Origin of the sequence: Azospirillum himalayense, from assembly GCF_042657465.1 — a bacterium.
GTDB classification, from domain to species: domain Bacteria; phylum Pseudomonadota; class Alphaproteobacteria; order Azospirillales; family Azospirillaceae; genus Azospirillum; species Azospirillum himalayense.
The window spans coordinates 1-56,899 of the sequence record NZ_JBHSLC010000001.1; the positions used below are offsets into that span (position 1 = coordinate 1).

A 56,899-nucleotide genomic window follows, 5' to 3' on the forward strand; every position below is an offset into this window, starting at 1 on the left:
TCGCCACGAACAGCGCCACAAGCCCCGTCACGCCAAGGCCGAGCATCATGAAGTTGTAGACCCGCAGCATGTGCTTGCGCAGGCCCTCGTCGAACGCCGCGCCGTAGGCCGGCGCCGCGGTGCCGAATTGGTTGCCGTAGAAGGGTCCGCTCATCGTCTCACCATGTCCTTCGGATGCTTATCGTTCAGAGGCTTGTCGTTCAATGCGTCGGCTTTTCAGAACCACGCCATGCGGGCATCGCGGGCGTGGGCCAGGATTTCGTTTTCCGGCTGTTCACCGCACAGCGCGTAGACCGTCGTCCCGACCTGCCAGTAGGCGACCGAAACGTTGCCGATCCGCTCCGCCTGGGGTTCGGTGACGGCGAAGCGGTCGACCTCGCTGGCGAACAGCGTGATCAATTCCGACCCGCCGTGGCGGTAGGCCGCCTGCACCGCGACCCCGCCGTCCCAGGCCACCGTGCGCAGCCCGTCCGGCGCCTGCCCGATGTCGAGCTGCGGGATCGGCACCGCGACCTCCGGGTTGGCGGGGGCGAGCCGGTTGACCAGGGATTGGGCGGCGTCGGCAAAGGGCTTGAAGTCGATCCCGCTGTGCAGCGCCTGCTGGTGGGTCTGCGCCGCGATGGTGATGTAGTGGGTGGCCGCGTGCGCCGTGGCGACGGGGTTGACCGACAGGGACGACACCGCGCTGTGCGCCGTCCAGCCGAGCCCGACGAGGCAGAGCGCCGCGACGGCCCGCCGTCCGCGGCCCGAGCCGTTGGCGGCGCGCGCCCGCGCCCGGTTCATCAGCTCCGCCGCCGGGCGGCGCCACAGGGCGCCCCACTGCTTGCGCCTCGGCAGTGGCGCGCCGGCGCCGACCGCCGGCTGGGCCGGCGTGGCGACGGATTCCGGCACGGCCAGCTCCGGTTGCGCCTTCTCCACGGCCGGGCCGGCCATGAACAGGCGGATCTCGTCGCGCACCCGCATGTCGTGCATGACGCGGGCGGCCTCCTCCGGATTCGCTTCAAGGTAGGCTTCGACCTCGATACGGCGCTGCGCGTCGAGTTCGCCGTCCACATAGGCGTTCAGGTCGATGTCGCTGATCGGTTCGTTCATCGTCATTTCACCACGCGCAACGGGGGGCGCTGGACCCGGTCTGATGGGGTTCGGTCGGACTGGTCCGACGTCGGCTGGCGCTCGCCGCCCGTCTTGGCCCGCAGCGCGTCGCGCGCGCGGCCCAGGCGGGACATCAGGGTACCCACGGGGATGCCCAGGCATTCGGCGGCGTCCCGGTAGGACATGCCGTCGAACGCCACGAGGACCAGAGCCTCCCGCTGTTCGACCGGCAGGGTCATCAGGGCCGCGATGGTCTGGCCGAGATGGACGTGGCTCAACTGCGCGGGCGGGGAGCCTTCCTCCGCCATCGAGCTGAGCTCGCCGGTCGCCTGGCGTTCGGCCTGCTGGCGCCGCCAGCGGTCCACGAAGGTGTTGTGGACGATGGCGAGCAGCCACTTGCGCAGGTCGCGCCCGTCCGTGAAGGACGACGCCCCCTCGATGGCCTTGACGAGCGCCTCCTGGACGAGGTCCTCGGCCTGATCGGGGTCGCGCATCAGGACCAGGGCGTAGCGCCGCAGAACGTCCAGATGCTGTCCCAGCTCGTCTTTCATCACCGTCCCGGATTGGTTCTTCACACTCGGCATACGGATCATGCCGTGGCTTAATCCGCTCCGGGGGAAAAAATCGCCACGGGATTGGCTTGCGCGCGGACGCGGGGCGGAGTAGGTCAGAAGCGCCTGGAGCCCTGGAGAATGCTGGGGTTCCTCCATGAACAAGGGGAGTAGGGAATGACGAAGGCCGATCTCATCGACGCGATCGCCGGCAAGCTGGGCGGCACGAAGGCCGACGCCGGCAAGGCGCTGGATGCGGTTCTGGAGAGCCTGCAGGACGCGCTGGTCAAGGGGGAGACGGTCAAGCTGCCGGGCTTCGGCCAGTTCGAGATCGCCGAGCGCGGCGAGCGCACGGGCCGCAACCCGCAGACCGGTGCGGAGATCAAGATCGCCGCCTCCAAGGCGCCGAAGTTCTCCGCCGGCAAGGCCCTCAAGGACGCCGTCAACGGCAAGGCCGAGTAAGCCTTCCGCAAGGACGATCCTTGTATTGGATGAAGGGGCGGCGGCAACGCCGCCCCTTTCGTCTTTCAAAATTTCATGGTGACGTCATGAGCAGCAACAGCATCTACCGCTGGATCAAGGTTGAAGGACGGTGGGAGCCGGCGCAGCAACTGGCCGATGGCTCCTACATGCCGATCGGCGACATCGTGCCGCTGCCCGCCCGCAGCGTGAAGGTCGGCCCGGTGATCGAGCCGCCGCCCCGCAACGCCGCCCCCAAGGACGACGAGTAGACCCCGGCTTTAACCGAAGGGCCGGGTGGGGTCGAGCATGGCGCGGACGGCGCCGATCGCCGCCTGGAAGCTGAAGGGCTTGTGCAGGACGCGCAGCCGGTCGGACTCCGGGTGCCAGAGGGCGCCGCTGTCGGCGGTCATGACGATCACCGGCAGGGCGGGCCGCCGCGCCCGCGTCCGGCGAATCAGTTCGTTGCCATCCATCACCGGCATGCGCAGGTCGGTCATCAGCAGCGACGCCGGGCCGCTCTCCAGGGCGGTGATGGCTTCCAACCCGTTATGGGTCAGGGTGACGCGCAGCCCCTGGCCTTCCAGCGTGTCGGCAAGGGCCAGGGCTTCGAGGCGTTCATCCTCGGCGACGAGAATGTGGGGAACGGACTCCATGGTTCGGCCTGACGGTGCAACGCAAAGGGAGTAAGGGGTACGTTGCGGCCGGCCGAATGGATTTCCCTTGATCGCGGAGGATGGTCACGGTGCTTGGTTTCAGGCGCACTCGGCCAGATCGGCCAGGGCCTCGGCGTCCAGCAGCTCGACCCGGCCGCCGTCCAGGATGCGGATCAGGCGCGAGGTCTTGAGCTTGGTGAAGCCGCGCGACACGGTCTCCGTGGTCAGCCCCAGATGGTCGGCGATGTCGCAGCGGCTCATCGGCAGGGCGATGGCCCGGCCCGCACCGGCCCGGCGGCTCAGCGCCAGCAGGAAACTGGCCAGCTTCTCCAGCGCCGACTTGCGGCCCAGCAGCAGCATCTGGTCCTGCGCCGCCACCAGCTCGGAGGTGGTGACCGACAGCAGCCGGCGGGCCAGCGCGGGCTGGGAGTCCAGCAGGGCGTCGAGCTGGCAGCGCGGGATGCGTTGGACGGTGGAGGCGGTGATCGCCTCGGCGGAGTAGAGGTAGCGGTCGGCGAAGGCCAGCCCGACCATGTCGCCGGCCTGGAGGAAACCGATGATCTGGCGCCGCCCGTCCGGCAGCAGCTTGTAGAGGCGGATCATGCCGTCCACCACGCGGAAGACGGCGTCGGCGGCCTCGCCCTCGGCGAAGATGGACTGCTCGCGGTCGAACACCCGGAACTGGGCGATGGCGGCCAGGGGGTCGACGTCGTTGGCGGCGAAGCCGGCGGCAGGACGGGAGGGGGCGACACGCGGCATCGCCATCACGGCGGCCTGATGGCCGTGCGGAACACGCGTCGGCTGGGCGGCGATGGCGGTGTGAGCGTGCATGTCGGGCCCCTCGGCTTTCGTGGAAGCGGCCCACCCCCGTGGGGCAACCGCTTGATGAGCCGAAATTACGCGCTGCGAGGTACCCTGTGCAGTTCGGTCTTGTACCTAAGGGGCTTTGCGTACGTAAGACTACCTAGGGGCCATTGGTGACGCGTGGGGGCGGAGGGGGGCAGGGATGCTCACCCCCCATGCACCAGCCGTTCGAACAGGTCCTCCGACCCCATCTGCCCGCCCTTGAGCATCAGCTCGACGCCGTCGGTGGGCGGGTGCGCGCTGTGGGTCAGGCTGACCGTCACACCGGGGCTGAGCGCCGTCCGGTAGGACAGGCCCCACAGGCCCAGCGCCTTCACCGCCTTGCTGGAGGTGTCGCCCCCGGCGATGCCTATGCGGCGCAGCGGCACCGCGCGGGCGACCGTGGCGACGAAGTCCGCGGTGGCGTCGGCGATGGCGGCGGACTGGGCGGTGTCGGGCGTCTCGCCCTCCGCCGGGGCGGTCCACGCCAGCACGTTCCGTCCCTGGCCCAGCAGGCCGGCGATCTCGCTCCGCAGCCGCTCGCGGTAGGCGTCGTCGCGGCACAGGGCGCCGGCGTCCGCCGGCATCCGGTGGAAGGAGGAGGCCGCAGCGATCTGCCGGCGCGTGACCGGCGACAGGCTGCCGGCCAGGACGAAGACCGGCCCCTCCGCCGGGGCCAGCGGCGCATCGCCGACCGTCCCGTCGCGCTGCCATTGGGTGGCCAGCGCCTGGACCACGCCGCTCGGCCCGACCGCCAGCAGGGGCGAGCGTTGCGCCCGCTCCCAGATCAGCCGCCCGACGGGCGCCAGATCCGCCGGCCGGGCGATGTCCAGCAGGATGGCCGACGCGCCGCCCGCCACCATCTGGTCCAGCCTCTCGTCCAGCGCTCCGGCGTCCAGCCCGTAATCCGGGTAGTGCAGAGCGCCCATTCCCTCCAGCCCCTGCGCGGAGAGGTGGAGGCGCAGGTCGGCCTCCGTCATCGGGGTCACCGGATGGGCTTTCATGGTCGGGTGGCGGTCGATGCGGTGGACCGTCCCGCCGGTGCCCGCGGCGGCGAACAGCGTGCTGAACAGGCAGTAGCGCCCGATGTTCGGCTGGCCGCCCACCACCGGCAGGAAGCGGTTGGGGAAGAAGGGCCGCAGGGCGGCTACCGCCGCCCCGATGCTGCCGACCTGCGGCGCGCTATCGAAGGTCGAGCAGCACTTGTAGTGCATCACCGGCACGCCGAGCCCGGCGAAGAAGCGCCCCACCGGCCCCAGCTCCGCCCGCAGGGACTCCGGGTCCATGGTGCGCGACGCCCCGGCGATCCCCAGCGCGTCCAGCGGGCCGAGCCCGGCCAGCCGCTCCGCGTCGGGAATCTCCAAAAGCAGCAGCGCCCGCTGCCCGGCCTTCGCCAGCGTGGCCAGCGTGTCGGTGGCCCCGGTGAAGTCGTCCCCGTACCAGCCCAGCCGGGGGCCCAGCCGGGGCGGCGGGTGTGCCGCCGTCACTTGCCCGCCCCGAAGAACTCCAGGGCGTGCTTCAACTCCGGCCGCGTCGCGGCGGCGTCGGGCAGGGTGACGCCCTCGCGCACCGCCTCCCAGGCTTGGCGGATGCTCGTCACGCCGGCGGCGGGGCCGTCCGGGTGGGCCATGATGCCGCCGCCGGACATGAACAGCAGGTCGTCCGTCCCCACCGCGTCCCAGGTGACGGGCACGGTCCCCGCCCACTGGCCGGAGGAGAAGGCCGGCATCACCACGTCGTCGCAGCCCTCGGCCAGCGGAGCGAGGCAGGACTTGGCGCCGTCGATGACCTCCGCGTCGGGTTGGGCGAACTTGCCCTGGAGGCCGTGGACGTGCATGTGGTCCACCCCGGCGAGCCGCCACAGCGTCTGGTAGGCGTCGAAGCCGATGCCCAGGCTGGGGTGGCGCGACAGGGCGCCGAAGCCGTTGCGGTGCCCGTGCAGCACCAGCCCGCTGTGCCGGCGCAGAGTCTGCACGGCGGAGAAGCCGCACCAGTTCAGGCTGACCATCACGCAGCTTCCGCCCTCGCGCTCCACCAGATCGGCGTGGCGGCGCATGGCGTCCGTCTCGTCGCTGATGTTGAAGGCGACCATGACGTGCTTGCCGGTGCGGTCCTGGTGGCGGCGCACCCGGTCCATCACCGCCGGCACGCGCTGGGCCAGCGGGGCGTGGACCGGATCGGCGCAGATCTCGTCGTCCTTGATGAAGTCCAGCCCGGCGGCGCAGAGCGTGCCGACCAGCTCGCCGGTCTCCTCCGCCGACAGGCCGAGGTTCGGCTTGATGATGGAGCCGACCAGCGCCCCGTGCTCAACCCCGGTCAGCCGCCGGGTGCCGGCCACGCCGTGGCGCGGCGCGTCGAACTGCTTGCGATAATCGGCGGGCAGGCGCACGGAGTCGAGCCGCAGACCGGTCACCTCGCCCAGGTCGAACAGGTTGCCGGCCACCGTGGCGGCCAGCGTCGGCAGGTTGGCGCCGACGTTGCCGGTGGGGAAGCTGATGGTGACGCGGGCGCGCCGCCACGGTCCGGGCCGCTTCTGCCGCTCCAGCCACGTGTTCGGCAGGCTGGGGGAGGCGGCGGGTTCAAGCTCCTCCACCCGCTCCACCACGGCGCGGGCGCGGGCGCGCAGGTCGTCCGTCTCGCCGTGCACGCGGGTGAAGGTGCCGCAGGACTGCTCCCCCGCCATGACCTCCGCCACTTTGGCGGGGTCCAGCGGGGTTTCGATCAGATAGGTCGCCTCGAAGCGGTCGGAGCGCATGGCGAGGCTCACAGGCGGCTGAGGTCGGGGAAGGGCCGGACCGGATCGCGGCCGTCCCAGTCGAGGGAGGCGTTGCGGATCAGGTCGAACATCTTGCCCTTCGGCCCGGCGACCTCCGACAGCTCGATCACCGTGCCGGGGTGGTACTCGGTGTCGAAATAGACGAAGCGGCCCTTCTCGCCGACCTCGCCGCTCATCACCGGCTTGAAGCCCTGGCCGGTCAGCCGCTCCAGGTCGGCGTCGTAATTCTCGGTCCAGTAGGCGACGTGCTGGAGGCCGGTGCGGCCCGCCTTCAGGAAGTCGCGGTACATCGACGGCGCGTCGTTGCGGGTCTGGATCAGCTCCATCTGGAGCGGGCCGGAGTTGGCGAGCGCCACCGAGTTGTGAACCTCGTACCGCTCCCCGCGGTAGCTGTAGTTCTTGATCGGAACCCGCTCGTTGTAGAACCACGGGCCGATGCCCAGGGTGCGGCTCCAGTAATCCATGGCGGCTTCGATGTCGTCGACGACATAGCCAGCCTGCCGGATCTGGCCGAAGAATCGGCTCATGAAGGAACTCCTGATTTTATCGTTATGGGGGACCGGCGGGGCCTCAGTAGGGAAGGAAGCCGGTGGAAATCCACGGAATGGCGGCGACCACGATCAGGCCCACGAGAAGGGCGGCGACGTAGCCCCAGATGTGTTTCAGGCCTTCGTCCGGGCTGACCTTGCTGATGGCGCAGGCGCCGTAGTAGCCGACGCCGAAGGGCGGGGCGAACAGGCCGATGCCCATGGCGAAGATCACGACCATCGCGTAATGCACCTCGTGCACCCCGGCGTCGCGGGCGATGGGGAACAGCAGCGGGCCGAACAGGACGATGGCGGGGATGCCCTCCAGCACGCTGCCCAGGATGATGAAGGCGACGATGGAGATGGCGAGGAAGCCGTAGCCGCCGCCGGGGATGTCGGCCATCCACAGGGCCAGCGCGCGGGAGAAGCCGGACTGAGTCAGGCCCCAGGCCATGGCGGTGGCGCAGCCGACGATGAAGATGATCGCCCCGGTCAGCGACGCCGTCTCGATCAGCATCGGCTTCAGCCGCGCCCAGTCGAACTGGCGGTAGACCAGCAGGCCCATGAGGGTGGAGTAGGCGATGCCGATGGTCGACACCTCGGTCGCCGTCGCCACACCTTCCACCACCGCGGCGCGGATGACGAAGGGCAGCAGGATGGCCGGCAGGGCGGCCACGGCCAGCCGGGCGATCTCGGACGCCGGCGGGCGGCGGATGTGGCTCAGATCCTCATGGCGGTAGCGCCACCAGACGACGGCGCAGAGCGCCGCACCCAGCACCACCGCCGGCAGCAGGCCGCCCGCGAACAGCGCCGCGATGGACACGCCGGTGACCGAACCGATGGTGATGAGGACGATGGAGGGCGGGATGGTCTCGGTCTGCGCGCCGGTCGCCGACAGCAGGGCCACGAGGTCGCCCGGAGGGGCGCCGCGCTTCTTCATCTCCGGGAAGAGCACCGGCGCGATGGCCGCCATGTCGGCGATCTTCGAGCCGGAAATGCCCGACACCAGATACATCGCCCCGATCAGCACGTAGGACAGGCCGCCACGCACATGGCCGAGCAGGCTGGCGAGGAACTGGATCATGGCGCGGGCCATGCCGGTCATCTCGATCAGCAGGCCGAGGAAGACGAACAGCGGCACCGCCAGCAGGATCAGGTGCGACATGCCCTCGTCCAGCCGCCCGACCATGACGAGCAGCGGTGTCGAGGTGGTCAGCGCCAGATAGCCGAAGGTGGCCAGCGCGAAGGAAAAGGCGATGGGAACGCCGCCGAACACGCAGGCGGCGACCACGCCGACGAAGAAGATGACGAGGTTGGCCTGCCCCAGCGGCTTCAGCGCCGGGCCGGCCAGCCAGAAGGCCACGGTCACCGCCGCGGTCAGCGCCACCGCCGCGAGCGTGATCCGGAGGTTGCGCAGCCGCATCAGCCGGATCAGCGCCACCACCGCCATCAGCCCCAGCCCGGTCGGCAGGGCCGCCGCGCGCCAGGCGTTGCTGATTTCCAGCGCCGGGGTGACGATGAACTGCTCCTCCATGGCGTAGTCCAGGGCGGGGTGCAGGATCATCGCCAGGAAGGCGATGGGGGCGGTGATCGCCAGCGTCTCCAGCAGGGCGCGCGGCGTCGGGCCGACGCGGCTGACCAGACCGGTCATCCGCATGTGCTCGCCGCGGCGCAGCGCCACCACGGCGCCCAGCATGGACAGCCACAGGAAGAGGATGGAGGCCAACTCGTCCGACCACACCAGCGGCGCGTGGAAGACGTAGCGCGCCGTCACCCCGGCCAGCAGGATGGCGATCTCGGCCAGAACGATCAGGGCGGCCACACCCTCCACCGTCGCGGCGAGGCCGCGGTCCAGCCGATCGGTCCAGAAACCGCCGGACGCGGCCCCTGGCATGGCGCCGCCCTCGTCGAGCGCCGTCGCGTGGTGAGACAAAGCCGCACCCTCCCTTCCCGTGTTGTCCACAGCCGTTCTTCAGGCGAGCTTGCCGACGGCGCCTTCCAGCAGCGCCCAGGCCTCGTCGCCGAAGCGGCCCTTCCATTCGCCGTAGAAGCCGCTGTCGCGGAGCTTGGCGCGGAAGCTGTCGGGGGAGGGCTGGTTGAAGGTCAGGCCCTTGGACTGGAGGTCGGCCTGCACCGACTGGTTCAGCGCCTTGATGTCCTCGCGCTGCTGCACGCCGGCGTCGTTGATCGCGGTGGAGACGATCTTCTGCAGGTCGGGCGGCAGGCCGCGCCACGCGCGCCCATTGGCGATGAACCAGAAGCCGTCCCAGATGTGGTTGGACAGGGCGCAGTACTTCTGCACCTCGTACAGCTTGGCGACCTGGATGATCGGCAGCGGGTTCTCCTGCGCGTCGACGATGCGCGTCTGCAGCGAGGAATAGACCTCCGAGAACTGCAGACTGGCCGGGGCGGCGGACAGCGACTTGAACATGGCGATGCTGAGCGGGCTGACCGGCACGCGGATCTTCAGCCCGTCCATATCGGCGGCGGACTGGATCGGCTTGGCCCCGCTGGTCATCTGGCGGAAGCCGTTGTCCCACATCTTCTCGAAGGCGTGCAGGCCGACCTTGGAAATGGCGCCGCGCACATGCTCGCCCAGCTTGCCGTCCATGGCGGACCAGACCTGCCCGTAATCGGCGAAGGCGAAGCCGACGGCGTTGATGGCGGCCACCGGGACCAGCGTGGCGATGACCAGCGCCGAGGGCGTGAAGAAGGTGATGCCGCCGCTGCGCACCTGCGACAGCATGTCGGTGTCGCCGCCGAGCTGGTTGTTCGGGAAGATCTGGATGTCGACGCGGCCGTTCGTCTCGCGGCGGATGCGCTCCGCCGCCTCGTGCGAGCGGACGTTCAGCGGATGGGTCAGCGGCAGGTTGTTGCCGTATTTGAAATCGAACTCGGCGGCGCGGGCGATGCGCGGCGCGCCGATCAGGGTGGCGGTGCCGGCCCCCGCGGCCAACCCGGCGGCCATTCCGATCGCCGGAGTGGCGGCCAGCCCCTTGAGCATCGTGCGGCGCGAGAGCGGGTTCATGCTTTCCTCCCAGGAAACGTTGATGTAGTTTGATGTTCGACGGTGATTGTTGGTTGGACGGTATGTGCGCGAATGGCCGGTGTCAAACGCGAATGATGATGTGATTTGATGGGATCGGAGGGTTTTGAGCCGTGATGCAGGATGATGCGGACGCCGTCGCCGCGCCCCCCGAACACACCCGCGGACTGCCGCGGATCGCCGACATCGCGCGGCTGTCCGGGGTTTCCACGGCCACCGTGGACCGCGTGCTGAACCATCGCCCCGGCGTGCGCCCGGCGACCGTGCAGCGCGTGATGAAGGCGGCGGCGGAGCTGGACTACATTCCGGAATCGGACCTCGGCGCGGCGCTCGGGCCGAAGCCGGTGCGGCTGGCCTTCCTGCTGCCGGACGGGACGAACCGCTACCTGACGCGGCTCGGCCAGTTGATCCGCCAGTCGGAGGCGGCGCTGGCCCCGCTGGGCATCCGCGCGCAGGTGGAGTTCATCAAGAGCTTCAACCCCGACCTGCTGGCGCGCAGCCTGCTCCAGCACTGGCGCAAGGTCGACGGGGTGGCTTTCATGGCGTTGGAGCATCCGGCGGTGCGCGAGGCGGTGAACGAGCTGGCGGCACGCAACGTGCCGACGGTGACGCTGATCTCCGACGTGCAGAACTGCCGGCGGGCCGCCTATGTCGGGCTGGACAACCGGGCGGCGGGGCGGACGGCGGGCTATCTGTTCGCGCGCTTCCTCGGCGGGCGCGCGGGCAAGGTCGCGATGATCGCCGGCAGCCTCAGCTACCGCGCGCACGAGGACCGCGAGCTGGGCTTCCTGAACGTCCTGAAGGAGATGGCCCCGGCCATCGAGGTGGTGGGGCTGCGCGAGGCCCACGACGACGAGGCCAAGAGCTACCGGCAGACGCGGACGCTGCTCAGCCACCACCCCGACCTCGCCGGGATCTACACCATCGGCGGCGGGGCGGAGGGCGTGGCCCGCGCGCTGAAGGAGGCGCGGCGGGAGCGCGACGTCGTCTTCATCGGCCACGGCTTCACGCCGGAGACGCGGTCGCTGCTGATCGACGGCACGATGGAGGCGGTGATCACCCAGGACCCGCGCAGCGCCCTGATGAGCTGCGCCGCCGTCTTCGCCAATCTGCGCGCCGGCCGGGAGGCGATGCACGACGTGGAGCCGCCGCGCATCGAGGTCATCTTCAGGGAGAACCTGCCCCCCGCGGCGCCGCCGTGACCGGCGCCGGTGTGGGAACGGGCCGCTTGTCGCGCACCATGACGACCAGCAGGACGGCGCAGAGGATCAGCGCCAGCGCGGCGTAGGTGCGCAGCGGCGGTGTCTCGCCCAGCACGACGATGGCGCCGGTCACGCCGATCACCGGCACGATCAGCGAACTGACGGAGGCCTGCGCGACGCTCAGCCGCCGCACGATGGCGAACCACAGCAGATAGCCGCCGACCATCGCCACCAGGATGTGGAAGACCAGCGCCACCGCCACCTGCGGTTCCAGGGCCAGTGTCGGGGCGGGGTCCATCGCCAGCGCGAAGGGCAGCACCACCGGCAGGGAGATGGCGAACTGCCAGCCGGTGATGGCATTCGGCCCCATGGTCCAGGCCGTCCGCTTGATCAGGACATTGCCCAGCGCCCAGCTCAGCGCGCCGGTCAGCATGAAGGCGGGGCCGAGCGGCAGGGCGCCCAGCCGCAGCAGATCGGGGCCGAGCAGAACGGCCAAGCCCGTCAGCCCGCAGGCCAGCCCCATCCATTGGCGCGGCCCCGGACGCTCGCCCAGGATGGGGATGGCCAGCAACGTCGCCCAGGCCGGCATGGTGTAGGCGATGATCGCCGCTCCGGAGGTCGCCATGTTCATCTGCCCGAAGGCGGAGCAGATGTTGAAGCCCGCCATGTTCAGCAGGGCGACGGCGGCCAGCGGCCAGCGCTGCCCGCGCGGCACGGCCAGCGATTCCCCGCGCGACCGCGCGTAGGCGAACAGCACCGCCGCTCCCACGGCGAAGCCCAGGCTGCGCAGCGTCCAGGGCTGGATCTGGGTGAGGATGATCTTGACGGCGGGCCAGTTCAGGCCCCAGCAGACGCTGATGAGACCCACCAGCGACAGATCCAGCGCCCGAGCGCGGCTTATCATGGCATGGGATTCCGGGTGTGGGGTGGTCGGTAGCGATCGCACGTTCAGTTCCCTCTCCCCTCTGGGGAGAGGGTTAGGGTGAGGGGGTTGCGCTTTTGCCGGACGCACCGAAACGCATATCCCCCTCACCGGCCCTGCGGGCCACCCTCTCCCCGGAGGGGAGAGGATTATTCCCGGTCAGAACCTCACCGCGTCGCCACCCTTCAGCGACAGCATGGCGCGGGCCTCGTCCGGCGTGGCGACCTCAAGAGCCAGCCCCTCGATCAGCTTGCGCACCATGGCGACCTGCTCGGCGTTGGAGGTGGCGAGGCGGCCCGGACCGGCCCACAGATTGTCCTCCAGCCCGACGCGCACGTTGCCGCCCAGCGCCAGCGACTGCGTGGCGATGGGCATCTGGTTGCGCCCGGCGCCCAGCACCGACCACACATACTGGTCGCCGAACAGCCGGTCGGCGGTGCGCTTCATGTGCATCACGTCCTCCGGATGCGCGCCGATGCCGCCCAGGATGCCGAACACCGACTGCACGAACAGCGGCGGCGTCACCAGCTTGCGGTCGAGGAAATGGGCCAGCGTGTAGAGGTGCGAGATGTCGTAGCACTCGAACTCGAAGCGCGTCCCGTTGCCGGAACAGGTCTTCAGGATGTGCTCGATGTCCTTGAAGGTGTTCTTGAAGACGAGGTCCCGGCTGTTCTCCAGATAGGTGCGCTCCCAATCGTGCTGGAACTCGGTGAAGCGGTTCAGCATGGGGAACAGGCCGAAATTCATCGAGCCCATGTTGAGCGACGCGACCTCCGGCTGGAACTGCGCGGCGGGGCGCAGCCGGTCCTCCACCGTCATGGCGGCGCTGCCGCCGGTGGTGATGTTCACCACGGCCTTCGTCGCCTGCTTGATGCGCGGCAGGAAGCGCTGGAACAGATCCGGGTCCTGGGTAGGACGGCCGGTTTCCGGGTCGCGGGCGTGGAGATGGACGATGGCCGCCCCGGCCTTCACCGCGGCGATGGCCTCCGCCGCGATCTGGTCCGGCGTCACCGGCAGGTGCGGCGACATGCTGGGCGTGTGGATGGAGCCGGTGACCGCGCAGGTGATGATGACTTTCCGCGCGCTCTTCTTGGGCGTCGTCATGTTGTCCTCCCGTTGTTTCTTTCTCTGCCCGATCCCCTCTCCCGTCCCGGGAGAGGGTGCCCGCGTCAGCGGGCGGGTGAGGGTCAATCCAAGTATCAGTGCCGTCTTCGTGCCGGACCCTCACCCTCCCCATGGCTGCGCCATGGGTCCCCTCCCTTTCCCGGGGCGGGAGAGGGTCTGTTCAGATCACCGCTTCGATCAGGAAGGGACCCTTGCGGGCGAAGGCGGCCGTCAGCAGGCGGTTGAAGCCCTCCGCGTCGGTGGCCTGTCCGCCCTCCACTCCCATGCCGCGGGCGAGCGCGACCCAGTCGAGGTCCGGGCGGCCCAGCTCCGTGCAGTTGCGGGCGTTCGGACCCATGTCGCGGAAGCCGAGGTTGCCCAGCTCCCATTGCAGGATGCCGTAGCGGCGGTTGGCGAAGATGATGGTCACCACGTCGGCCTGTTCGCGCGCCTGGCTCCACAGGGCCTGGAGCGTGTACATGCCGCTGCCGTCCGCCTGGACCGTCACCACCTTGCGGTCGGGGCAGGCGATGGCGGCACCGAGCGCCAGCGGCATGCCGATGCCGATGGCCCCGCCGGTGATGGTCAGCCAGTCGTGCGGGCGCGCTCCGGCGCAGGCCGTGTAGACCATCGGGCTGGAGGAAATGCCCTCGTCCACCACGATGGCGCCTTCCGGCAGCAGGGCCGCCAGGGATTGCCCGACACTGTCGGCGGTCAGTGCGCCGGTCGTCGGTTCGGGCAGGGCGAGCGGCTGCGCCGGAACCGGCGTCGCGGCGGCGCCCACCGCCTCGACCAGCCAGCGCAGGGCGGCCAGGGCGTCGGCGCCCGGCGGGGCGACGGTGTGAATGCGGCAACCCTCCGGCGCCAGACGGCTGGGCTTGTCCGGGTAGCCGAAAAAGCCGACCGGCTCGCCTGAGCCGATCAGGACGACGTGCTTCGCCCCGGCCAGCGCGGCGATGCCGAGGTCGATGGGGTAGGGGAAACGCTCCACCGTCACGCGGCCCGCCCCGCGCTCGATGCGGGTGGCGCCGGTGTGAGCGTAGAGTTTGGCGCCGGTCGCGGCGGCGATCCGGCCGGCCAGGGCGAGCCCCTCCGCCCGCGTGGCGCGGCCGTTCAGCAGGACCACCACCCGCTCCCCGCCGCGCAGGGCGTCGGCGGCGGCGCGCAGGGCGTCGGTGTCCGGGGCGGCGGGGGCGGGCGGCGCCACGATGACCGGCTCCGCCGCCGCCGTGTCGTCCCAGGAGGAGTCCGACGGCAGGATCAGCGTCGACACGCCGCCCGGCGGGGTCAGCGCGGCGCGGATGGCCTCCGCGGTGTCCGCGGCGACGGAAGCCGCGTCCGGCACCGTGCGCACCCACGCCGACATGGGCTTCGCCAAGCCCTCGACGTCGGAGGTCAGCGGCGCGTCGACGCCGCGGTGCCATGTCGCGTGGTCGCCGACGATGTTGACCATCGGCACGCAGGCGCGCCGGGCGTTGTGCAGGTTCGCCAGCCCGTTCGCCAGCCCCGGCCCGAGATGCAGCAGGGTGGCTGCCGGGCGGTCGGTCATGCGGGCGTAGCCGTCCGCCGCGCCCGTCGCCACCCCTTCGAACAGCGTCGGCACGCAGCGCGCGCCGGGCATGCTGTCGAAGGCGGCGAGCGCGTGCAATTCCGACGTGCCGGGATTGGCGAAGCAGGTGTCGACGCCGTTCGCCACCAGCGTCCGGACCAGAATTTCCGCGCCCGGGATTTTCGCACCTGGGATTTTTACGCCGGTCATCGTGCCGCCTCCGTGAGTCCGCCCTCGAAACCGTCTAGGAAGCTGGCGAGATTCACCGCCAGCGCGTCGCAATCGTAACCGCCCTCCTGCACGACCACGGTCGGCAGGCCGGTGCCGGCGATCTTGCGGCCGAGCGTGGCGAAGCCCGGCGTCGTCACCTTGAAGAAGGCCAACGGGTCGCCGACGTAGGTGTCGAAGCCCAGCGACAGGACCAGGGCCTCCGGCCCGAAGGCGGCGATGTGGGTCAGCGCCCCGTCCACCGCGTCGAGGAAGGTGGACTCCTCGGTGCCCATGGGCAGGGGGATGTTCAGGTTGCTGCCCAGCCCGCGGCCCTTGCCGCGCTCGTGCGCGTAGCCGGCGAACCAGGGGTAGAAGTTGTTGGGGTCGCCGTGGATCGACACCACCAGCACGTCGTCGCGCTCGTAGAAGATGGCTTGCGTGCCGTTGCCGTGATGGACGTCCACGTCGAAGACGGCGACGCGCGGCGCGCGGCCCTGCTGGGCCAGCACCGGCAGCATCGCCTGGGCGGCGACGGCGGCGTTGTTGATGTAGCAGAAGCCCCCGGCCATATCGCGGGACGCGTGGTGCCCGGGCGGGCGGCACAGGGCGTAGGCCGCGCGCTCCCGACCGCTCGCCACCATCAGCGCCGCGTGGACCGCCGTGTCGGCGCCGCCGCAGACGGCCTCCCAGGTGCCGGCGCCGATCGGGCAGGCGGTGTCCGCCATGTGCCAGCCGGCCTGACCGACGATGCCGGTGGGGTATTCGGCCATGTCGGTGTTGCGGTGGACGTTGGGGACGATGACCTCCGACGCGTCGGGCAGGGCCGACCAGCGGGCGTGGGCGGTTTCCAGGAAGCGCAGGTAATCGGCGGAATGGACCGCCGCGCGCGGGCCGGCGCCGTAGGACGGCGGCTCCTCCACCGTCACGCCGCGCGCCCGCAGGGAGCCGACGAGCGCCTCCGCCCGTTCCGCCTTCTCCGGCGAGGGCTTCGGCTGGCCGCGCACCAGGAAGGTCGGCGGACGATGGCGCAACTGGGCCTCGGCAAAGACGTAGCGCATGGACAGGCTCCCGGAGTGAATGGATCCCCTCTCCCCTCTGGGGAGAGGGTGGCGCCGCGAGGCGCCGGGTGAGGGTCGTTCGAGGATCAAGGCGCTGATTCTCGGCGGTACCCTCACCCGCCCGCTGGCGCGGGCACCCTCTCCCGGGACGGGAGAGGGGGAAAAGATGGATGTTACCCAGCCGTCGCCAGAACGGCGTCGGCCAGCACCGCGCAGCCGGACGCGGCGTGTTCGGGCTTGATGTTCTCCGCCTCGTTGTGGCTGAGGCCGTTCTCGCAGGGGATGAAGATCATCGCCGTCGGCACCTTGCGCGCGACGTAGACCGCGTCATGGCCCGCCCCGGACACGATGTCGCGATGGCTGAGGCCGCGCCGCTCGACCGAGCGGCGGACGTGGCCGACCAGTTCCGGCGCGAAGGGCGTGGTCGGGAAGGCCCAGAAGTCGGTCAGCTCCAGCGTCAGGCCGCGCTTGTCCGCGATGGCGGCCAGCCGCTCGCGCAGCAGCGCGTCCATGCGGGCCAGCGCGTCGGGGTCGGGGTTGCGCAGGTCGATGGTGAACCAGACGCGGCCGGGAATGACGTTGCGGGAGTCCGGGTGGACCTGGACGCGCCCGATGGTCGAGCAGGCGTCGCCGCCGACCTCCAGCGCGATGGCCTCCACCGCCTCCATCATCACGGCCGCACCCGCCAGCGCGTCGCGGCGCAGGCGCATGGGCGTCGGCCCGGCGTGGGATTCGCGGCCCGTCACCGTCGCCTCGTACCAGCGCTGGCCCTGTGCGCCGGTCACCACGCCGATCTCGACGTCTTCGGCCTCCAGCACCGGACCCTGCTCGATGTGCGCCTCGAAATAGGCGCCCATGGCGTGGCCGGTGACCGGGACCTCGCCCTTGTAGCCGATGCGCGCCAGCTCGTCGCCCAGGCGGACGCCGTCGGTGTCGCGGATGTCCAGCACATGGTCGAGCGTGAAGACGCCCATCGCCACGCCGGAGCCCAGCATCGGCGGGGAGAAGCGCGCGCCCTCCTCGTTGGTCCAGACGATCAGGTCGATGGGGGCGTCCGTCTCGATGCCCTGGTCGTTGAAGCTGCGGATGACCTCCAGCCCGGCCAGCACGCCGTAGATGCCGTCGAAGCGGCCGCCGGTCGGCTGGGTGTCCAGATGGCTGCCCATGCAGACGGCGGGACGGTCGGGGCTGCGGCCCGGACGGCGGGCGAAGATGTTGCCCACCTCATCCACGGTCACGGTGCAGCCGGCCTCCTCGCACCAGCGCACGAAGAGGTCGCGCCCCTCCCGGTCGAGGTCGGTCAGCGCCAGCCGGCACAGGCCGCCCTTCGGCGTCGCGCCGATCGTCGCGAGGTCCATCAGGGTCCGCCACAGGCGGTCGCCGTCGATGCGCAGGTCAGACATGGTCCCTATCCCGATCCCAATTCCGAATTAGTGTTGAGTGTCGGCGCGAACCGCGGACAGCAGCCCGGTCACCGTGGGCAGGCTCAGCCCCGCCCGTTTTGCCAGTTCCAGCGGCGCGTCCAGCACCGCCTCGATCTCCGCCCGCCGGCCCGCCGCCACGTCGGCGCGCAGCGCCGGACGGATGCGGCCCGGATGCTGGGCCATCGTCCACACATCCTCGACCTTGGCCGTCGCCGGGTGGCCGAGCGCCGCCGACAGGGCCAGCACTTCCTCCACCACCGCGGCGAAGGTCGGCTGCAGCGCGCCGTCGTGGGCGATCTCCTGCGCCGTCTTGCCGGTGGTGAGGCCCAGAAGGCCGAAGGCGAAGGGCGGCAGCAGCGCCGTCCACACCTCCGCCCGGATGTCCGGCACGGCCAGCGCGTTGAAGCCGCCCGCCCCGAACAGGGCCGCCAAGTCCTTGACGTTTTCCTGCCCCGCCACCGGGCCAAGGGCGAGCCGCAGCCCGCCCAGATGCCGCAAATAGCCGGGGGTTCGCCGTTCCACCGCCACGCGGGCGACGGCGCCGACGATGCGTTCGGCCGGGATGGCGTCCGACAGCAGCCCCCTGGGATCGACCGCCTTCAGGGGACCCCCAAGGGACCCGTCTGCCGGGTACCACCAGGGAATGCCGCCGACCACCGGCACCAGCCGCGTCTTCGGGCCCAGCAGGGGAAGAAGCAGGTCCAGCACGTCGGTCAGCAGCGGCGAGGGCACCGCCAGCACGACCACGTCCTGCGGGCCGAGGGCCAGCGTGTCGTCGGTCACCTCGGGCCGCACCGTCACCGGACGGCCCGAGGGGCCTTCGACCGTCAGCCCGTCGCGCCGCAGCGTGTCGAGCGTCCGCCGCCGGGCAACCAGCGCGGCCGGCAGCCCGGCGGCGGTCAGCCGCGCGGCGATCAGACCGCCGACCGCTCCGGCCCCGATGACGGCGACCTTCATGCCCGCCCCGTCAGGCGCTGGTGCGCAGGGCGGCCGACCGCCGCGTCACCGGAACCACGTCCTCCGGGATGGTCCAGCCCTTGCCGGGGATGGCGTCCAGTAGGGTGCGGGTGTAGGCGTGCTGCGGGTTGCCGAACACCTCCTTCGCCGGGCCGATCTCGACGATGCGGCCCTTCTGCATGACCGCGATGGTGTCGCAGATCTGGGCGGCGATGCGCAGGTCGTGGGTGATGAACAGCATCGACAGGTTCAGCCGGTGCCGCAGATCCTCCAGCAGGTCGAGCACCTGGGCCTGCACCGACACGTCGAGCGCCGACACCGGTTCGTCGGCGATCAGCAGCTTCGGCTCCAGCGCCAGGGCGCGGGCGATGGAGATGCGCTGCCGCTGCCCGCCGGAGAACTCGTGCGGGAAGCGTTCCGCCGCCGAGGCGTCGAGTCCGACGAGCGTCAGCAGCGCCTTCGCCTTGTCGAGCGCCTTGCGGCGGTCCTCGCCGAAGGCCACCGGCCCCTGGGTGATGATGTCGCCCACGGTGTGGCGCGGGTTCAGCGAGGCGTAGGGGTCCTGGAAGACCATCTGCACGTGCCGCCGATAGGGCCGGAAGGCCGGGCGCGACAGTGACAGCAGATCGACGCCCTCGAACAGGATCCGGCCCGAATCCGGCTTGATCAGCCCGACGATGGAACGGCCGAGCGTGGACTTGCCGGAGCCGGATTCGCCGACCAGCCCGACCGTCTCGCCCTGGTGGATGGTCAGCGAGAGGTCGTCGCCCGCCACCACCTTGCGCCCCGGCGTGAAGAAGCCGCCGCCGAGGTGGAAGGTCTTGCACACCTTCTCCGCCGTCAGCACCGGCTGGCGCGCGTGGGTGAAGTCCTCGCGGTGCTCGATCAGGTGCGGGACGGCGGCGATGAGCTGGCGGGTGTAGGGGTGCCGCGGGTGGTTCAGCACCTCCTCGGCGGTGCCGATCTCGACGATCTGGCCGCGCTGCATCACCGCCACGCGGTGGGCGATCTCCGCCACCACGCCGAAGTCGTGGGTGATGAACATCACGCCCATGCGGCGCTTGGCCTGGATGTCTTGGATCAGCTCCAGGATCTGCTTCTGGGTGGTGACGTCGAGCGCGGTCGTCGGCTCGTCGGCGATCAGGATGTCCGGCTCGACCGCCAGCGCCATGGCGATCATCACGCGCTGGCGCTGGCCGCCCGACAGGCGGAACGGGTAGCTGCGGCGCAGATGGTCCGGCTCCGGCAGGCCGACCGAGGCGAGAAGCTCCACCACGCGGGCCCGGCGGGCGGCGCGGTCCAGCGTGGTGTGGTAGCGCAGAACCTCGTCGATCTGGTCGCCGACCCGCATCAGCGGGTTCAGCGCCGTCATCGGCTCCTGGAAGATCATGGCGATGCGGCCGCCGCGAAGCGCGCGCTGGTCGCGCTCCGGCAGGCTGAACACGTCGGTGCCCTGGTGGCGGATTTCGCCGGAGGAGACTTTCACCGCCTTGGGCAGCAGGCCCAGCACGGCGTGCGCGGTCATCGACTTGCCCGACCCGGACTCGCCGACCACGCAGAGGATTTCCCCGGGCTCCAGCGTGAAGGTCAGGTCCTGGACCGCGTGCGGGCGGTCGGCGCCGCGCGGCAGGTCGATGGTCAGGTTGCGGACGTCGAGGAGAGGCGTCTCGGTCATCAGGAACGGCCCTTTCGCGCCAGCTTGGGATTCAGCGCGTCGTTCAGCCCCTCACCCACGAGGTTGAGGGCAAGCACGGTCAGAAGGATCGCGATGCCGGGGAAGAAGCTCATCCACCAGGCCTGACGGATCACGGTGCGGGCCGCACCCACCATGTAGCCCCAGCTCATCAGGTTCGGATCGCCGAGCCCGAGGAAGGAGAGGGAGCTTTCCAGCAGGATGGCCGTCGCCACCATCAGCGAGGCCGACACGATGATCGGGGACAGGCTGTTGGGCAGGATCTGGCGCCAGATGATCGTCATGTTCGACTGGCCGGTGGTCACCGCGGCGTGCACGAACTCGCGGCTCCGCAGGCTCATGAACTCGCCTCGCGCCAGCCGCGCCAGCGGCGGCCAGGAGACGATGGCGATGGCCAGCACGATGGAGGTCAGCGAGGGCGTGAAGATCGCCACCAGCACCACGGCCAGCACGAAGTTCGGGATGGTCTGGAACAGCTCGGTGAAGCGCATTACCAGATCATCGACGCGCCCGCCGTAGAAGCCGGAGACGGCCCCCAGGAACACGCCGATCAGCACGGCGACGGCGGTCGAGGTCAGCCCGATCAGCAGCGACACCCGCGCCCCGTGGGCGATGCCCGCCGCGATGTCGCGGCCCAGCGTGTCGGAGCCGAGCAGCGCGTCCTCCGACAGCGGCGGCTGGAAGGGCATCGCGGTCATGTCCCACGGGCTGGCCGGGTACAGCACGTCGGCGAAGGCGGCCATCAGGATGACCAGGGTGAGGAAGGCCAGCCCGATCACCGCGCCCTTGTTGCGGGCGAAGGCGCTCCAGAAGCCGGACCCCTTGCGGGCGGGGGTGATGGCCGCGGCGGTCATGGCGCCACCTCGATGCGCGGATCGACGAGGGAATAGATCAGGTCGGTCAGCAGGTTGAACACCACCACCACCACCGAGGTCAGAAGGAAGATGCCGAGCAGGACCTGATAGTCGCGCTGCAACACGGCCTCGAAGGCGAGGCGCCCGATGCCGGGGAGCGCGAAGACGGTCTCGATCAGGATGGAGCCGCCGATCAGGTGGCCCGCCTGGAACCCCGCCACGGTGATGACGGGCAGGATGGCGTTGCGCAGGATGTGCACCGACACGATGCGCCATTCCGGCAGGCCCTTGGCCCGCGCCGTCTTGACGAAGTCCATGTCGCGCACCTCCAGGATCGAGGCGCGGGTCAGCCGGGTGTAGACGGCCATGTAGAAGAGGCCGAGCGTGGTCACCGGCAGCACGAGGTGCTTCGCCCGGTCGAGGAAGGCGTCCCAGCCGGTGTAGCCGGCGCCGATGCTCTCCGTGCCGAAGGCGGGCAGCCAGCCGAGATTGACCGAGAAGAGAAGGATCAGCATCAGGCCGATCCAGAAGATCGGCGTCGCGTAGGCGGTCAGGCCGACCACGGTGATGGCGGTGTCCGACCAGGTTCCGGCGCGCATCGCCGCCAGCGTGCCGAGCGCCACGCCGCCCAGCAGGGCCAGCACGAAGGCGGTCAGCGTCAGCGACAGGGTGACGGGCAGGCGGTCCATCAGCAGGTCGAAGACGGGACGCTGCTGGCGGTAGGAATAGCCGAGGTCGGCCTGCACCACCTTGGACATGTAGGTGCCGAGCTGCTCGTACAGGGGGCGGTCGAGGCCGAACTGCTGGCGGAGCTGTTCGACGAACTTGGCATCGGCGGCCCCGGCCTCGCCCGCCATCACCGCGGCGGGGTCGCCGGGCGCTGCGTGGACCAGGAAGAAGTTGAACACGGCGATCGCCAGAATGACGAAGACCGCCTTCACCAGCCTCTGTGAGATGAATAGGGCGATGCGGGGCATGTTGTCACTCCCGGGTGCGTGTTGCCCCCTCCCTAACCCTCCCCCGCGTCGCAGGGGAGGGGACCATCCTCCCTCCCCTGCGGAGCGGGGGAGGGCCGGGGTGGGGGCAACCGCTCCCTTTTCTTACTTCTTGACCATGTAGACGCTGTCGTAGCTCTCGTTCACGCCGATGGCGGTCGTGACGGCGTTCTTGAAACGCTTGTCCACGAAGGTCGGGAACTCCATCTCCAGCAGCCAGGCGACGGGCACGTCCTCGACCAGGATCTTCTGGGCGGTGGAGTAGAGCTGCTGGCGCTCATCGTCCTTGTTGGTCTGGGCGGCCTGGGCGAACAGCTTGTCCACCTCGGGGTTGGCATAGCCCATGGTGTTGGAGAACATCACGCCCTTGCGGATGTTTTCCGACACGTAGGTGCGCGACACGCCGAGCGCCGGGTCGCCGTACTGGTAGACGAAGTTGAAGGTCAGGTCGTAGTCCCAGTTGGACACCCGGTTGACCCAGCCGGCGGCGTCGGTGGTCTCCAGCGTCACGTCGACGCCGACGCGCTTCATCGCCTGCTTCACATACTCGCCAAGGCGGGTCCAGGTCTCGCCGTAGGGCATGACGAGCAGGCGGACCTTGGCGCGCGTGCCGTCGGAGCCCTTCTTGAAGCCGGCCTCCTCAAGCAGCGCCTCGGCCTTCTTCGGGTCGAAGTCGTACTTCCGGACGTTGGCCTCGTGGAAGCGGGTGACCGAGTTCACCGGGCCGGTCGCCGGACGGCCGAGGCCGAACCAGATCTTGTCGCGGATGAACTTGCGATCGATGGCGTGCATCATCGCCTGCCGGAAGCGCTTGTCGTCCAGCGGCTTGTTGCGCGTGTTGATCTCGATCCAGGACAGCGGCGCGAAGAACTCGTAGCCCTTGGTCGTCATCTCGACGTTGGGCAGGCCCTTCAGGCGCGGGACGTCGAAGGTCTCGATGTCGTTGAACTGGGTCTGCTGGACGGTGCCCTGCTCCACGGCGACGGCGCGCGAGGCGGCATCGGGGATCACGCGGAAATAGATGTCGTCCAGGTAGGGCTTGCCGGCCTTCCAATACTCGTCGTTGCGGACGAGATGGATGTAGGAGCCCTTGTTCCACTCCTTGAACTTGAAGGGGCCGGTACCGATCGGGGTGGCGTTGGCCGGGTTGGCCTTGAAGTCGGTGCCTTCATAGATGTGCTTCGGCATCATCGGGGCCGACGACACCTCGAAGGCCTGAAGGAACGGGCCGAACGGCTCCTTCAGCGTGAACTGGACGGTGTAGTCGTCCAGCGCCTCGATCTTCTCGCACTTGGAGAAGGTGGCGCGGGCGCGCGGGTGGGTCTCCATCAGGAACTTGGAGGTGGAGAACACCACGTCGTGGGCGGTGAAGGGCTTGCCGTCGTGCCACTTGGCGTTCTTCACCAGCTTGAAGGTGTAGACCTTGCCGTCGGGCGAGACCTCCCAGCTCTCCGCCAGTTCCGGCTGCGGCTTCAGCTCGAAGCCGAAGGTCAGCAGGCCCTGGTAGATCTTGCCGGCGACCGTCTGCGTCGGACCCTGCTGGTTGAGGCCCAGCACCAGGATCGGCGGTTCCGGCTGGACGATGATGTTCATCGTGCCGCCGCGCTCCTGCGCCGCGGCCACGCCGGGCACGGTCAGCGCCAGCGGCGACGCCAGGGCGGCGGCCAGCGCCGCGGCGGTCAGGGTTTGACGAAAGTGACGCAAACGATTGCTCATGTCTGAAGCCCCCTTATTGTTGATTCTCGTCACGCGACCGTTATGGATCGATGGTTTCGAGGCCGCACCAGTCGGCCATGAACAGGGCGAGCACGGCGGTCACCTTCGCCACGCTGTCGAGCGAGACGGACTCGTCGATGCCGTGGATGCGCTCCGCCTCCGGACCGTAGCAGGTGGCCGGCGTGTCGCCGTAGAGCAGGAAGTTGCGGACGTCGGTGGTGCAGGTCTGGGCCAGCTTCGGCGCCGGGGTCCCGAAGATCGACCGGTGGGCGGCGTCCAGCGCCTCCAGCATCGGGTGATCGGGGTCCAGCGTGCAGCCCTCGGCCTGGAAGCCGCGGAAGATGACGCGGGCATCGATCCCCTTGAGGTCGGAGTCGCTGCGGCAGGCCTCGGCCACCGCGCGTTCGATCTCGGCGCTGACATCGGCGGCGGCGCGGCCCGGCGGGAAGCCGAAGCGCAGCTCCATCCGGCAGCGGGTGGGGACGGAGGACGCCCATTCGCCGCCGTCGATGTGCCCGACGTTCAGGTTGTAGGGGTGGTGATGGTGCGTGTAGGCGGGATGCCGCCCATCCGGGTGGTTCCAGGCCGACTCCAGCGCCTTCAGATGCTTCAGCACGCGGAAGGCCGCCTCAATGGCGTTCAGCCCGGCGCCGGTGTCCAGCACATGGGCGGGGCGGCCCGTCACCTCCAGCTCGCAGCGGATCACGCCGACCTGGGCGATCTGGAGCGTGTGGTTGAAGGGCTCCGGGATCACCGCTGCGTCGGCCTTGTAGCCGCGGGCGACGCAGGCGAGCGCGCCGTTGCCGGTGCATTCCTCCTCGACCACCGACTGGAGATAGACCGGGGCGGCGGGCTGGACGCCCAGGCTTTGCAGCGCCTTGAAGGCCATGACGTAGGCGGCGATGCCCGCCTTCATGTCGCCGGCTCCGCGCCCGTAGAGGCGCCCGTCGCGGACCACCGGCTCGAAGGGTGGGGCGGACCACAGCTCTTCCGGTCCGGTCGGCACCACGTCGATGTGGCCATTCAAAATCAGTGATTTGCCGGTCGCCCGCCGGGGCTTGTGGACGCCGACGACGTTCTCGCGGCCTTCATAGGAGATCAGCGAGGGGGACCAGCCGGGCTGGGCCTTCAGCGCTTCCTCGTCGATGGCGAAGCGGTCCACCTCCAGGCCCATGTCCCGGAAGATCCGTTCCATCAGATCCTGCGCCGGGCCTTCCTGCCCCAGCAGGCTGGGGCTCCGGACCAGATCGGACAGCAGGCGCACTCCATCCTCGCGCAGCTTCGCCACCGCGCCCAGGATCGCATCCCGGTCCACGGCTGCAATGCTCCGCTCACCCTCGTGGGATGCGGGCATGACGACTCCGTTCTTACCACTCCGCCGCGCAGTCGTCCCGATGTGTCGGCAAATCTCCGGAAAGAACCTGTGGAGATTTCGACTTTCGGACTATGACCCTGGTTTTGCCCGGTTGGGCGCTGCCGGGGATCGACCGCTGACGACCGGCGTATTACAATTCAGCTTCTCATCGTCCGCCAAATCGATAATCCTCATTGCCGACATAAGCAGGATTTATGGCGATGGGTTTTCCCCCGATGACGGCGCGCGATCTGGAGCGGCTCGGCCACCAACTGGACTGGAACCTGCTGCGCACCTTCATGGTGATCGTGCAGGAGCAGGGGCTGACCCGCGCGGCGCAGCGCCTCGGGCTGACCCAGCCGGCGGTGTCCCAGGCCCTGAAGCGGCTGGAGGACCAGATGGGCCGCAGCCTGATCGAGCGCGGGCAGGGCCGCTTCCGCGTGACCGAGGCGGGCGAGATCATCTACGCCGAGGTGCTGGAGATCTACGGCAACATCTCGCGCTTCGCCGTTCTGATGCGCGACATCCGCGAGGAGATTTCCGGCCACATCCGAATCCTGCTGGCCAGCCGGATCCAGTCGCTGCTGTTCGACGCCCTGCTGGAGCGCTTCCACGCCACCCATCCCCAGGTGACCTTCCGGCTGGACGTGATGGCGAGCGCCGACGTCCACATGGCGATCCAGCAGAAGACCGGCTCGCTCGGCCTCTGCCTGATGCGGGAGCCGCCTCCGCTGGTCGAGCACGCGCTGTTCGCTCGCCAGATTTACCGCCTGTATTGCGGGCCGCGGCACCATCTGTTCGGCCGCACCGGCCTGACGCTGAGCGACCTGCGCAGCGAGGGGTTCGTCTCCTTCACCTCCGACCAGATCGGCGGGGTCCTGTCGCCGCTGGCCGTCTTCCGCGCGCAAGAGGGGATCGAGAGCCGGATCGTCGGCGCCTCGGTCAATCTGGACGAGGTGCGGCGCATGATTTCGGTGGGGCTGGGAATCGGGCCGCTGCCCCGCCATGTGGCGGAGCGTGACGTGCGCGACGGCTTGCTCTGGCCCCTGCCGCCGGAGGAGGGGGTGGCACCGGTGGACATCCATCTGCTGTGGAATCCCGCCTCCAAGATGAACCGGGCGGAGCGCGCCTTCATCGAGCATTGCCGGGCCGCCATCGCCGGCATCCCGCTCGACCTGCGTTTCGATCCGGTGGCGGTGAGCGAGTGGATCGACCGCCAGTTCGGCGACGACTGACCCTTCCGCGTTTTTGATGTCCCCAGGGGCTTGCGCCATCATCCAGCGGATGACGCGGTGCCTGCACGCTCGCAAGCGGCTGCAAGCAAAAATTCCCATTGTCTTCCCAGATCGTTGATAAGGGGAAGATTCCTTTTTGAAAAACAGAGACTTCCTGGAGTCTTCGCAAAAAGATGCCGGGAATCTCACAAAAATGCCCCGCCAGGAACATTCCTCGAATTGGTAGTACACGCATATGCCAAAGGGCGAAGTCGCCAAAAAACTCATACCTGAAGATAACACCTCAAGAGAGCATTGACATATGGCTAACCTGTACGGACCGAAGACGCTGACGGCCCCCGCTGGTGCGATCGTCATAGCACCGGGCGCCAACATCCAGTCCATCGTCAATGGCGCTCCCGCTGGCGCGACCTTCTGGTTGCAGCCGGGCGAGTACCGTCTCCAGTCGATCACGCCCAAGGACAACCAAACCTTCATCGGGGCCGAGGGCGCCGTGCTGAACGGGTCGAAGCTGCTGACCGGCTTCTCCCAGGACAGCGCCGGGCGCTGGGTGATCGGCGGGCAGACCCAGCAGGGCGAGCGCCGTGCGACGGACGAGGCGACGCCCGGCGCCATGCGCGCCGGCTATCCGGAGACCGTCTATGTCGACGACAAGCCGCTGACGCCCGTGGACGCTCTGTCGAAGCTGAAGGCGGGAACCTTCTACTTCGACTACAACGCCGACAAGATCTACCTCGGCGACAATCCGGCGGGGCATAAGGTGGAGGCTGGGACCACCGCCCGCGCCTTCGGCGGCACCGCGGACGGCGTGACGGTGAAGAACCTCGTCATCGAGAAATACACCCCGCCGGCGCAGGAAGGCGCCATCCAGGGCGACGTCAACTGGACCATCCAGGACAACGAGCTGCGGCTGAACTACGCGGTCGGCGCCACGGCGCAGGACGGCAGCAAGTTCATCGGCAACTACGTCCACGACAACGGCGAGATGGGGCTCGGCGGTGCCGGCGCCAAGATCCTGGTCGAAGGCAACGAGATCGCGCGCAACGGCGCCTGGTCGGGCATTGACGTGTTCTGGGAGGGCGGCGGCACCAAGTTCGCCTACACCACCGATCTGGTGGTCCGCGGCAACTATTCCCACGACAACACCGGCTTCGGCCTGTGGACCGACATCGACAATGTCGGGACGCTGTACGAGAACAACGTCCTCGTGAACAACAGCGGCGGCGGCATCACCCACGAGATCAGCTACGACGCGATCATCCGCAACAACGTGATGGTCGGCAACGGTGCCAAGCCGCAGGCCGAGGGCTGGCTGTGGGGCGGGTCGATCCAGATCCAGAACTCGCAGAACGTCGAGGCCTACGGCAACAAGATCGACATTACCGGGGTCAAGGGCGCCAACAGCATCGTGATGATCCAGCAGGATCGCGGCGCTGGGGAATTCGGGACCTGGACCACGACCAACAACAAGATCCACGACAACATCATCGTCTCGAAGGATGGCAACGGCCAGTCGGGCGGCGTCGCCGATCACAACGAAGCCGGCATGCTGAACGGCGGCAACGTGTGGGACAACAACACCTACTACATGCCGGACGGCGACCGCTGGCGCTGGGGCGATTTCCCGGACGGCGACAGCTGGTCCGCCTACATGAACGCGACCACCCAGGACGAGCATTCGACCCTGTCCCAGGCCTATCCCGCCACGGCCGGCTGGACGACCGCCACCCCCACCGCCCCGCCGGCCCCGACGCCCACGGACACCACGCCCACGGACACCACGCCCCCCACGGTCAAGGTGAGCATCGCCGACAGCAACGTGACCAAGGGTGAGGCGCCGCTCGTCACCTTCGCCTTCAGCGAGGCGGTGAAGGGCTTCGCGCTGGCCGACACCACGGTGAAGGGCGGCACGCTGAGCGGCTTCAAGACGGTGGACGCCTCCACCTACACCGCCGTCTTCACGCCCTCGACCAACACGAAGATCACCGATGCCAACGTGGCGGTGAAGGTGGGCAGCTACACCGATCTTGCCGGCAACGCGGGCAAGGCGGGCACCTCCGTCGGCTTCGCCGTGGACACGACGACGACCACGCCGACCGTCCCGACCACGCCGACGGCCAGCGTCACGACGATCAAGGTCAACGCCTCCGGCGCCGCCGCGGGCGGGGTGAACGCGCATTTCAAGGTGCTGGTGGACGGCAAGGCCATCGGCGACGCCACGGTCGGCACGGCGGCGAAGGACTACAGCTTCACCACCACCCTGACCGCCGGGCAGCCGCACAAGGTGCAGATCCAGTACGACAACGACGGCTTCGTGAACGGGCAGGACCGCAACCTGTTCGTCAACAAGGTCACCATCAACGGCACCGCCCACAACCCGACCGACAGCATCGTCAGCTACGACAAGGGCGCGCTCGACGGCAAGGACGTGGTCAAGGGCCAGTCGTCGATGTGGTGGGGCGGCACGCTGGTGGTCGATGCCCCGGCCAAGGAGTTCCCCGCGGGCGGCTCGCTGCCGCAGAGCGGTCCCAGCACGACGACGATCACCGTCAACGCCTCCGGCGCTGCGGCCGGCGGGGTGAACGCCCACTTCAACCTGCTGGTCGACGGCCAGAAGGTCGGGGAGGGCGTGGCCGGCACCTCGGCCAAGGATTACAGCTTCACCACCAGCCTGAGCGCCGACCAAGCGCACAAGGTGCAGATCCAGTATGACAACGACGCCGTGGTGAACGGGCAGGATCGCTCGCTGATCGTCAACAAGGTCACGATCAACGGCAAGTCCGTTCTGCCCACCGACGGCGTCGTCACCTACGACAAGGGCGCGCTGGACGGCAAGGACGTGGTCAAGGGCCAGTCCGGCCTGTGGTGGAACGGCACGCTGGTGGTCGACGCCGACAAGAGCTTCTTCCCCTCGGCCACCCCGGTCGGCGAGGCGACCGCGCTGGCGCTCGACGCCGGGACGGACAGCGTATGGAGCCACGTCGCCGCCCAGCAAGCGGCGGCCGCTCCGGCTGCCGTGGCCGACGCGGTGGCGGCGGCGAACAGCCTGTATGCGGCCATGCCGGTCGACGCCGGCTATGACCCGCTGTTCGACCACATCGACCCGTCGCTGCTGAGCCACGCGGCCTAACGCGACCGGAACGGCGAGGGGCGGTCCAACCGACACTGGACCGCCCCTCGTCGGTTGCCGAAACAGCAAGACTTTTGAGCGCCGTCCACAGGCCACGGTCCGGTGGTGAGTCTGTCAAGGTCGGCACGGAGCCGGTCACGGTGAGCGGCGTCGAGCAGCGGTCTGGCGTCCCTTGCGGCGGCAGGCGGATGTCCCGCATCCGCCGAGAGCCGGAGTTGAAACGGCGCAGGTCTCCCAACCTGGGATCGGCCGCGCCTCATTGGGGTCATTCACCCGCCGTTGGTGGTACACATCGCCCCGATGAGTCTCTGACGGGTAAGCGCTTCACTATCATTCAATCTAGCTACGTGTCCTAGAAAGGTCGCTTTGATATCATCTGCTCGATAGACGGATTTTCCCTGTTCGACTGCGTGTCGTTTGCCCGGTGCGGCTGGCGCAACCGCATCAGGACGGCGCGGGGTGCGCAATGGCCGACAACCCCGACCGAGACCAAGGGACGCTGTCAACGGGCCATCCAGGAAACACGGATCGCCGGGTCCCGGGCGGGCGAGCGGTGGATGGCGATCAGCCGTGCTCCTCATTTCGTCGCGCTCGCTCCCCGACCCATGGCGTTCTACGGCGAGTTCGAGCGCGAGGTGATGCTGATGAGCGACATGAAGATTGGCTTCAACCACCCCAAGTTAGCCGGCAACGAACTGGAATACATCCGCCAGTCCCTGGAGCAGGCGCACCTTTCCGGAGACGGAGCGTTCACCAAACGCTGCCATGCGTGGCTGGAACGGCGGCTTGGGGCACCGCAGGCCTTGCTGACCCATTCCTGCACGGCAGCGCTGGAGATGGCCGCCCTTCTGACCAACGTCGGTCCGGGGGATGAGGTCATCATGCCCTCCTACACCTTCGTGTCCACCGCGAACGCCTTTGTGCTGCGCGGAGCGGTGCCTGTCTTCGTGGACATTCGGCCGGACACGCTGAACATCGACGAGCGCCTGATCGAGGCGGCGATCACGCCCCGCACCCGCGCCATCTGCGTGGTGCATTACGCCGGCGTCTCCTGCGAAATGGACGCGATCTGCGCCATCGCCGCCCGGCATGGTCTGGCGGTGATCGAGGATGCCGCGCAGGCGCTGATGTCCACGTACCGCGGCCGTCCGCTCGGCACCTTCGGCGCCTTGTCGGCCTTCTCCTTCCACGAAACCAAGAACCTGATCTCCGGCGAGGGAGGCGCCCTGGTCGTCAACGATCCGGATTTGATCACCCGCGCCGAAATCATCCGCGAGAAGGGCACAAACCGCGCGCGCTTCTTCCGTGGCGAGGTCAACAAGTACACCTGGGTGGACGTCGGTTCGTCCTATCTTCCCTCCGACATGCTGGCGGCGTTTCTTCTCGCTCAATTCGAGAATGCCGAGCGGCTGGACGAGGAGCGCCATGCCTTGTGGAACGCCTACCATGAGGCTCTGGCACCGCTGGAGGAACGCGGCCTGTTGCGCCGTCCACTGATCCCGGCCGAGTGTCGGCACAATGCACATCTGTATTACGTCCTGGCGCGCACAGCCCGTGAGCGCAATGCGTTGATCGCCCACCTCCGAACGAACAGCATTCAGGCGCCGTTTCATTACGTGCCGCTGCATACCGCACCGGCAGGAAGGCGTTTTTCCCGCGCCGCAGGGGAATTGCCCGTTACGACCGATCTCTCCGCAAGGCTGCTGCGTCTTCCGATGTGGTACGGGTTGGGTGCTGGAGCCGGGCAAGTGGTCGAAGCCGTGCAGGCCTTTTTCCGCACGGCCTACTCGAGGGCGGCGGCAACGACAGGCTATGCTGCCTCAAGGGCGGCGGCGCTTAATTTGGCTTGGGCGCGAAGCACATCCGACGAGGTTCATACCAACGCCACCTGACGGCGCCACCGGCATGACCCTCCCGATCAATGCGAACGCATCGATCGAGAGGAGGCCACAGTTGGAAAATGATGGAAGCGACCATTTTCCACCCGCATCAATCGTCCCGGCATCGGCCTTTTCCCACGCTTGCTCTCATGCCGGCGCCGGCGTGTAGAGGTCGGGGGTGATGCGGCAGCTCGCGAAATCCTGGGCGCGCGCGTGGGCGGCACGACTCATGGCGCGCAGGCGCGGGCGGTCCTGGTCCAGGGTCACGATGGCGTCGGCCAGCCCGTCGATCACCTCCGCCGCCGCGCGCCCGCGGCAGGGAATCGCGAAGCCGCAGGAGGGATCGATCATGATTCCCGAGCCGCCGAGATCGAGGCAGATCACCGGCTGCGCGTTGGCCAGCGCCTCCATGATGACGTTGGCGGCGGAGTCGTGCAGGCTGGGGAACAGAAGCGCGTCGGAGCTTCGCAGCACCTCCATGTAGTCGGGCTGCGACAGCCATTCGATGAAATCGACATGTTCGGCGATGCCCAGCCGGTCGGCGAGAGTCTTCCACTCCTCCGACTGCGGACCGCTGCCGATCATCTGAAGGCGTGCCCGCGCCCCCTTTTCCAGTGCCCTGGCCAGCGCCGCCAGCGCGTAGTGGCCACCCTTCCAGTAGAGGAAGCGGCCCGAGAAGCGCAGCTTCAGCGGCGCTCCGGCATCGCCGCCGGTTTGGGCCTTCATCGGCACGATGCGGTCGGGCGGGAGGGAGCAGCCGAAATGTTGGCGCGCCTTGTGGCGGTCCCCGGCGGGCAGGACGTGGCGGCTCTCATGGGTCTTCACATAGATCAGGTTGTAGCGCCGGTAGGTCAGGCGGAGGAAGGGGTCGATGCGCGTCATGGCGATGGCGGCGTCGCGGACCAGCTCCGTCGCGATGGCCTTCCAGCCCAGCGGGCGGATCAGCGGCCAGGGTGCCCGCTCCCCGCCGCCGACCGGGCCGATCACCGACAGGGGCGCCAGCCCGCCGCAGAATGCGGGGAAGCGGATTCCGCCGATGGTCACGTTGTGGATGATGTCGAAGGGCCGCCGGCGCACCAGCTCCTTCACCACCGCCCGGCAGCGCCATTGCCACGCGATGTAGGACAGCTGGAACCGCGTCTTGCTGTCGTGGTGCGCCATGGTGTCGGGGCGCTCGATGAACACGAAGTCGTCCGGTTCAAAGGCGGTTTCGCCGCGTTCGATCTTGTCCAGGATCTTCGGGCGCAGGCGCCCCTGCGTCACCACCGTCACGCGGCAGCCCGAGCGCTTCAGCCCCTCGCCCCAGTTCCAGCCGTTGGCGGATTCCGACCCGCTGTCCGGCTCGCAGGCGAAGGCCACCAGAAGAACCGACTTTCCGGAATTGGCGGATTCGCCGGTGAACGGCACGCTCATCGTTCATCCTCCCTCAATCAATGCGGCAGCGGGCAATGCGGCAGCGGGCAATGCGGCAGCGGGCAATGCGGCAGCGGGGACCGGTTTTCGAGTTCGTTGCGGTAGATCAGGCCGGCGGCGATGCCGACGCCGAACAGGACCCAGAACCAGATGCCCAGCATCGGCCCCTCCAGCGTCACGTCGAAGGAGGCGTTGATGACGATGGACAGCCAGTAGCAGAAGAGGAAGACGAACAGACGCGCCCAGGCGCGGTCGCCGTTGCGGCGGGCCAGCAGGAAGGCGCGCATCATGAAGATCGACCAGCTTCCCAGCAGCGCCGCCCACAGGACGAAGCCGGGCACCCCGGCGCGGGCGAGGATGGTCATGTGGGCGTTGTGCGGGCTGCGCAGCACCTGCCCGTCCTCGGCGTCGACCACCTGGAACCCGTCGTCGTCGGCCAGATTGATGCCGAAGCCCTTGCCGTCCCAGAAATGGTCGCCCTGCACGGTGTAGCCGATGATCTTGTCCCACCACATGATGCGCCATTGCTTGGTGCCGTCGAGCGTGGCGGTGTCGGTGGTCCCCAGGATGCTCATCACGTTGGTGACGAGCTGGTCGACCGACAGCTTCCGCGAGGACACCTCGATCTCCAGGTTCAGCACCAGCGCCACGATGACGGTGACCGCGGCGATGCCCAGCAGCGGGGCGAGCTGCCGGCTGCGCGGCACCAGGGCCAGCGCGATGGCCAGCGGCACGACGATGGCGAGCATCCCGCCGCGGCTGTGTGCGGCGACCAGCGCCATGCCGAACACCAGCATCGCCAGTTGCAGCGCGTTCAGGCGGCGGAAGCCCAGCAGCACGAACAGGGCGACGCCCGCGAAATGCACGCCGACCTCGCCGGGGCGCAGGCTGACGAAGGGGACTCCGTAGCGCGGCCAGGTGGGGATCTGCGCGTTCAGAAGCTGGAACAGCGGGTAGACGACCGGCATGACCGTGACGAAGAACACCGCGAAGCCGCCATAAGCCAGCACGAGGCGGCGCAGCCGTTCCGGCTCGTCGTAGAGCAGGGCGATGACGACGAAGGCGAGCAGGCCGTACATCACGATCACGCTGTCGCGCAGCGCGTCGAAGCTGTAGGTGCCGAAATAGGGCAGCGTGCGCGCCAGCACCCAGACGATCAGGATCGCCAGAAGCGTTCCCGGCAGGCTGGAGACCGTGGCGAAGACCCCGCCGGTGCGCAGCATGACCAGCAGGCCGGAGAGCAGCAGCACCTCCCCGATGAACAGCGGCGGCGCCCCGATGTAGGCGAAGCCGCGCCCGGCCAGGGAATAACCCAGCAGGACGACCATGAGGAAGGTCAGGTAATGGTCCGCCGCCCGGGTCCGGCTGCGCTTCGGCGAGGCGAGGACGGCGCTCATGACGGGCGTCCGTAGGCGGCGGCGCGCAGCCGCCCGGCGATCCGTCCCCAATCGCCGATCGCCACCACCATGCGGTGGGCGTTGGCCGCCATGCTCTGCCAGGCGCCGGGGGCGGTGCGCTCGGCCCGCGCCAGCGCGTCGGCCACCGCCTCCGCCGTCAGGGCGGACACGCCGAAGCCGGCGCCGTGGCTTTCCACGTAGGGAACGAGGCCGGTCTCCCGCGTCACGATCAGCGGCAGGCCGGACAGGGCGGCCTCCAGGCAGCCGGTCGGCATGACGTCGTAGCGCGAGGTCAGGGCGAAATAGTGCCAGCCTGCCATCATCGCCGCCTTCTCCGCCCCGAAGACCGGGCCGTGGATGCGGATGTCGGTGCCGAGGCCGTGGGCCTGCGCACGCCGTTCCAGCTCGGTGCGGGCGGGGCCGGACCCCGCCAGTTCCAGCGCCCCGCGTCCGCCGGCGCGGCGGTAGGCGGCGAAGCCGTCGATCAGCAGGTCCACGCCCTTGTGGTCGATCTCGTAGCGCGCGCAATAGCCGAAGGTCAGCCGGTCGCCGTCCGGTGCCGCGCGCGGAACGGCGGCGGGAAGGCCGCCGCGCCGCGCCGACCAGGCGGTGTTGGGCAGCAGGCGGACGGCGGCGGCAGGGGCCACCCGGCGGACGATGGCGGCCTCCTCCTCGGTGATGGCGTGGACGAAGCGGGCGCGGGCGAAGGCCGGGCCGTCGAAGACGCGCAGCCACGCGGCGGGCAGGCGGCGGCGCACGCGGCCCGTGATGTCGTAGACGTGGGAGCATTGGCCGTGCAGCGTCACGCCATAGGCGACGCCGCGCCGGCGCAGCCCGCGGGCGAGCGCCGCGAACAGCGGCTTCACCGCGCCATGGATGTGAACCACCGTGTCCGGTCCGGCGCCGTCGAGCAGGCGGTCCAGCGTCGCCTCCGCGATGGTCAGCGACCGTCCGGACAGCCGCGGCCCGCCGAGGGGAAAGCGCTGCGCCGGGCAGTCCGCCGGGATGCCGGTCAGAGCGTCCGGATCGTCGGAGAACAGGCACAGCCGCGCGTCGTCGCCCATCGCGCGCTGCTCGGCGATCAGGCTGCGCACCACATTGTGCAGCCCGTTCGCCGAGGAGGGGTGGGCTATGGCCGGCTGGATCACGACGTGCCGGAGATCGAGCGGGCGCAGCCGGGACTCTTCCACGGCGAACGCGGCGCTGCCGTCAGCGGGCGACATGGGCGGTCCTCGTCTTGGAGAGGTAGTAGTGGGCGGCGCCGACGCGCAGCAGGCTGGAGAACAGCAGGGCCATGCACACCCCGGCGACGCCGTACATCGCCGCCAGCGGGCCGACCACCGCGAACACCGCCAGCGTCCCGGTGACGTTCACCACCAGCGCGAACTGGCTGCGCTGCACGCCGTAGAAGTAGCTGCAGACCATCTCCGCCAGATAGCCGGCCAGCGCCCCGATGGAGAGCAGGCGCAGCGGCCAGTCCTGGTCGGCGTAGGGCGACATGGCGCCGTAGACGACGTTCAGCATCTGGTGCGGGATCAGCAGGCCCAGGCTGTAATAGACCAGCAGCGGCGCCGCCCCGATGACGACGTAGCCGCGGATCGCCAGCCATGCCTGCTCGTCGGGGTGGAGCGTGCTTGTGCCGGACGACAGGGTGCTGCGGCCCCGCGCGGCGATCTGGGGGACGAGGTTGCCCATGCCGATGATGATCGGGTTGGCGATGTTCACCAGATTGACCACCGCCTGGAACGCCGCGGTCGACGCCATGCCGTCCATCGCCGCCATCAACCAGACGAGGCTCTGCACCCGCAGCATCAGGAACAGATTGTTGGCGAGCGCCCAATGCCCGATCGACCAGAAGCGGCGGACGACCGCCGGCAGGTCCGACAGGCCGCCGAAGCGCGGGCGCAGGATCGCGAAATGGACCACCGCCCCGGCCAGCGCCGGACCGGTCATCGCGATGAACACCCGTTCCAGCGTCAGGTGGCCGCTGAGAGCCATCAGGTTCAGAACGGCGATCTGCCCCAGATAGGTGACGCTGTCGCCCCACAGCGCCTTGTCATGCTTCAGCCCGGACATCAGCCCGCGCCGCCCGATCTCCTGCACCTGCCAGACGATGAAGTAGAGCACGGCAGGGCCGACCAGTTCCGGCATGCCCAGCCCGTACCCGACCAGCACCAGGATGGCGGACAGCGGCAGGATCGAACCGGCGGTCATCAGCACGGCACGGCCCGCCAGGGTGCGGCGTTCGGCGGGATCCAGCACCGCGCCTTCCACCGACAGCGGGTACTGGATCAGGCTGACGTTGACGACCTGGAGCGCCAGCAGCACCGAGAGGAAGAAGACGAAGGTCCCGTATTCCTCCGACGGGAAGGTGCGGGCGAGCTGGATGTTGATGGCGAACATGCCCAGGCTGACGACGCCCTGGTCGGCGAGGGTCCAGAAGCTGCGGACGAGTGACGCCGGGATCATCGTCATGCGCTGCCGACCCGCGTCGTCTCGGTGGAGGCGGGCAGGGGATGCCGGTCCTCATTGGCGGGCCGATTGGCGGCGGGGGCGGTGCGCGGCACGTCGCGGTAGGCCCAGCGCAGATAGTCCGCGGTCAGCGCCATCCCGTCCTCGAAGGTGAAGCGCGGCTCGTAGCCGAGCAGGCGCCGCGCCTTGGTCAGGTCGATGAGCGCCTTGGCCTGATAGAGCGCCAGCTTCTGCGCGTCGGGCAGCCAGAGCTGGTTGCGGCTTGCCTTCTTCTTCAGGAAGTAATGCACCATCACGAGATGGCGCAGCCGCGGCGGCAGGCTGTCGAACCCGCCCTGGAGCAGCCGGCGGGCCGGGCGCCAGCGCACGATGATCTGGATGATCTTCTTGGGGTCCTGAAGCACCATCGCGATGTCGCGCCGCAGGCTCTTCATCTCCTTGCTGATGATCGCGGCGGGTTGGAAGCGCAGGCTGTCCACGCCCAGCGCCTCCTGGAAGCGCCCGAAGACGGCGGCCCAGGGCGGGGCGTCGGGGCCGGAGATGACGAAGCGCTCCCCGATGGCCTGGGGGCTGCGGGTCGCCGCGATCATCGCGTCCACCAGATCGTCGATGTAGATGGCGTTGCACAGCCCGCCTTCCTGCGGCAGCACCACCGTGCCGCTCAGCAGCATCTCGGCGGGGGCGTTCGTCCAGGGCTTGCAGAAGGGGCCGTAGACGATGGAGGGCTGGAGCACCACCCCCGGCAGGCCGCGCTTGTGCGCCGCGTCGAGCACCATCTTTTCCAGGTCGAGCTTGTTCTGGACGTAGCTCCAGGCCCGGTCGCCGTCGCGCGTCTCCTCCGACAGCGGGCCGTCGGGCAGCGGTTCGTAGACCGAGAAGGTGCTGAGATGGACGAAGCTTTCCACCCCGTTGGCGAGGCTGGCGTCGATCAGCGCGGTCATCCCGTCGATGTTCTGGCGGCGCGACCGGACGTCGTAGGCGCAGTGAAAGACCCAGTCGGCGCCGGCCACCGCCTTGCCGATGGCCTCGCGGTCCAGCAGGTCGGCGCGGACGATCTCCACCGGGAAGCGGGCCAGACGCACCGCCTGCGCGATGTCGCGGACGATGCAGCGGACCCTGGCGCCATGCTCCAGGCACAGCCGCTCGACCAGCCGCCCGCCGATGAAGCCGGCGGCGCCGGTCACCACCACGGTGGGGCCTTCGGCGCGGGGAGCAGTGGCGGGCGCCGGCCCGTCCACCCAGGGCAGGCCCAGCGGCTTGCGGCTGGCGTAGCAGCGCTCGATCAAGGCGGTGGAGGGCAGGGCGTCGCGCCCGCCGACGGCGGCCGGGCGCCCGTCGCGGATGGCCCCGGCGAAATCCTTCAGCTCCGCCTGGAACAGGTCGCCGAAGATTTGCGGCGGGATGTGGTTGGCGGAGAAGCCGTCATGGACGAAATCGAGGATCTGCGGCACGTCCGACGCGATCTGGTTCTCGTAGAGATGGACCTCGACGCTGCCCTTGGTGCCGTAGACGCGGATGGTGTTGCGCAGGGCGCGGGTGCGGCTCAGCTCCAGCGTTCCGGTGGCGCCGGAGGCCATGGTCAGGGACAGCCGGCAGTCGGATTCCAGCCCGCCGTGGCTGTCGTCGCTGTAGTCGACCTCCGCCGCCTCCCCGAACCACCACAGCAGCAGGTCCAGCGTGTGCGACCCGGTGTCGAGCAGAACGCCGCCGCCCGCCCCGTCGCGGCGCAGCATGGCCGGCGAGCTGATGCCCCAGTTGTAGACGAAGCCCTCGCGCGCCTCGAAGCGCAGGACGCGGCCGAGCTGGCCGGAGTCCACCAGCGCCTTCAGCCAGCGGACGCCGTTGACGTAGCGGCGCATCAGCCCAACCGCGAGCACGCGCCGGCGCTCCTCCGCCGTTCGCACCATTTGCTCGGCGTCGGCCAGCGTGACGGCCAGCGGCTTTTCCATGAAGACGTGCTTCCCGGCCTCCAGCAGGCTCTGGCCGACCGGCGCGTGGAACATCGGCGGGGCCGCCACCAGCGCCGCGTCGAACTGGTCCGCCGCCTCCCGCCAGTCGGCCACGGCGACGGGGGCGCGGTTGCGGCCGAGCATGGCCTGCACCGCCTCCAGCCGCTCCGGCGAGGGATCGACGAGCACGCTCGGCCGCCAGCCCAGGCGGAGCAGCGCCGGCAACAGGTGATGGCTCACGATGCTGCCGCAGCCGATGATGGCAAGCCGCGGGAACTCGGCGTTGGTCATGGAATCCTCGCTTTTGGGATTGCCTTCGCGGGGGCGCCGTCCGTCGGCGCCGTCAATGCCGCGCGGGCGCGTGCAGGGCGTAGTAGTAGGCGTCGTCCTTGTGGCCGTACTTGACGTGCTTGGACGCGACGACCCGCGACAGCACGACGCCGCCGACCGCGCTGTCGACCGATTTCAGCTTGTTGAAGCCGGCCGTCACGGTGTCCAGCGGGGTGTGCTGCCAGCGGACGACGTAGATCACGCTGTCGGCCAGGAAGGACAGGGCCAGCGCGTCGGAGAACAGCATCACCGGGGCGGAGTCGATCACCACCACATCGTAGTTGTGGCGCGCCCACTGGATCAGGTCGCTCATCGCCTGCGAGCTGATGCGGTCGTGCGCGTCGGGGGTGCCGACGGCGTTGCCCAGGACGCCGAGGTTGGTGGTCTCCTGGTGGATCAGGTCGTCGATGCCGACGCGGCCGTCCAACAGGTCGGCGACGCTGCCCTGCGGCTGGTAGCCCAGCAGCTTCGCGATGGAGGGGCGGCGGAAGTCCGCGTCGATCAGCAGCGTGTTCAGCCCCAGCCCGGCCAGCGATCGTGCCAGATTGGCCGCCAGCACCGACTTGCCTTCCTTGGGGATCGAGGAGGTGACGAGCAGCACCTTGGGCGGCGTCCCCCGCTTGCGCGGCATGCAGGCCATGGTGCGCACGGTCTGGATCGCCTCGCGGAAGGCCCCGATCTCACGGGCGCGGCGGCTGTCGGGGTGCAGCGGCAGATTCCAGGCCGCCTCGTTGCGGGGGAGCGACGGGACCATGCCGAGGCAGGGCACGCCGGTTGCCCGCTCCACTTGGCTGGGCGTGCGCAGGCCGGAGCTGAGACGCTCCAGCAGCAGCACCAGCGCCACCGCCAGCGCCGTGGACCCGACCAGCCCGACGCCCAGCGACATGCGGAGCTGCGGGAAGGCCGGGCGGATCGGCGGCAGGGCCGGGGCGCTGAGATGCGCGTCCAGCGCGCCGGTGTTCTTCAGCGCCATCGTCTGCTCGTAGCGTTCGGCGAGGCTGCGGTAGAGCGTGCGGTGCGCGTCGGCGGCGCGTTCCAGGTCGCGGAGCTGGATGCCGGTGGCCTCGATGCCCTTCTGCTGCTCCTGCAGGTCGGCGATGCTCTTCAGCAGCGTGGCCTCGCGGATGCGCGCGACCTCCAGATCGGCGTCCAGGCCCTTCTGGATCTTGCCGACCTCGTCGCGGATGCGGGCCTTCAACTCGCCGATGCCGCGGCGGAGGTTCACGATGTCCTGGTGCTTGTCGCCATAGACCTGCTGGAGTTCGGCCAGCCGGCGCTCCAGCATCGCCTCCGCCTCGCGCAGCTTTTGGATCAGCGGGGAGGCCAGCACCTCCGGGATCGCCGCGGCGTTGTTGGCGGCGGTCTGGTCGCGGGCCTGGCGCACGCGCGCCTCGGCCGCCGCCTTCTGCGCCTGCGCGGCGGTCAGCTGGGTGGCGATTTCGTTCATCTGCTGCTGGACCATGTTGCGGCCGTCCGGCGGCAGTTCCAGCAGGCTGTTCTCCTTGCGGAAGCTGCGGATGGCCTCCTCGGCGCCGCGCACCGCCTCGCGCGCTTCGACGAGCCGCCCGCCGAGCCACTGGTTGACCCGCTCGGTCAGGTCGCGGTTCATCTGGGTCCGGTAATCCAGATAGGCTTGGCCAAAGGCGTTGGCGATGGCCGCGGCCTTGGCGGGATCGACCGACGACGCCTCGATGATGATGGTGAAGGAGCGGTCGTCGTTGCGCGCCTCGATCCGGCGCAGCAGCGTGTCGATGGTCAGCAGACGGGCCTGGTTCGGGTCGCGTGCGACCGGCCCGTCGTCCGCACGGAACAGGGCGGTCGCCTGCTGCACGATCTGGCGCAGCACGTCGTTGCCTTCCGGCGGCAGCGCGCCGACGCCGGCCTTGGTGACCCGTTTCAGCCAATGATCGTCCGCGCCGTCCGCCGCCTTGAGCGTCGGGTTGAATTCGGGATCGTTGAGCAGGCCCAGCTTCTCCACCACCCGCTCCGCCAGCGCGCGCGAGCCGACGATGGACACCTCGCTGCGCACCGCCGGCGCCTCGGGCGTCAGGTTGGACACCACCGACTTGAACTCCGCCAGCTCGACCCGCCGGGAGTCGAGCTGCACCATCGCGGTGGCGCGGTACATCGGCTTCAGCGACTGCATGACGTAGGTGATGGTCGCCGTTCCCAGCAGGATGACGGTGAGCAGCAGCAGCTTGCGCCGCCACAGCACGGCCAGAGTGGCGAAGACGGTCGCCTCCTGCCGGCTGCGGACGTCGGAAGATTCCCCGGCGCCCGATTGCAGGAGACTGTCCGGAAGGACGCTGGTGTGCGCTTCGTGGCCTGGAAGCGTTCCGCCTTTGCCGATCGAAGAAGTCACGTCGTCGCCCCTTTCGTCTTGCTGGCTGGCGGTCCGGCCCGGGATGGGCGTGGCGGATGGGTCAAAGGACGCGCTGCGGCCTTTTTGTTTTCTTTGGAGATAACCGAGAATTCGGGTGTCTTTTAAAGAGAAGTCCCGAATGGACCGTGGCGTTCCGCTGCTGCAACCGTTGCCGGACAGACTTCGAGTACCGTGAATAACGCCGCGCAACAATTGAAAAAAAGAAGGCCCATCCGTCGCTGTGCTTACGACGGCGACCGTCATAAATAATCATATCCGTTACCCCGTCCGCGTGTTTGACCGTCAACCCCACGCCGGTCACAGTCTGCCGGGTGCAGCGGAGCCGGTTCAGGCTTCGAAACACTGCACAATTCCAGACATGGCCGTGCATTCCCGCGTAATGGGCCGAATGACGGTCCGCACTGTGTGGCGGAATGCCGTGCATCAACGCTGGATTTTAAAATAATCGCGGAAGCGGTTTGGCGCGACATCCCCGCTATCTGCCGCTGTCCGGCCGAATTCCCCTGGTCAACTCCATGGAGAGGCTCGATGACGTCCACGACTGAGCGCGTTCTTGTGACAGGCGGCGCCGGGTTTATCGGATCGCACCTGTGCGAGCGTCTTCTGGCCGCCGGGAAAGAGGTCCTGTGCGTCGACAACTATTTCACGGGAGCGCGTTCGAATATTGCGCATTTGCTGGACAACCCGAAGTTCGAGGCGGTGCGCCACGACATTACCTTCCCCCTCTATGTCGAGGTGGACGAGATCTACAACCTCGCCTGCCCGGCCTCGCCGGTGCATTACCAGTTCGACCCGGTGCAGACGACCAAGACCAGCGTGCACGGCGCCATCAACATGCTGGGGCTGGCCAAGCGGGTGAAGGCGACGATCCTCCAGGCCTCGACCAGCGAGGTCTATGGCGATCCCTTCGTCCACCCGCAACGCGAGGATTATTGGGGCAACGTGAACCCCATCGGCCCGCGCGCCTGCTACGACGAGGGCAAGCGCTGCGCCGAGACGCTGTTCTTCGACTACAACCGGCAGCACAAGGTCGCCATCAAGGTCGCCCGCATCTTCAACACCTACGGGCCGCGCATGAATCCGAACGACGGGCGCGTCGTGTCGAACTTCATCGTCCAGGCGCTGAAGGGCGATCCGATCACCATCTACGGCGACGGGTCGCAGACGCGGTCCTTCTGCTACGTCGACGACCTGGTCGAGGGGCTGCACCGGCTGATGGAGACGGACGGGACGGTGACCGGCCCGATCAACCTCGGCAATCCCGGCGAATTCACCATTCTGGAGCTGGCGGAGACCGTCATCCGGATGACCGGGTCGCGCTCCCGGATCGAGAGGCACCCGCTGCCCCAGGACGATCCGCGGCAACGCAAGCCGGACATCACCAAGGCCCACGCCTACCTGAAATGGATGCCCCACGTGCCGCTCGAGGAGGGGCTGGAGCGCACCATCGCCTATTTCGCCAAGACCTATTTCTGAGCGCGGCGACGCAGCCGGCATCGCCGCCGCATCGCTGGGGTGCGGCGGCAGGGAATGGGCCAACAGGGAACGGCGGATGTTCGAACTCCCTTCACGAGACAGCTCGGCGAAGCCGGATTACGGCACGCACGTGGGGATGGCCTTCCAAGGCCCGCGCCCGGAATCCGCCTCGCCGGTCGCCGCGGCGGCCTCCGCCCCCGCCCTGCTGTGCGGGCTGGTGACCGCGGACGCGCTGATGGTCGTCGGGACGGGGCTGGCGGCGGAGGGCATCGCCGCCCGTTTGCTGCGGGCGGCCCCGGCCGACCCGGCACTGTTCGCAGACGCCGTTCATGCTTCCGCGGGCGTCTTCAACGCCGCGGTCGGCCCGCTGGCGGTGCTGTCGCTGATGTGCTTCTACAGCGCGGGCTGCTACCGCAACCTGCGTCCCAGGGCGGTGCGGCGGACCATCGGTTCGCACGCCGGGCCGCTGTTCGGGGCCTGGACGGCGGCCTTCCTGGTGCTCGTCCTCATGCTCGGCGTGACGGGGGACCTGCGGCGGCTGGACACGGCGGCGGCGGGGACGCTGTGGCTGTGGTACGGGCTCGGCCTGTTCGGGCTGACCGCGTCGCGCAGCCTGTTCCTCCGGCTGGCGCGCGACTGGAATCTGGCCGGCGGCTTGCGGCAGCGGACGCTGCTGGTCGGCACCAACGATCTGGCATTGGAATGGCTGGACCGGCTCCAGCGCGCGGAGGGGGCGGGCTATCAGGTGATCGGCGCGGTGTCCACCGCGGCGGACCGGCCGTCATCCGTGAACGCCCCGCCCCTGGCCACCGCCCGGTTCGCCGGGGTGCCGGTGCTGGGAAGCGTGGGCGGTCTGGTCGAGCAGGTGCGCAAGAACCGCATCGACCTCGTGGTGGTGGCACTGCCCTGGAACGCCGAGGCTGAGATCACCGACATCCTGGAACGGCTGCGCGTCCTCGCGGTGGACGTCCGCCTGCTGCCGCACCGGCTGATCGCCCGCACCGCCGGCCTGTCGGTCGATGCGACGGCGGGCATTCCGCTGCTGGGGGTCATCCATCACCCGCTGGCCGGCTGGCGCGGCGTGCTGAAGCGGTCGGAGGACCTGCTGATCGGCGGTGCGGCGCTGGCCGCGCTGGCGCCGGTGCTTCTGCTGGCCGCGGCGGCCATCAAGCTGGAAAGCCGCGGTCCGGTGCTGTTCCGCCAGAAGCGCTTCGGCTTCAACAATGAGGAATTCGAGATCTGGAAGTTCCGCACGATGCACACCGACCGGGGTGACCAGTCGGGCGCGCAGCGGACCGTGCGCAACGACCCGCGGGTGACGCGCGTCGGGCGCTTCCTGCGCCGCACCAGCATCGACGAGTTGCCGCAGCTCTTCAACGTCCTGCGCGGCGACATGTCCATCGTCGGGCCGCGGCCCCATCCCGTCGCCATGAAGGCCGGGGACGTGCTGTACCACGAGGCGGTGGAGAACTACGCCTGCCGGCACCGCGTCCGTCCCGGAATCACCGGATGGGCGCAGGTCAACGGGCTGCGCGGCGAGATCGACAACCTCCACACCGCCGCCCGCCGCGTCGAGCACGACCTCTACTACGTCGACAACTGGTCCCTGGGGCTGGACGCCGAGATCATGGTGCGCACCGCCCTCCTCCTTTTCTGGGACCGCAACGCCTACTGACCAAAAAGCCCCCTGCTGAACCAACAAACAAACCGCAAAGGAGTTTGACGCCATGTCCGTCGCCCTTGTCACCGGTTCCTGCGGATTGATCGGGTCGGAGAGTTGCCTGCATTTCGGTGCGCTGGGAATGGACGTCGTCGGCATCGACAACGACATGCGGCGGACCTTCTTCGGCGACGAGGCCTCGACCGCGTGGCAGCGCCAGACCCTGGAGCAGACCCTGCGCCAGCGCTACCGCCACCATGCCATCGACATCCGCGACGCCGCGGCCATCGACGCGCTGTTCGAGCGGCACGGTTCGGCCATCTCCCTGATCATCCACACGGCGGCGCAGCCATCGCACGACTGGGCGGCGCGCGACCCGCAGATGGATTTCTCGGTGAACGCCAACGGCACGCTGAACCTGCTGGAGGCGGCGCGGCGGCATTGCCCGGACGCGGTGTTCATCTTCACCTCGACCAACAAGGTCTACGGCGACACGCCGAACCGCCTGCCGCTGATCGAGACCGAGACGCGCTACGAGATCGACCCGGCGCACCGCTACGCCGGCGGCATCGCCGAGGACATGTCGATCGACGCCACCCTGCACAGCCTGTTCGGCGCCTCCAAGGTCGCCGCCGACGTGCTGGTCCAGGAATACGGCCGCTATTTCGGGATGAAGACGGTGTGCTTCCGCGGCGGCTGCCTGACCGGGCCGAACCATTCGCCGACGCAACTTCACGGCTTCCTGGCCTATCTGATGCGCTGCGCCGTCACCGGCACCCGCTACGACGTGATCGGCTACAAGGGCAAGCAGGTCCGCGACAACATCCACAGCAACGACCTGATCGCCGCCTTCCACGCCGTCCACGACGCGCCGCGCAGCGCCGAGGTCTACAACATCGGCGGGGGACGCGCGAGCAACTGCTCCATCCTGGAGGCGGTGGCGCTGTGCGAGGAGATCACCGGGCGCCCGATGGATCTGGCCTTCAAGGAGGCCAACCGTATCGGCGACCACATCTGGTGGGTCAGCTCGCTCGACCGGTTCCGCTCCCACTACCCGTCCTGGGACATCCGGCACGACGTGCGCAACATCCTCACCGACATTCACGACAGCAATCGGCGCCGCTGGCGCGTGGAGGCCGTGGCATGATCGACCATGGGAAAAAGGAAGTCCTCGGCGTCTACGTCAACGCCGTCGATTACGAGGCCGGCGTGCGCGCCATCATCGACGCGGCGGAGCAGCAAAAGCCCTTCGCGGTCAGCGCGCTCGCCGTTCATGGCGTGATGACCGGGGCGCTCGACCCCGAGCACCGTTACCGCCTGAACGCCATCGACCTCGTGACGCCGGACGGCCAGCCGGTGCGCTGGGCGCTGAACCGGCTGCACGGCGCCGCCCTGCCGGACCGCGTCTATGGCCCGAACCTGATGCTGCGCACCTGCGCGGCGGCGGCGGCGAAGGGCCTTCCCATCTACCTCTACGGCGCCACGGCGGGGCTGCTCGCCACGCTGGTTACGGCGCTGACGGAGCGCTTTCCCGGCCTGATCATCGCCGGCGCCCGCCCGTCCGCCTTCCGCACCCTGAGCACCGAGGAACGCGCGGCGGTGGACCGCGAGATCATCGAGTCCGGCGCGCGGATCGTCTTCGTCGGGCTGGGCTGCCCGCGCCAGGAGACCTGGGTCTACGAGCACAAGGCGGCGCTGTCGATGCCGCTGATCGCGGTCGGCGCGGCCTTCGACTTCATCGCCGGGAAACAGCCGCAGGCGCCGATGTGGATGCAGAATTCCGGCCTGGAATGGCTGTTCCGGCTGTCCACCGAACCGCGGCGGCTGTGGCGGCGCTACGTCATGCTCAATCCGGCCTTCCTGTTCCTGCTGGCCTGCCAAGCGGTGCAGATGCCGCTGGTCCGCAGCGGCCAGGCGCGCCGTCCGAAAGGAGAGCTTCGATTTGGCTAGACGGTGATGGTTGTTTGGTGGTTGCCAAAGAGAATTGCCGTTATTAAAAATGAAAATCCTTCCGATGCAGCCTTTCTCTGTGCCGATTTTAAAGTAAAACGGCTTTGCGTCGGCGGATTTTCTTGAGCGACCTCGGAACAGCGCTCTGAACCGCGACCGATGCGGCCCGCGCTTCCATGACAGTCGAGGATTCCTGCGATGAGCCTGAAGATCCTGTCGGCGATCGTCGTGCCGCCGCATCTGGCGGTCAGCGGCGCCAGCAAGGCGGCGGAGAAGCTGAGCGTCGCGCTGCAGGCGCATGACCGCATCGACATCGCGAACATGGGCATGGCGAGCCGGGTCCCGATGGACCTGAGCAAGCCGGGCGAACGGATCGAGGTACGGACTTCCAGCCCCTTCGTCGGGCTCGACTCCGTGCTGCCCAACCGCGCGAAGACCCTGTTCTACCAGTCGAGCATCCCGGCGCTGATCCGCCACGGCTCCTACGATCTGGTGCACATCCACAACCCGATCCCGGCGCTGGAGATGATGCGGGTGGCCCGCGCCTGCGTGGCGAAGGGCGTGCCCTACGTGGTGTCCACCCACGGCTTCGTGGAGATCGGCAACCCGGCGGCCTTCCGCCGCATGGACGCGGCGCGGCGGCTCGCCTGGGATCTGCTGATCGACCGCCCGGTCCGCTACGTGGTGCGCAACGCCGCCGGCATCTGCGCGATCTCGCCGGTCGATCTGCCCATCGTCCGCGGCTTCGGCTTCACCGGGGACGACATCGCCGTCATTCCCTACGGCGTCGACCGCCCGACCGACTGGGGCGCGCCGACCTCGGCGGACCAGGACATCCACCGCAAATTCGGCATCCCGGAGCGGGAGGAGGACGGCGGCCCCGTCACCGCCTTCTTCCTCGCCAACCACACGGCCAACAAGGGTCTGGGCGTGCTGCTCGACGCCTTCGTGGGCCTGTCGATGCCGTTCCGCCTGATCGTCGGCGGCGAGAAGCGGGACTTCGTCGATTACGAGGCGTACCAGCGCCGCTGCGGCCCGGGCCAGACCATCCACCTCACCGGCAATCTGGCCGAGGCGGAAGTCGCCGCCATGTTCCGCCGCTCCGACCTGTTCGTCTTCCCAACCCTGGCCGACACCTTCCCCAACGTGATCCTGGAGGCGATGGCCTTCGGCGTCCCGGTGGTGACGACCCGGGTCGGCGGCATCCCCCATCAGGTCGATGAGGGCTGCGCGGTGATCGTGGAGCCGGGCGATCCGCAGGCCCTGCGTGCCGCCGTCGAGCAGCTGGCCGCCGACCCCGAGCGGCGGGCGCGGATGGGCCGCCACGGCCGCCTGCGCGCCGCCCAGCGCTTCGATTGGGCCGCCGCCGCCGCCGACACGCACCGGCTCTACGACGCGGTGGTCCGCCGCCCGGCGGGCGCCGCCGTCCTCAAGGCCGCCTGAACCCCTGTCCAACGCCCTCTGCCCAACACCCCCTGCCCAACCGGTAAAAGCCGCAGCAATGGAGAAGAAACCTATGGAAGGCAAGACGCTCGTGACCGGCGGGGCCGGCTTCGTCGGCTGCAATCTGGTCAAGAACCTGCTGGAGGACGGGCGCGACGTCGTCGTCCTGGACGCGCTGCTGCGGCCGGGCAGCGAACGGAACGCGGCGTGGCTGCAAACCCTCAACGCCGGCTCCCGCCTGACCTTCATGAAGGCCGACGTGCGCGACTTCTCCGCCGTCAAATCCTGCATGGCCGGGGCGGAGGAGGTCTACCACCTCGCCGGGCAGGTCGCGGTGACCTCGTCGCTGGACGATCCGCGCACCGACTTCGACATCAACGCGCTCGGCACCTTCAACGTGCTGGAGGCGGCGCGCCGCATGAAGACTCCGCCGAAGGTGGTCTTCACCTCGACCAACAAGGTCTATGGCGGGCTGGAGCATGTGGCGGTGGAGCAGACCGGCAGCCGCTACCGCTTCGTGGACCGCCCGCTCGGCGTCTCGGAGGCGGAGCCGCTGGACTTCCATTCGCCCTACGGCTGCTCCAAGGGGGCGGCGGACCAGTATGTGCGCGACTACGCCCGCATCTACGACCTGCCGACCGTCGTCTTCCGGATGAGCTGCATCTACGGCCCGCGCCAGTTCGGCAACGAGGACCAGGGCTGGGTCGCGCATTTCATCATCTCGGCGCTGAGCGGGCGGCCCATCCACATCTACGGCGACGGCATGCAGGTGCGCGACGTGCTGTTCGTCGAGGATCTCGTGCGCGCCTTCCGCCTCGCCACCGAGAAGATCGAGGTCAGCCGCGGGCAGGTCTTCAACATCGGCGGCGGGCCGGAGAACACCATCTCGGTCTGGCGCGAGTTCGGGGAGATGCTGTCCACCCTGCGCGGCGAACCGGTGGAGGCCGACTTCTCCGACTGGCGGCCCGGCGACCAGCCCTGCTATGTCAGCGACATCCGCAAGGCCGAGCAGGTCCTCGGCTGGCGCCCGCAGGTCGACCGCGACACCGGCATCCGCCGCCTGTGGGATTGGGCGGAAAGCTACCTCGCCCAGAACAGCCTGCCCACGGACCAAGCCCAGCTGGAGCCGGGCCGCATCGCCCTCAGCGCGTAACCCGACCCCTGTGCGGTGGAGGAACCAATGAACGTTCTTGTAACGGGCGGGGCCGGATTCATCGGCTCCCACATCACGCACCGTCTCGTGTCGCTCGGCCACCGGGTGACGGTGATCGACAACGAGTCCACCGGGCTGCGCTCCAACGTGCCGGCGGAGGTGCGCTACATCCGCGGCGACGTCACCAACCCCGCCGATCTCGACACGGCGTTCGAGGAGGTGCCCGACGCGGTGATCCACATCGCCGGGCAGGTGTCGATCATCCGCGCCTTCAGCAACCCGGTCGGCGACCTGCGCACCAACGTGGAGGGGACGGTGAACGTTCTCCAGCAGTGCGTGGAGCGCGGGGTGAAGCGCCTGCTCTACGCCAGCTCGATGAGCGCCTACGGCAACGCCGAGACCGTGCCGACGCCGGAGGACACGCCCTGCTCCCCGGTGTCCTACTACGGGGTGACGAAATACGCGGGGGAGCGCTACGTGCATCTGACCGCGGCGCGGCCCGACCTGCCGGGCGCTCTGGCCGTCACGTCGTTCCGCATGTACAACGTCTACGGACCGCGGCAGGCGGTGGACAACCCCTATCAGGGGGTGCTGGGCATCTTCCTGGGCAACATCATCCGCGGCGAGCCGATCCGCATCTACGGCGACGGCAAGCAGACCCGCGATTTCGTCTTCATCGACGACGTGGTGGACGCTTGGGTCGGCGCGCTCGACAACCCGGCCAGCCACGGGAAGATCTTCAACCTCGGCAGCGGGCGGCAGACCAGCATCAGCGAACTGGCCGACCTCGCGCTGGGGGCGCTCGGCCGGACGCGGGCGGACCATCCCGTGCTCTACCACCCCGAACGCCCGGGCGAGCAGCGCAGCGTGCAGGCGGACGTGGCCTACGCCGGGGCGGTGCTCGGCTGGACGCCGCGCACCCGGCTGGAGCAGGGGCTGGCGGAAACCGTGCGCTGGGCGCTGCGCGAGAACGGCCATGAGAACGGGCTGGAAAGCGGTCCGGGAAACGGCATGGCGGAGCGCGCCGTGGCCTGACGGCCAATTTTCGAGCCGGCCAGGGATGGCTTCGGCAACGCCAATAAGGAACAGGAGCGGAACAATGCGGATCGCGGTTGTGGGGACCGGCTATGTCGGCCTCGTGTCCGGCGCCTGCTTTGCCGAATTCGGCATCGACGTGTGCTGTGTGGACAAGGACGAAACGAAAATCCGGCGCCTGAGGGGCGGCGAGATCCCCATCTACGAACCCGGCCTCGACGTCCTCGTGGCGCGCAACATGGCGGCGGATCGTCTGTCCTTCACCTCCGACCTCGCGGTCGCCATGGAGGGGGCGGATGTGGTGCTGATCGCCGTCGGCACCCCTTCCCGTCCCGGCGACGGCGGGGCGGACCTGACTTACGTGTACGCCGCGGCGGCGGAGATCGCGCGGACCATGACCCGCTACACCGTCATCGTGACCAAATCGACCGTGCCGGTCGGCACCGGACGCCAAGTCGCCGCCATCGTGCGGGACATCAACCCGCGCGCCGAGTTCGACGTGGTGTCCAACCCGGAGTTCCTGCGCGAAGGCTCGGCCATCGGGGATTTCATGCAGCCCGACCGCGTGGTGATCGGTGCCGACTCCGACCGTGCGCGGGCGGTGATGGACGCCCTCTACCAGCCGCTGATCCGCGCCGGGACACCCTTCGTGCGCACCGGCATCGAGACGGCGGAGCTGACGAAATACTCGGCCAACGCCTTCCTGGCCTTCAAGATCACCTTCATCAACGAGGTGGCCGACCTGTGCGAGCGGGTGGGGGCCGACGTGCAGGACGTGGCGGCGGGCATGGGGCTGGACGGGCGCATCGGGCGCCCGTTCCTGAACGCCGGGCCGGGCTTCGGCGGCTCCTGCTTCCCGAAGGACACCGAGGCGCTGGTGCGCACCGGACGGCAGCACGGTGCGCCGGTCCGGCTGATCGAAACGGTGGTGGACGTGAACCGGGCGCGCAAGCGGCAGATGGCCGAGCGGATTCTCCAGGCCTGCGGGCCGGACGCGGCGGGCAAGCGCATCGCCGTGCTGGGCATCACCTTCAAGCCCGACACCAACGACATGCGCGAGGCGGCGAGCCTGGAGATCATCCCGCTGCTTCAGGAGGCAGGCGCCACGGTCCATGTCTACGACCCCGCCGGCATGGAGGAGGGGCGCCACCTGCTGCCCGGCGTGGTCTGGCATGACGACGCCTACGCCCCGCTGGCGGAAGCCGATTGCGTCGCCATCCTGACGGAATGGAACGAGTTCCGCGCGTTGGATCTGGGCCGCGTCCGCAGCCTGATGCGCCGCCCGGTGATGGTCGATCTGCGCAACGTCTACGCCCCGGCGGCCATGGCGGCGGCGGGATTCCACTATTGCTCCGTCGGGCGGCGCGATGCGCGGCCCGATGCGGCGAAGCGGCGCAAGGCGGCGGAGGCCATGCTGCTCAGCAACAGCTTTGCGGGCGATGCCTGTGTCCTGCCTTTCTCCGGACAGCTTGCGGCAGCCGCCTCCGACCTGGCGGATTGACGTCGGCGAGACGCCGGCCGACTCCGGCCACGCACCGGTGTCCTGATCGGGCCGTCCCCGCCCCGGCGGCGGTCCGGCGCGGGGTACCGGCTGGGATCTCCCGATTCCGAAAGACGCAGCCATGATTGGCTTGGACGCGCTGGCCGACATCCGTCGAGACTTCATGCCCCGTGCGCCCGCCGGCGCGCGGGGCGGTGCCCGTCCTCCCCGTCCCGATGGGCGGACCGGCGGGCGGGCACCGATCACCGTGCTGCTGGTCGACGATCGCGCTCTGTTCGGCGAGAGCCTCGCCGCCGCCATCAACGCCTTCGCGCCGGACGTGGCGGTCAGCCATCAGCGGAGCGCCGTTGCGCTGGCCGACCTCCCCGCCGCCCTGCGCGGCTCCGACGTGGTCCTCGTCAGCATCGGGCGCGCCGACCCGGCGAAAGGCGGCATCGGCCAACTGCTGGACGCGCTGTCCGGCGGGGGCTCTCATCCTCCCGTGGCGGTTCTGGCCGACCGGCCCGGCGCGGTGGTGGTGGCCGCCGCGACGCGCCTCGGGCTCCGCGGGGTGCTGAGCGGACGGATGCCGCTGGCCGAGGTGATCGCCGCGCTGCGGCTGATCCACGGCGGAGGTACGGTTACTCCCAGTCCCGGCTCCGATCCCGGGTGAACGCCTCCTGGGCGGCCGCCTCGGCCGGTTGCCAGGACTTGCGCACGGCCTCGGCGCGGTTGGCGGCGCCCAGCGCCCGCAGGATGCCGCGGACATGGACCTTCGCCGTGTTCTCGCTGATGCCCAGTTCCTGCGCGATGACGCGGTTCGATTTCCCCTCGCGAAGCCGTTGCAGCACGCCGCGCTGACGCGCGGTCAGCGCCGCTCCGCCGGACGGCGCGGGCGGGTCGTCCTCCATGGCCTCGCGATGCTGCAGCAGGCGGTTCAGGAAGGGGGAAGGGAAGAAAGTGCCGCCACCCGCCACCAGACGGACCGCTTCGCGGGCGACGGCGAGGCCGACGCTGGTCGGCAGACACCCCCGCACGCCCAGCCGGCTGGCCTCCAGCGGCAGATCCGCCTCCTCCCCATCGGACAGCACGACCAACGGCGTGCCGCCGAAGGCACCGGCAAGGCCGCGCAGCGTCGCCAGGACGCTGCCCCCGGGCGGGGTCAGGCTGACGACGTTGCACAGCACAACGGCGGTTGGAGTTCCGGTGGCGAGGATCGCCTTTGCCTCGTCCAAGGACGCCGCGGTCCGCACCTGGAGGGACGGATCACGCAGGCTGAGGCCGGCGGACAGGCATTCGCGGGTCAGCGGGGTTTCATCCAGAAGAAGGGCTGCGATGCCCCGGTGCCCGCTCACCGGACCGGGAGCGTGCGCGGCGCTGCGGGGTGATGGAGCCGCCTTCCCGATCGATGCCATGAAGGATGTCTCCCGACCCGTTTCCCGAACCTGATGCTGCACTGCACCCTTGTGACCGTCAACGTCAATCCCGTGCAGAAATAACCAAGTCGGCCTTTCCCTTTACCTCCTATTTGAAATATTTCCCGTCAAACTCCGTGTATTCCGGGGAGGTTCGGGTGGTGGACATCCGGAAGCAGAGCATCTTGTCTCGACGCGCCTTCCATTGGTCAGGGCTTACCGCTCCCTGACTTTCGCCATTCGGATCTGTTCTTTCGGGCGCGAAGGAGGAGAAGGCCTGCCGGCGGGCCGATCCGGCCCGTTCGCGGGATAAGGCGGGATGAGCGGTCTACGCCGTTCCCATCCGCACAAAGGCGTACGTGCCCTGTGAAACACGGCCAGAAGGGCGCCGAAATGAGTACGGACTGAAACCCCGACCCGTCACGACCTTGCATCCAAGTGCGTATTTACCAAGCCTGTTGTTCTGGTAACGTTGAATGCATCAAATGCAAATCGCGCAAGCATTCCTGATGATCTTCCAACAGAAACAAATCATCCGGTCGGCAGGGAAAGGCGCTGAGAATGAAAAAAATGAAATCTTTCCGAGTATCCGCGAGCGGACGCGCTCACCCGAAGATTGAAGTTCCTCTCTCCGGCGATGGTGGGCCACGGCCCGCAATCCTGGTTTGAAGAGGTGAGAAAAACTGGCGTTTGACCGAAAGGGGAAGCGGATGACGACGGATATCAAGCAGCAATCCGGGGTTGCTTCAGGAATCGTTCCAGGGATCGCCGTGGTCCTGGCGGACCCGAACAGCCTGACGCGGGACTGTTTCTCGCTCGGGCTCGGCACGCTGTGCCAGGACATGGCCGTGCGATCGGTGGCCTCGCTGAAGGATGCCGCCGGTGCCCTAGCGCGGGACGGGCGGTTGGAGGTCGTGTTGTGCAACATCGGTGCGCAGACGGGGCTGAACGACGTCCTGTGCGCCGCCATTCGCGACGCCGTGTCGGCCTGCCAGCCGGTGCCGCTGGTGATCATCTCCGACCGCGACGACGGTGGGATGATCCTTGAAAGCCTGCGCCTCGGGGTGCGCGGCTACATCGTGCCCAGCCTCGGGCTGGGGGTCATGCTGGAGGCGATCCGGCTGGTCGCCGCCGGGGGGACCTTCGTACCCGCTACGTCGCTGCAATCGCTCATCGCGCCGGTGCCAGGGGGCGTCGCCGTTCCGCCGCCGGGGCCGGGCGCCGACCTGCCGGTGACCGACCGGATCGGCGGGTTGACGCCGCGGGAGATGGCCGTGCTGACCTGCATGCGCGAGGGCAAGTCGAACAAGCTCATCGCTTACAAGCTGGGCATGTGCGAGAACACCGCCAAGGCCCATGTGCGCAATGTGCTCAAGAAGCTCGGCGCCACCAACCGGACGGAGGCCGCCTTCATGGCCCATGCCCATCTGTCCCGCGGCGCGCTCCTGGAATCGAATCAGCCCTGATCGGGTGGCCCCTTATGGATGGTGGGGCGCAGGAGCGGTGCGGGAATCGCCCATGCCGTTTTCCTGCGCCGGCTCACTCCTCCTCGCGCATGACGCGGCAGACCGCTTCCGTCCGGTTGGTGGCGCCGAGCCGCCGCAGGATGTTCCGCACATGCACTTTGACGGTGCTTTCCCGCATTCCCAGCTGGTGGGCGATGACCTTGTTCGGCTTGCCTTCCTGAAGGCATTCCAGGACGGCGATCTGGCGCGGGGTCAGTTGGGTCAGGTGGGGCTTGCCATTGACCGCGGGCACCGGGACGGATAGCGCGGCGTGAAGCACCGGCTCCGTCACCGTGACCTGGTCCAGGATCAGCCGGTGCAGGATGGTTGCCGGAACGAAGATGCCGCCGGCGGCGACCAGACGGATCGCCTCCAGCGCCATGGCGAGTCCGACGGTGGTGGAGATGTAGCCGTGGGCGCCCTGGCGGATCGCCTCCAGCGCGGACGCCGTCTCGTCGGAATCCGACAGGATGATGAGCGGGATGCCGTCCAGCACCGCCAACAGTTCGGCCAGCCTCGGCCGGAACTCCGGGTCGGAGGCGAGCCGCCCGCTGAAATTGGCCATCGCCACATCCGGTGCGCCGTCCCGCCGAACCACGCCTTCCAGATCCGCCAGGGACGCCGCCGTCAGCACCCGCACGCCCCGGCCGCACAGGTTCAGGCTGGTGGACAGGCTTTCCCGGGTGAGCGGCGTCTCGTCGTGCAGGATGGCTGTGACGGTCTGATCCTCCCCCAGGGGCCGCCCGCCCCCGGACATCCGGTAGTAGGAGCCGAACGGGCCGGAGTCGTTCATCGGGGCGGCGGTCAGGGAAATGTCGGCCAGGATGCGGTTGGGCGTGATGGTCGTGACCGATGGGGTGCGGCGGGCGGCGTTGGGCAAGCGCGCTCCGTCTTTGCACGGCAACATACAAGACCTCCTTCTGCCACACGCCATGGACACGCCGACCCGCGGAGTTGGCCAGGACCGCCGCCAACACCGCCGCCAACATCACTGTTGCGAAGACTTTGGCCCTGTTCGGTCAAATGAACCGGATCACGAGGGAAAGCGATGCCGCGACAGGATTTCGCGGCCGCTTTGGTGCTATAACATCCCAGGAGTTTTTGACCGTCAATCGCAAACAAGATCATAATACTGTGCGCAGATATCCGCAAAGTACCTCCAAATTAGTAAGTTTTTCAAAATTGTAACAGTGCCATCTGATTTTTGATTGCCAAATCCTGATAGATCTTCTCCCTATGGAAGAACAAGTCAGGGATTCGCTCAGCGCTTTCCTTCAGCGGGCAGCTCGGAAGGGCAGGTCAGCGGCGTCTTTTGTGGAAGGTCGGCATGGACGACGCTCCCCGTCTCCTGCCCTTGGGCGCGGATGGCGTTCCAGTCGGCCTCCGCGTCGTTCCAGAACCAGACCCGCTCCCCCAGATCCGTCAGATGGTAGCGGTTGCCGTAGAGCCGGTTGCCGGCGGCGACCACGGCGTTGTCGGCGTCCACGTCGGTGACGGCGCCGACGCGTGCGTTGGCGTTGCGGATGACGATGCGGTTGTCGAAGATCTCGTTGCCGACGGCGGGGGTGTAGGGGGCGCGGTCCTGGGACACCACCGTCACCGCGTTGCCGTAGCCGCCGGGCACGTCGATGTCGTTGCCGTAGACCTTCACGCCCTGCGCGCTGGAGATCAGGATCTGGGCGCCCCAGAACCAGCCCTGGCCGCGCTGCCCGTTGTCGGCGACCCGGTTGTTGCGGATCACCCCGTCGTAGCTGATCTCGTAGGTGATGCCGTTGTCGGCGTTGCCGAAGACCAGATTGTCCTCGATCACCAGCTGGCGCACGTCGATGTCGGCCCAGATGCCGGCGCCGACATTGTCGTGGACGCAGTTGCCGCGGATGAGTCCGCCGCTGGAGGATTCGGTGATCTTGCCGCCGCCGCCCTCCCAATGGAAGTCAACGCCGGCATAGCCGTTGCGGGCGATCTCGTTGCCGGCGATCAGGAAATCCGTCCCCGACCCGGAAAAGCCGGCATGGCCGTTGTCGAGGATGCGGTTGCCGAGGATGCGGCTGCCGTTGCCGGCGTTGACGCCGACACCGTGGTTCAGGCGGAGGACGGTGTTGCGGACGGTCCAGCCGGGGCCGAACTCCGCGTCCACCGCGGCGGCCTGGACGGGCGCGGCGTATTTCTCGATGGCCAACGCCTCGATCACGACGCCCGACGCCGTTCCGCCGAAGGCGCGGGGGGTGACGCTGGTCTCGACGGTGTGCCCGGTGGGGTCGTCGCCGATCACGATCTCGTCGGCGCCGTAATCGAAGAACCAGCGCCCCGGCCCGACGGCGGACCGGCTGCCCACATGCAGCATTGGCACGTCGTCGATGAACAGATCCTCCGGATGGGCGCAACGGGGAAAGCCGGAGCGGCAGAACTCCGCCGCGTTGACCCGGCCCTCCTGCGTCTGCCCGCGGGCGACCCAGACGGAGCCGCGGTGGACGAAGGCGGTCAGCCGCCGCGCCCCGCTCAACACCGCGCCGGGGGCGCCCTCGAACCGGTTGCGGTCCTTTGGAACGATGGATTGCAGGCGATGAACCCCGGCCTCGAGCCTGAAGCGCGTGCCGGGGGGATG

The 56,899-nt window shown here is 68.9% G+C and carries 45 protein-coding genes (1 of these 45 cut by a window edge); 16 read left to right on the forward strand and 29 right to left on the reverse strand.

Features of this window, described 5'->3' with window-relative positions:
• Positions 1 to 216: 216 nt before the first annotated feature.
• Positions 217 to 1,092, reverse strand: a complete 876-nt coding sequence (locus ACFPMG_RS00005) for a hypothetical protein (protein ID WP_376993209.1) — start codon at positions 1,090 to 1,092, stop codon at positions 217 to 219.
• Positions 1,093 to 1,094: 2 nt separating this feature from the next.
• Entirely contained in the window at positions 1,095 to 1,643 is a 549-nt protein-coding gene (locus ACFPMG_RS00010) for a sigma-70 family RNA polymerase sigma factor (RefSeq protein ID WP_376993210.1), read from the reverse strand.
• A gap of 177 nt (positions 1,644 to 1,820) precedes the next feature.
• Between ACFPMG_RS00010 and ACFPMG_RS00015 the strand changes: the two genes are divergently transcribed.
• On the forward strand, positions 1,821 to 2,105 hold the full coding sequence (locus ACFPMG_RS00015; RefSeq protein ID WP_014241890.1) for an HU family DNA-binding protein: 285 nt from the start codon (positions 1,821 to 1,823) through the stop codon (positions 2,103 to 2,105).
• A gap of 86 nt (positions 2,106 to 2,191) precedes the next feature.
• Positions 2,192 to 2,374: a hypothetical protein gene (locus ACFPMG_RS00020; RefSeq protein WP_376993211.1), complete on the forward strand. Its 183-nt coding sequence runs from the start codon at positions 2,192 to 2,194 to the stop codon at positions 2,372 to 2,374.
• Between the two features lie 9 nt (positions 2,375 to 2,383).
• Here ACFPMG_RS00020 and ACFPMG_RS00025 read toward each other — a convergent pair whose 3' ends face one another.
• From ACFPMG_RS00025 to ACFPMG_RS00055, 7 genes are all read right to left on the reverse strand, one after another.
• Positions 2,384 to 2,758, reverse strand: a complete 375-nt coding sequence (locus tag ACFPMG_RS00025) for a response regulator (protein ID WP_376993212.1) — start codon at positions 2,756 to 2,758, stop codon at positions 2,384 to 2,386.
• A 99-nt stretch (positions 2,759 to 2,857) separates the two neighbouring features.
• A complete protein-coding gene (locus ACFPMG_RS00030) occupies positions 2,858 to 3,589 on the reverse strand; it encodes a helix-turn-helix domain-containing protein (protein WP_376993213.1) in 732 nt (243 codons plus the stop codon).
• A gap of 179 nt (positions 3,590 to 3,768) precedes the next feature.
• Positions 3,769 to 5,088, reverse strand: coding sequence for a four-carbon acid sugar kinase family protein (locus tag ACFPMG_RS00035; protein WP_376993214.1), 1,320 nt, complete (start codon positions 5,086 to 5,088; stop codon positions 3,769 to 3,771).
• Positions 5,085 to 6,356 carry a ribulose-bisphosphate carboxylase large subunit family protein gene (locus ACFPMG_RS00040; protein WP_376993215.1) on the reverse strand — a complete coding sequence of 424 codons (1,272 nt, stop codon included), beginning with the start codon at positions 6,354 to 6,356 and terminating at the stop codon, positions 5,085 to 5,087. The genes ACFPMG_RS00035 and ACFPMG_RS00040 overlap by 4 nt, the downstream gene beginning before the upstream one ends.
• Before the next feature lie 8 nt (positions 6,357 to 6,364).
• Positions 6,365 to 6,904 (reverse strand): VOC family protein, encoded by a 540-nt coding sequence (locus tag ACFPMG_RS00045; RefSeq protein ID WP_174439106.1) that lies wholly within the window; start codon positions 6,902 to 6,904, stop codon positions 6,365 to 6,367.
• A 43-nt stretch (positions 6,905 to 6,947) separates the two neighbouring features.
• The gene (locus ACFPMG_RS00050; protein ID WP_376993216.1) at positions 6,948 to 8,837 is read right to left on the reverse strand and encodes a TRAP transporter large permease; all 1,890 of its coding nucleotides are present in this window, start codon (positions 8,835 to 8,837) and stop codon (positions 6,948 to 6,950) included.
• 39 nt (positions 8,838 to 8,876) lie between these two features.
• Positions 8,877 to 9,932: a TRAP transporter substrate-binding protein gene (locus ACFPMG_RS00055; protein ID WP_174439105.1), complete on the reverse strand. Its 1,056-nt coding sequence runs from the start codon at positions 9,930 to 9,932 to the stop codon at positions 8,877 to 8,879.
• A gap of 134 nt (positions 9,933 to 10,066) precedes the next feature.
• On the opposite strand from ACFPMG_RS00055, the gene ACFPMG_RS00060 reads away from it, so the two are divergent.
• Positions 10,067 to 11,152 carry a LacI family DNA-binding transcriptional regulator gene (locus ACFPMG_RS00060; RefSeq protein ID WP_376993311.1) on the forward strand — a complete coding sequence of 362 codons (1,086 nt, stop codon included), beginning with the start codon at positions 10,067 to 10,069 and terminating at the stop codon, positions 11,150 to 11,152.
• On the opposite strand, the gene ACFPMG_RS00065 is transcribed toward ACFPMG_RS00060, so the two are convergent.
• From ACFPMG_RS00065 to ACFPMG_RS00115, 11 genes are all read right to left on the reverse strand, one after another.
• Positions 11,118 to 12,056 (reverse strand): DMT family transporter, encoded by a 939-nt coding sequence (locus tag ACFPMG_RS00065; RefSeq protein WP_376993217.1) that lies wholly within the window; start codon positions 12,054 to 12,056, stop codon positions 11,118 to 11,120. The two genes, ACFPMG_RS00060 and ACFPMG_RS00065, sit on opposite strands and share 35 nt — an antisense overlap.
• 177 nt (positions 12,057 to 12,233) lie before the next feature.
• Positions 12,234 to 13,178, reverse strand: coding sequence for a 3,5-dioxohexanoate:acetyl-CoA acetone transferase (gene kce / locus ACFPMG_RS00070; protein ID WP_376993218.1), 945 nt, complete (start codon positions 13,176 to 13,178; stop codon positions 12,234 to 12,236).
• Positions 13,179 to 13,359: 181 nt separating this feature from the next.
• On the reverse strand, positions 13,360 to 14,937 hold the full coding sequence (locus ACFPMG_RS00075; RefSeq protein ID WP_376993220.1) for an acetolactate synthase large subunit: 1,578 nt from the start codon (positions 14,935 to 14,937) through the stop codon (positions 13,360 to 13,362).
• The gene (locus tag ACFPMG_RS00080) at positions 14,934 to 15,995 is read right to left on the reverse strand and encodes a histone deacetylase family protein (RefSeq protein WP_376993221.1); all 1,062 of its coding nucleotides are present in this window, start codon (positions 15,993 to 15,995) and stop codon (positions 14,934 to 14,936) included. The genes ACFPMG_RS00075 and ACFPMG_RS00080 overlap by 4 nt, the downstream gene beginning before the upstream one ends.
• A 173-nt stretch (positions 15,996 to 16,168) precedes the next feature.
• Positions 16,169 to 17,398 (reverse strand): Zn-dependent hydrolase, encoded by a 1,230-nt coding sequence (locus tag ACFPMG_RS00085; RefSeq protein WP_376993222.1) that lies wholly within the window; start codon positions 17,396 to 17,398, stop codon positions 16,169 to 16,171.
• A gap of 27 nt (positions 17,399 to 17,425) precedes the next feature.
• Entirely contained in the window at positions 17,426 to 18,376 is a 951-nt protein-coding gene (locus tag ACFPMG_RS00090) for a ketopantoate reductase family protein (RefSeq protein ID WP_376993223.1), read from the reverse strand.
• A gap of 10 nt (positions 18,377 to 18,386) precedes the next feature.
• On the reverse strand, positions 18,387 to 20,051 hold the full coding sequence (locus tag ACFPMG_RS00095) for an ABC transporter ATP-binding protein (protein ID WP_376993224.1): 1,665 nt from the start codon (positions 20,049 to 20,051) through the stop codon (positions 18,387 to 18,389).
• Entirely contained in the window at positions 20,051 to 20,923 is an 873-nt protein-coding gene (locus ACFPMG_RS00100; protein ID WP_137142141.1) for an ABC transporter permease, read from the reverse strand. Before ACFPMG_RS00100 ends, ACFPMG_RS00095 begins: the two co-directional genes overlap by 1 nt.
• Entirely contained in the window at positions 20,920 to 21,900 is a 981-nt protein-coding gene (locus ACFPMG_RS00105) for an ABC transporter permease (protein ID WP_014241864.1), read from the reverse strand. Before ACFPMG_RS00105 ends, ACFPMG_RS00100 begins: the two co-directional genes overlap by 4 nt.
• Before the next feature lie 123 nt (positions 21,901 to 22,023).
• Complete coding sequence (locus ACFPMG_RS00110; RefSeq protein WP_376993225.1) at positions 22,024 to 23,634, reverse strand: ABC transporter substrate-binding protein; 1,611 nt, start codon at positions 23,632 to 23,634, stop codon at positions 22,024 to 22,026.
• Between the two features lie 40 nt (positions 23,635 to 23,674).
• Entirely contained in the window at positions 23,675 to 24,988 is a 1,314-nt protein-coding gene (locus ACFPMG_RS00115; RefSeq protein ID WP_376993226.1) for a M20 family metallopeptidase, read from the reverse strand.
• 221 nt (positions 24,989 to 25,209) lie between these two features.
• On the opposite strand from ACFPMG_RS00115, the gene ACFPMG_RS00120 reads away from it, so the two are divergent.
• The 3 genes from ACFPMG_RS00120 to rffA all read left to right on the forward strand — a co-directional run bounded on the left by ACFPMG_RS00120 (position 25,210) and on the right by rffA (position 31,245).
• Entirely contained in the window at positions 25,210 to 26,223 is a 1,014-nt protein-coding gene (locus tag ACFPMG_RS00120; protein ID WP_376993227.1) for a LysR family transcriptional regulator, read from the forward strand.
• A gap of 301 nt (positions 26,224 to 26,524) precedes the next feature.
• Entirely contained in the window at positions 26,525 to 29,353 is a 2,829-nt protein-coding gene (locus ACFPMG_RS00125) for a carbohydrate-binding domain-containing protein (RefSeq protein ID WP_376993228.1), read from the forward strand.
• A gap of 371 nt (positions 29,354 to 29,724) precedes the next feature.
• Positions 29,725 to 31,245 (forward strand): dTDP-4-amino-4,6-dideoxygalactose transaminase, encoded by a 1,521-nt coding sequence (gene rffA, locus ACFPMG_RS00130; protein WP_376993312.1) that lies wholly within the window; start codon positions 29,725 to 29,727, stop codon positions 31,243 to 31,245.
• Between the two features lie 135 nt (positions 31,246 to 31,380).
• Here the strand turns inward: rffA and ACFPMG_RS00135 are convergent, their stop codons facing one another.
• The 6 genes from ACFPMG_RS00135 to ACFPMG_RS00160 are packed head-to-tail and all read right to left on the reverse strand — an operon-like array spanning position 31,381 to position 41,156.
• The gene (locus ACFPMG_RS00135) at positions 31,381 to 32,646 is read right to left on the reverse strand and encodes a glycosyltransferase family 4 protein (RefSeq protein ID WP_376993230.1); all 1,266 of its coding nucleotides are present in this window, start codon (positions 32,644 to 32,646) and stop codon (positions 31,381 to 31,383) included.
• A gap of 17 nt (positions 32,647 to 32,663) precedes the next feature.
• A complete protein-coding gene (locus tag ACFPMG_RS00140; RefSeq protein ID WP_376993232.1) occupies positions 32,664 to 34,043 on the reverse strand; it encodes an O-antigen ligase family protein in 1,380 nt (459 codons plus the stop codon).
• Positions 34,040 to 35,266, reverse strand: coding sequence for a glycosyltransferase family 4 protein (locus ACFPMG_RS00145; protein WP_376993233.1), 1,227 nt, complete (start codon positions 35,264 to 35,266; stop codon positions 34,040 to 34,042). The genes ACFPMG_RS00140 and ACFPMG_RS00145 overlap by 4 nt, the downstream gene beginning before the upstream one ends.
• A complete protein-coding gene (locus tag ACFPMG_RS00150) occupies positions 35,253 to 36,518 on the reverse strand; it encodes a lipopolysaccharide biosynthesis protein (RefSeq protein ID WP_376993234.1) in 1,266 nt (421 codons plus the stop codon). Before ACFPMG_RS00150 ends, ACFPMG_RS00145 begins: the two co-directional genes overlap by 14 nt.
• Positions 36,515 to 38,755, reverse strand: coding sequence for an NAD-dependent epimerase/dehydratase family protein (locus tag ACFPMG_RS00155; protein WP_376993235.1), 2,241 nt, complete (start codon positions 38,753 to 38,755; stop codon positions 36,515 to 36,517). Before ACFPMG_RS00155 ends, ACFPMG_RS00150 begins: the two co-directional genes overlap by 4 nt.
• Positions 38,756 to 38,807: 52 nt before the next feature.
• Positions 38,808 to 41,156: a GumC family protein gene (locus ACFPMG_RS00160; RefSeq protein WP_376993236.1), complete on the reverse strand. Its 2,349-nt coding sequence runs from the start codon at positions 41,154 to 41,156 to the stop codon at positions 38,808 to 38,810.
• A gap of 549 nt (positions 41,157 to 41,705) precedes the next feature.
• On the opposite strand from ACFPMG_RS00160, the gene ACFPMG_RS00165 reads away from it, so the two are divergent.
• From ACFPMG_RS00165 to ACFPMG_RS00205, 9 genes are all read left to right on the forward strand, one after another.
• Positions 41,706 to 42,653, forward strand: a complete 948-nt coding sequence (locus ACFPMG_RS00165; RefSeq protein WP_014241848.1) for a UDP-glucuronic acid decarboxylase family protein — start codon at positions 41,706 to 41,708, stop codon at positions 42,651 to 42,653.
• A gap of 76 nt (positions 42,654 to 42,729) precedes the next feature.
• Positions 42,730 to 44,328, forward strand: coding sequence for an undecaprenyl-phosphate glucose phosphotransferase (locus ACFPMG_RS00170; protein ID WP_376993237.1), 1,599 nt, complete (start codon positions 42,730 to 42,732; stop codon positions 44,326 to 44,328).
• Positions 44,329 to 44,380: 52 nt separating this feature from the next.
• A complete protein-coding gene (locus ACFPMG_RS00175; RefSeq protein ID WP_376993238.1) occupies positions 44,381 to 45,460 on the forward strand; it encodes an NAD-dependent epimerase/dehydratase family protein in 1,080 nt (359 codons plus the stop codon).
• Complete coding sequence (locus tag ACFPMG_RS00180; protein ID WP_376993239.1) at positions 45,457 to 46,263, forward strand: WecB/TagA/CpsF family glycosyltransferase; 807 nt, start codon at positions 45,457 to 45,459, stop codon at positions 46,261 to 46,263. Before ACFPMG_RS00175 ends, ACFPMG_RS00180 begins: the two co-directional genes overlap by 4 nt.
• A 198-nt stretch (positions 46,264 to 46,461) precedes the next feature.
• Complete coding sequence (locus ACFPMG_RS00185) at positions 46,462 to 47,706, forward strand: glycosyltransferase family 4 protein (protein ID WP_376993240.1); 1,245 nt, start codon at positions 46,462 to 46,464, stop codon at positions 47,704 to 47,706.
• Positions 47,707 to 47,779: 73 nt separating this feature from the next.
• Positions 47,780 to 48,859 carry a GDP-mannose 4,6-dehydratase gene (locus ACFPMG_RS00190; RefSeq protein ID WP_376993241.1) on the forward strand — a complete coding sequence of 360 codons (1,080 nt, stop codon included), beginning with the start codon at positions 47,780 to 47,782 and terminating at the stop codon, positions 48,857 to 48,859.
• A gap of 27 nt (positions 48,860 to 48,886) precedes the next feature.
• Complete coding sequence (locus ACFPMG_RS00195) at positions 48,887 to 49,894, forward strand: SDR family NAD(P)-dependent oxidoreductase (protein WP_376993242.1); 1,008 nt, start codon at positions 48,887 to 48,889, stop codon at positions 49,892 to 49,894.
• 64 nt (positions 49,895 to 49,958) lie between these two features.
• Entirely contained in the window at positions 49,959 to 51,395 is a 1,437-nt protein-coding gene (locus tag ACFPMG_RS00200) for a UDP-glucose dehydrogenase family protein (RefSeq protein WP_376993243.1), read from the forward strand.
• A gap of 121 nt (positions 51,396 to 51,516) precedes the next feature.
• Positions 51,517 to 52,047, forward strand: coding sequence for a response regulator (locus ACFPMG_RS00205; RefSeq protein ID WP_376993244.1), 531 nt, complete (start codon positions 51,517 to 51,519; stop codon positions 52,045 to 52,047).
• On the opposite strand, the gene ACFPMG_RS00210 is transcribed toward ACFPMG_RS00205, so the two are convergent.
• Positions 52,016 to 52,789, reverse strand: coding sequence for a response regulator transcription factor (locus ACFPMG_RS00210; RefSeq protein WP_376993245.1), 774 nt, complete (start codon positions 52,787 to 52,789; stop codon positions 52,016 to 52,018). The two genes, ACFPMG_RS00205 and ACFPMG_RS00210, sit on opposite strands and share 32 nt — an antisense overlap.
• A 710-nt stretch (positions 52,790 to 53,499) precedes the next feature.
• Here ACFPMG_RS00210 and ACFPMG_RS00215 point away from each other — a divergent pair.
• Positions 53,500 to 54,255, forward strand: a complete 756-nt coding sequence (locus tag ACFPMG_RS00215; protein WP_376993246.1) for a LuxR C-terminal-related transcriptional regulator — start codon at positions 53,500 to 53,502, stop codon at positions 54,253 to 54,255.
• A 73-nt stretch (positions 54,256 to 54,328) separates the two neighbouring features.
• Here the strand turns inward: ACFPMG_RS00215 and ACFPMG_RS00220 are convergent, their stop codons facing one another.
• Positions 54,329 to 55,174: a LuxR C-terminal-related transcriptional regulator gene (locus tag ACFPMG_RS00220; RefSeq protein ID WP_376993247.1), complete on the reverse strand. Its 846-nt coding sequence runs from the start codon at positions 55,172 to 55,174 to the stop codon at positions 54,329 to 54,331.
• 381 nt (positions 55,175 to 55,555) lie between these two features.
• A protein-coding gene (locus ACFPMG_RS00225) for a right-handed parallel beta-helix repeat-containing protein (RefSeq protein WP_376993248.1) crosses the window boundary here: on the reverse strand, positions 55,556 to 56,899 show its 3' portion. Its footprint extends 162 nt past the window's final position; only the last 1,344 of its 1,506 coding nucleotides appear in the window; its start codon lies beyond the right edge, outside the window; it ends in the stop codon at positions 55,556 to 55,558.

What these genes read in the sequence shown, in the direction of transcription:
- ACFPMG_RS00210 (WP_376993245.1), bottom strand. Translation starts at nt 52,789, where the DNA reads ATGGCATCGATCGGGAAGGCGGCTCCATCACCCCGCAGCGCCGCGCAC.
- ACFPMG_RS00115 (WP_376993226.1), bottom strand. Translation starts at nt 24,988, where the DNA reads ATGCCCGCATCCCACGAGGGTGAGCGGAGCATTGCAGCCGTGGACCGG.
- ACFPMG_RS00010 (WP_376993210.1), bottom strand. Translation starts at nt 1,643, where the DNA reads ATGAAAGACGAGCTGGGACAGCATCTGGACGTTCTGCGGCGCTACGCC.
- ACFPMG_RS00185 (WP_376993240.1), top strand. Translation starts at nt 46,462, where the DNA reads ATGAGCCTGAAGATCCTGTCGGCGATCGTCGTGCCGCCGCATCTGGCG.
- ACFPMG_RS00005 (WP_376993209.1), bottom strand. Translation starts at nt 1,092, where the DNA reads ATGAACGAACCGATCAGCGACATCGACCTGAACGCCTATGTGGACGGC.
- ACFPMG_RS00055 (WP_174439105.1), bottom strand. Translation starts at nt 9,932, where the DNA reads ATGAACCCGCTCTCGCGCCGCACGATGCTCAAGGGGCTGGCCGCCACT.
- ACFPMG_RS00065 (WP_376993217.1), bottom strand. Translation starts at nt 12,056, where the DNA reads ATGATAAGCCGCGCTCGGGCGCTGGATCTGTCGCTGGTGGGTCTCATC.
- ACFPMG_RS00125 (WP_376993228.1), top strand. Translation starts at nt 26,525, where the DNA reads ATGGCTAACCTGTACGGACCGAAGACGCTGACGGCCCCCGCTGGTGCG.
- ACFPMG_RS00170 (WP_376993237.1), top strand. Translation starts at nt 42,730, where the DNA reads ATGTTCGAACTCCCTTCACGAGACAGCTCGGCGAAGCCGGATTACGGC.
- ACFPMG_RS00030 (WP_376993213.1), bottom strand. Translation starts at nt 3,589, where the DNA reads ATGCACGCTCACACCGCCATCGCCGCCCAGCCGACGCGTGTTCCGCAC.
- ACFPMG_RS00090 (WP_376993223.1), bottom strand. Translation starts at nt 18,376, where the DNA reads ATGAAGGTCGCCGTCATCGGGGCCGGAGCGGTCGGCGGTCTGATCGCC.
- ACFPMG_RS00140 (WP_376993232.1), bottom strand. Translation starts at nt 34,043, where the DNA reads ATGAGCGCCGTCCTCGCCTCGCCGAAGCGCAGCCGGACCCGGGCGGCG.
- ACFPMG_RS00080 (WP_376993221.1), bottom strand. Translation starts at nt 15,995, where the DNA reads ATGCGCTACGTCTTTGCCGAGGCCCAGTTGCGCCATCGTCCGCCGACC.
- ACFPMG_RS00150 (WP_376993234.1), bottom strand. Translation starts at nt 36,518, where the DNA reads ATGACGATGATCCCGGCGTCACTCGTCCGCAGCTTCTGGACCCTCGCC.
- ACFPMG_RS00015 (WP_014241890.1), top strand. Translation starts at nt 1,821, where the DNA reads ATGACGAAGGCCGATCTCATCGACGCGATCGCCGGCAAGCTGGGCGGC.
- ACFPMG_RS00075 (WP_376993220.1), bottom strand. Translation starts at nt 14,937, where the DNA reads ATGACCGGCGTAAAAATCCCAGGTGCGAAAATCCCGGGCGCGGAAATT.
- ACFPMG_RS00045 (WP_174439106.1), bottom strand. Translation starts at nt 6,904, where the DNA reads ATGAGCCGATTCTTCGGCCAGATCCGGCAGGCTGGCTATGTCGTCGAC.
- ACFPMG_RS00100 (WP_137142141.1), bottom strand. Translation starts at nt 20,923, where the DNA reads ATGACCGCCGCGGCCATCACCCCCGCCCGCAAGGGGTCCGGCTTCTGG.
- ACFPMG_RS00205 (WP_376993244.1), top strand. Translation starts at nt 51,517, where the DNA reads ATGATTGGCTTGGACGCGCTGGCCGACATCCGTCGAGACTTCATGCCC.
- ACFPMG_RS00025 (WP_376993212.1), bottom strand. Translation starts at nt 2,758, where the DNA reads ATGGAGTCCGTTCCCCACATTCTCGTCGCCGAGGATGAACGCCTCGAA.
- ACFPMG_RS00135 (WP_376993230.1), bottom strand. Translation starts at nt 32,646, where the DNA reads ATGAGCGTGCCGTTCACCGGCGAATCCGCCAATTCCGGAAAGTCGGTT.
- ACFPMG_RS00060 (WP_376993311.1), top strand. Translation starts at nt 10,067, where the DNA reads ATGCAGGATGATGCGGACGCCGTCGCCGCGCCCCCCGAACACACCCGC.
- ACFPMG_RS00095 (WP_376993224.1), bottom strand. Translation starts at nt 20,051, where the DNA reads ATGACCGAGACGCCTCTCCTCGACGTCCGCAACCTGACCATCGACCTG.
- ACFPMG_RS00085 (WP_376993222.1), bottom strand. Translation starts at nt 17,398, where the DNA reads ATGTCTGACCTGCGCATCGACGGCGACCGCCTGTGGCGGACCCTGATG.
- ACFPMG_RS00040 (WP_376993215.1), bottom strand. Translation starts at nt 6,356, where the DNA reads ATGCGCTCCGACCGCTTCGAGGCGACCTATCTGATCGAAACCCCGCTG.
- ACFPMG_RS00165 (WP_014241848.1), top strand. Translation starts at nt 41,706, where the DNA reads ATGACGTCCACGACTGAGCGCGTTCTTGTGACAGGCGGCGCCGGGTTT.
- ACFPMG_RS00180 (WP_376993239.1), top strand. Translation starts at nt 45,457, where the DNA reads ATGATCGACCATGGGAAAAAGGAAGTCCTCGGCGTCTACGTCAACGCC.
- kce (WP_376993218.1), bottom strand. Translation starts at nt 13,178, where the DNA reads ATGACGACGCCCAAGAAGAGCGCGCGGAAAGTCATCATCACCTGCGCG.
- ACFPMG_RS00155 (WP_376993235.1), bottom strand. Translation starts at nt 38,755, where the DNA reads ATGACCAACGCCGAGTTCCCGCGGCTTGCCATCATCGGCTGCGGCAGC.
- ACFPMG_RS00190 (WP_376993241.1), top strand. Translation starts at nt 47,780, where the DNA reads ATGGAAGGCAAGACGCTCGTGACCGGCGGGGCCGGCTTCGTCGGCTGC.
- ACFPMG_RS00120 (WP_376993227.1), top strand. Translation starts at nt 25,210, where the DNA reads ATGGGTTTTCCCCCGATGACGGCGCGCGATCTGGAGCGGCTCGGCCAC.
- ACFPMG_RS00145 (WP_376993233.1), bottom strand. Translation starts at nt 35,266, where the DNA reads ATGTCGCCCGCTGACGGCAGCGCCGCGTTCGCCGTGGAAGAGTCCCGG.
- ACFPMG_RS00200 (WP_376993243.1), top strand. Translation starts at nt 49,959, where the DNA reads ATGCGGATCGCGGTTGTGGGGACCGGCTATGTCGGCCTCGTGTCCGGC.
- ACFPMG_RS00105 (WP_014241864.1), bottom strand. Translation starts at nt 21,900, where the DNA reads ATGCCCCGCATCGCCCTATTCATCTCACAGAGGCTGGTGAAGGCGGTC.
- ACFPMG_RS00175 (WP_376993238.1), top strand. Translation starts at nt 44,381, where the DNA reads ATGTCCGTCGCCCTTGTCACCGGTTCCTGCGGATTGATCGGGTCGGAG.
- ACFPMG_RS00020 (WP_376993211.1), top strand. Translation starts at nt 2,192, where the DNA reads ATGAGCAGCAACAGCATCTACCGCTGGATCAAGGTTGAAGGACGGTGG.
- ACFPMG_RS00110 (WP_376993225.1), bottom strand. Translation starts at nt 23,634, where the DNA reads ATGAGCAATCGTTTGCGTCACTTTCGTCAAACCCTGACCGCCGCGGCG.
- ACFPMG_RS00215 (WP_376993246.1), top strand. Translation starts at nt 53,500, where the DNA reads ATGACGACGGATATCAAGCAGCAATCCGGGGTTGCTTCAGGAATCGTT.
- ACFPMG_RS00195 (WP_376993242.1), top strand. Translation starts at nt 48,887, where the DNA reads ATGAACGTTCTTGTAACGGGCGGGGCCGGATTCATCGGCTCCCACATC.